Annotated in this window: 59 protein-coding genes, 1 pseudogene and 1 riboswitch; of the genes and pseudogenes, 50 read left to right on the forward strand and 10 right to left on the reverse strand. The window is 26.8% G+C overall.

Annotated elements, in window-relative coordinates:
• Window positions 1-38: 38 nt before the first annotated feature.
• From FRIFI_RS06060 to FRIFI_RS06075, 4 genes are read right to left on the reverse strand one after another with little or no spacing between them, the layout of a single operon-like run.
• The gene (locus tag FRIFI_RS06060; RefSeq protein ID WP_166505324.1) at window positions 39-869 is read right to left on the reverse strand and encodes an energy-coupling factor ABC transporter ATP-binding protein; all 831 of its coding nucleotides are present in this window, start codon (window positions 867-869) and stop codon (window positions 39-41) included.
• Between the two features lie 9 nt (window positions 870-878).
• The gene (gene cbiQ / locus FRIFI_RS06065) at window positions 879-1,559 is read right to left on the reverse strand and encodes a cobalt ECF transporter T component CbiQ (RefSeq protein ID WP_092926068.1); all 681 of its coding nucleotides are present in this window, start codon (window positions 1,557-1,559) and stop codon (window positions 879-881) included.
• Window positions 1,560-1,859 carry an energy-coupling factor ABC transporter substrate-binding protein gene (locus tag FRIFI_RS06070; protein ID WP_092926066.1) on the reverse strand — a complete coding sequence of 100 codons (300 nt, stop codon included), beginning with the start codon at window positions 1,857-1,859 and terminating at the stop codon, window positions 1,560-1,562.
• Window positions 1,843-2,571 carry an energy-coupling factor ABC transporter permease gene (locus FRIFI_RS06075; RefSeq protein WP_166505325.1) on the reverse strand — a complete coding sequence of 243 codons (729 nt, stop codon included), beginning with the start codon at window positions 2,569-2,571 and terminating at the stop codon, window positions 1,843-1,845. Before FRIFI_RS06075 ends, FRIFI_RS06070 begins: the two co-directional genes overlap by 17 nt.
• Window positions 2,572-2,893: 322 nt before the next feature.
• Window positions 2,894-3,073, reverse strand: a riboswitch (cobalamin riboswitch).
• 198 nt (window positions 3,074-3,271) lie between these two features.
• Between FRIFI_RS06075 and FRIFI_RS06080 the strand changes: the two genes are divergently transcribed.
• The 6 genes from FRIFI_RS06080 to FRIFI_RS06100 all read left to right on the forward strand — a co-directional run bounded on the left by FRIFI_RS06080 (window position 3,272) and on the right by FRIFI_RS06100 (window position 6,988).
• On the forward strand, window positions 3,272-3,646 hold the full coding sequence (locus tag FRIFI_RS06080) for a GntR family transcriptional regulator (protein WP_166505326.1): 375 nt from the start codon (window positions 3,272-3,274) through the stop codon (window positions 3,644-3,646).
• Between the two features lies 1 nt (window position 3,647).
• The gene (locus FRIFI_RS06085; RefSeq protein WP_166505327.1) at window positions 3,648-4,475 is read left to right on the forward strand and encodes an ABC transporter ATP-binding protein; all 828 of its coding nucleotides are present in this window, start codon (window positions 3,648-3,650) and stop codon (window positions 4,473-4,475) included.
• A gap of 1 nt (window position 4,476) precedes the next feature.
• Complete coding sequence (locus FRIFI_RS06090) at window positions 4,477-5,118, forward strand: ABC-2 transporter permease (protein WP_166505328.1); 642 nt, start codon at window positions 4,477-4,479, stop codon at window positions 5,116-5,118.
• A 10-nt stretch (window positions 5,119-5,128) separates the two neighbouring features.
• Window positions 5,129-5,668: a hypothetical protein gene (locus tag FRIFI_RS06095; RefSeq protein WP_166505329.1), complete on the forward strand. Its 540-nt coding sequence runs from the start codon at window positions 5,129-5,131 to the stop codon at window positions 5,666-5,668.
• A 50-nt stretch (window positions 5,669-5,718) separates the two neighbouring features.
• A complete protein-coding gene (locus FRIFI_RS15240) occupies window positions 5,719-5,850 on the forward strand; it encodes a hypothetical protein (RefSeq protein ID WP_271892844.1) in 132 nt (43 codons plus the stop codon).
• 226 nt (window positions 5,851-6,076) lie between these two features.
• Window positions 6,077-6,988 (forward strand): YARHG domain-containing protein, encoded by a 912-nt coding sequence (locus tag FRIFI_RS06100; protein ID WP_166505330.1) that lies wholly within the window; start codon window positions 6,077-6,079, stop codon window positions 6,986-6,988.
• A gap of 152 nt (window positions 6,989-7,140) precedes the next feature.
• Here the strand turns inward: FRIFI_RS06100 and FRIFI_RS06105 are convergent, their stop codons facing one another.
• The 3 genes from FRIFI_RS06105 to FRIFI_RS06115 form a co-directional block, all read right to left on the reverse strand.
• Window positions 7,141-8,049: a CPBP family intramembrane glutamic endopeptidase gene (locus FRIFI_RS06105; RefSeq protein ID WP_166505331.1), complete on the reverse strand. Its 909-nt coding sequence runs from the start codon at window positions 8,047-8,049 to the stop codon at window positions 7,141-7,143.
• A 180-nt stretch (window positions 8,050-8,229) separates the two neighbouring features.
• Window positions 8,230-9,324, reverse strand: coding sequence for a DUF5808 domain-containing protein (locus tag FRIFI_RS06110; protein WP_166505332.1), 1,095 nt, complete (start codon window positions 9,322-9,324; stop codon window positions 8,230-8,232).
• Window positions 9,317-9,706, reverse strand: a complete 390-nt coding sequence (locus FRIFI_RS06115) for a GntR family transcriptional regulator (protein ID WP_166505333.1) — start codon at window positions 9,704-9,706, stop codon at window positions 9,317-9,319. The genes FRIFI_RS06110 and FRIFI_RS06115 overlap by 8 nt, the downstream gene beginning before the upstream one ends.
• Before the next feature lie 162 nt (window positions 9,707-9,868).
• On the opposite strand from FRIFI_RS06115, the gene FRIFI_RS06120 reads away from it, so the two are divergent.
• The 6 genes from FRIFI_RS06120 (at window position 9,869) to FRIFI_RS06145 (ending at window position 17,721) form a co-directional block, all read left to right on the forward strand.
• A complete protein-coding gene (locus FRIFI_RS06120; protein ID WP_166505334.1) occupies window positions 9,869-10,405 on the forward strand; it encodes a sigma-70 family RNA polymerase sigma factor in 537 nt (178 codons plus the stop codon).
• 1 nt (window position 10,406) lies between these two features.
• Window positions 10,407-11,825: a hypothetical protein gene (locus FRIFI_RS06125; protein WP_166505335.1), complete on the forward strand. Its 1,419-nt coding sequence runs from the start codon at window positions 10,407-10,409 to the stop codon at window positions 11,823-11,825.
• A 1,161-nt stretch (window positions 11,826-12,986) separates the two neighbouring features.
• Entirely contained in the window at window positions 12,987-13,886 is a 900-nt protein-coding gene (locus FRIFI_RS06130) for an AraC family transcriptional regulator (RefSeq protein ID WP_166505336.1), read from the forward strand.
• 118 nt (window positions 13,887-14,004) lie between these two features.
• Entirely contained in the window at window positions 14,005-15,381 is a 1,377-nt protein-coding gene (locus FRIFI_RS06135) for an MFS transporter (RefSeq protein ID WP_166505337.1), read from the forward strand.
• Between the two features lie 15 nt (window positions 15,382-15,396).
• Window positions 15,397-16,242: a creatininase family protein gene (locus FRIFI_RS06140; RefSeq protein ID WP_166505338.1), complete on the forward strand. Its 846-nt coding sequence runs from the start codon at window positions 15,397-15,399 to the stop codon at window positions 16,240-16,242.
• A 279-nt stretch (window positions 16,243-16,521) separates the two neighbouring features.
• Window positions 16,522-17,721, forward strand: a complete 1,200-nt coding sequence (locus FRIFI_RS06145) for a S41 family peptidase (protein WP_166505339.1) — start codon at window positions 16,522-16,524, stop codon at window positions 17,719-17,721.
• A gap of 113 nt (window positions 17,722-17,834) precedes the next feature.
• Here FRIFI_RS06145 and FRIFI_RS06150 read toward each other — a convergent pair whose 3' ends face one another.
• Complete coding sequence (locus tag FRIFI_RS06150) at window positions 17,835-18,230, reverse strand: (deoxy)nucleoside triphosphate pyrophosphohydrolase (RefSeq protein WP_166505340.1); 396 nt, start codon at window positions 18,228-18,230, stop codon at window positions 17,835-17,837.
• Window positions 18,231-18,461: 231 nt separating this feature from the next.
• Between FRIFI_RS06150 and FRIFI_RS06155 the strand changes: the two genes are divergently transcribed.
• The 3 genes from FRIFI_RS06155 (at window position 18,462) to FRIFI_RS06165 (ending at window position 21,313) form a co-directional block, all read left to right on the forward strand.
• Entirely contained in the window at window positions 18,462-19,145 is a 684-nt protein-coding gene (locus FRIFI_RS06155) for an MBL fold metallo-hydrolase (RefSeq protein WP_166505341.1), read from the forward strand.
• Window positions 19,146-19,483: 338 nt separating this feature from the next.
• Window positions 19,484-19,849 (forward strand): CGGC domain-containing protein, encoded by a 366-nt coding sequence (locus FRIFI_RS06160; protein WP_166505342.1) that lies wholly within the window; start codon window positions 19,484-19,486, stop codon window positions 19,847-19,849.
• Between the two features lie 129 nt (window positions 19,850-19,978).
• A complete protein-coding gene (locus FRIFI_RS06165; protein ID WP_166505343.1) occupies window positions 19,979-21,313 on the forward strand; it encodes a ClC family H(+)/Cl(-) exchange transporter in 1,335 nt (444 codons plus the stop codon).
• Window positions 21,314-21,414: 101 nt separating this feature from the next.
• On the opposite strand, the gene FRIFI_RS06170 is transcribed toward FRIFI_RS06165, so the two are convergent.
• Together FRIFI_RS06170 and FRIFI_RS06175 are read right to left on the reverse strand one after the other, a co-directional pair.
• Window positions 21,415-22,992, reverse strand: a complete 1,578-nt coding sequence (locus FRIFI_RS06170) for an FUSC family protein (RefSeq protein WP_166505344.1) — start codon at window positions 22,990-22,992, stop codon at window positions 21,415-21,417.
• 11 nt (window positions 22,993-23,003) lie between these two features.
• Window positions 23,004-23,336: a hypothetical protein gene (locus tag FRIFI_RS06175; RefSeq protein WP_166505345.1), complete on the reverse strand. Its 333-nt coding sequence runs from the start codon at window positions 23,334-23,336 to the stop codon at window positions 23,004-23,006.
• Window positions 23,337-23,566: 230 nt separating this feature from the next.
• On the opposite strand from FRIFI_RS06175, the gene FRIFI_RS06180 reads away from it, so the two are divergent.
• The 35 genes and pseudogenes from FRIFI_RS06180 (at window position 23,567) to FRIFI_RS06345 (ending at window position 57,310) form a co-directional block, all read left to right on the forward strand.
• A complete protein-coding gene (locus FRIFI_RS06180; protein WP_166505346.1) occupies window positions 23,567-24,262 on the forward strand; it encodes a response regulator transcription factor in 696 nt (231 codons plus the stop codon).
• Complete coding sequence (locus tag FRIFI_RS06185) at window positions 24,252-25,313, forward strand: sensor histidine kinase (protein ID WP_166505347.1); 1,062 nt, start codon at window positions 24,252-24,254, stop codon at window positions 25,311-25,313. The genes FRIFI_RS06180 and FRIFI_RS06185 overlap by 11 nt, the downstream gene beginning before the upstream one ends.
• Before the next feature lie 160 nt (window positions 25,314-25,473).
• Window positions 25,474-26,163, forward strand: coding sequence for an ABC transporter ATP-binding protein (locus FRIFI_RS06190; protein ID WP_166505348.1), 690 nt, complete (start codon window positions 25,474-25,476; stop codon window positions 26,161-26,163).
• A complete protein-coding gene (locus FRIFI_RS06195) occupies window positions 26,150-28,714 on the forward strand; it encodes an ABC transporter permease (protein ID WP_166505349.1) in 2,565 nt (854 codons plus the stop codon). The genes FRIFI_RS06190 and FRIFI_RS06195 overlap by 14 nt, the downstream gene beginning before the upstream one ends.
• Before the next feature lie 238 nt (window positions 28,715-28,952).
• Window positions 28,953-29,099 (forward strand): hypothetical protein, encoded by a 147-nt coding sequence (locus tag FRIFI_RS06200; RefSeq protein ID WP_166505350.1) that lies wholly within the window; start codon window positions 28,953-28,955, stop codon window positions 29,097-29,099.
• A gap of 122 nt (window positions 29,100-29,221) precedes the next feature.
• Window positions 29,222-29,890, forward strand: coding sequence for a GTP-binding protein (locus tag FRIFI_RS15375; protein ID WP_330405596.1), 669 nt, complete (start codon window positions 29,222-29,224; stop codon window positions 29,888-29,890).
• 281 nt (window positions 29,891-30,171) lie between these two features.
• A complete protein-coding gene (locus FRIFI_RS15380; protein WP_330405597.1) occupies window positions 30,172-31,209 on the forward strand; it encodes a translation factor GTPase family protein in 1,038 nt (345 codons plus the stop codon).
• A gap of 160 nt (window positions 31,210-31,369) precedes the next feature.
• Entirely contained in the window at window positions 31,370-31,768 is a 399-nt protein-coding gene (locus FRIFI_RS15145) for a response regulator (protein WP_242977285.1), read from the forward strand.
• Window positions 31,769-31,782: 14 nt separating this feature from the next.
• A complete protein-coding gene (locus FRIFI_RS15150; RefSeq protein WP_242977286.1) occupies window positions 31,783-32,415 on the forward strand; it encodes an HD-GYP domain-containing protein in 633 nt (210 codons plus the stop codon).
• Window positions 32,416-32,599: 184 nt separating this feature from the next.
• Window positions 32,600-32,815, forward strand: coding sequence for a GNAT family N-acetyltransferase (locus tag FRIFI_RS06215; RefSeq protein WP_092926011.1), 216 nt, complete (start codon window positions 32,600-32,602; stop codon window positions 32,813-32,815).
• A 310-nt stretch (window positions 32,816-33,125) separates the two neighbouring features.
• A complete protein-coding gene (locus tag FRIFI_RS06220) occupies window positions 33,126-34,061 on the forward strand; it encodes a PocR ligand-binding domain-containing protein (protein WP_166505351.1) in 936 nt (311 codons plus the stop codon).
• A gap of 12 nt (window positions 34,062-34,073) precedes the next feature.
• Window positions 34,074-35,084, forward strand: a complete 1,011-nt coding sequence (locus FRIFI_RS06225; protein ID WP_166505352.1) for a phosphotransferase — start codon at window positions 34,074-34,076, stop codon at window positions 35,082-35,084.
• A 123-nt stretch (window positions 35,085-35,207) separates the two neighbouring features.
• A complete protein-coding gene (locus FRIFI_RS06230) occupies window positions 35,208-35,807 on the forward strand; it encodes a hypothetical protein (protein ID WP_166505353.1) in 600 nt (199 codons plus the stop codon).
• 460 nt (window positions 35,808-36,267) lie between these two features.
• Entirely contained in the window at window positions 36,268-36,546 is a 279-nt protein-coding gene (gene pduA, locus FRIFI_RS06235; protein WP_092926003.1) for a propanediol utilization microcompartment protein PduA, read from the forward strand.
• 36 nt (window positions 36,547-36,582) lie between these two features.
• The gene (gene pduB, locus FRIFI_RS06240; protein ID WP_166505354.1) at window positions 36,583-37,395 is read left to right on the forward strand and encodes a propanediol utilization microcompartment protein PduB; all 813 of its coding nucleotides are present in this window, start codon (window positions 36,583-36,585) and stop codon (window positions 37,393-37,395) included.
• A gap of 26 nt (window positions 37,396-37,421) precedes the next feature.
• Window positions 37,422-39,083: a propanediol/glycerol family dehydratase large subunit gene (locus tag FRIFI_RS06245; protein WP_092925999.1), complete on the forward strand. Its 1,662-nt coding sequence runs from the start codon at window positions 37,422-37,424 to the stop codon at window positions 39,081-39,083.
• A gap of 23 nt (window positions 39,084-39,106) precedes the next feature.
• Window positions 39,107-39,784 (forward strand): propanediol/glycerol family dehydratase medium subunit, encoded by a 678-nt coding sequence (locus FRIFI_RS06250; RefSeq protein WP_092925997.1) that lies wholly within the window; start codon window positions 39,107-39,109, stop codon window positions 39,782-39,784.
• Window positions 39,785-39,799: 15 nt separating this feature from the next.
• Window positions 39,800-40,324 carry a diol dehydratase small subunit gene (locus FRIFI_RS06255; RefSeq protein ID WP_166505355.1) on the forward strand — a complete coding sequence of 175 codons (525 nt, stop codon included), beginning with the start codon at window positions 39,800-39,802 and terminating at the stop codon, window positions 40,322-40,324.
• 21 nt (window positions 40,325-40,345) lie between these two features.
• The gene (locus FRIFI_RS06260; protein WP_166505356.1) at window positions 40,346-42,157 is read left to right on the forward strand and encodes a diol dehydratase reactivase subunit alpha; all 1,812 of its coding nucleotides are present in this window, start codon (window positions 40,346-40,348) and stop codon (window positions 42,155-42,157) included.
• 9 nt (window positions 42,158-42,166) lie between these two features.
• Window positions 42,167-42,526: a glycerol dehydratase reactivase beta/small subunit family protein gene (locus FRIFI_RS06265; protein ID WP_092925991.1), complete on the forward strand. Its 360-nt coding sequence runs from the start codon at window positions 42,167-42,169 to the stop codon at window positions 42,524-42,526.
• A 96-nt stretch (window positions 42,527-42,622) separates the two neighbouring features.
• Window positions 42,623-43,204 carry a BMC domain-containing protein gene (locus tag FRIFI_RS06270; protein ID WP_166505357.1) on the forward strand — a complete coding sequence of 194 codons (582 nt, stop codon included), beginning with the start codon at window positions 42,623-42,625 and terminating at the stop codon, window positions 43,202-43,204.
• A 3-nt stretch (window positions 43,205-43,207) separates the two neighbouring features.
• Window positions 43,208-43,483, forward strand: coding sequence for a propanediol utilization microcompartment protein PduA (pduA, locus tag FRIFI_RS06275; protein ID WP_092925987.1), 276 nt, complete (start codon window positions 43,208-43,210; stop codon window positions 43,481-43,483).
• 20 nt (window positions 43,484-43,503) lie between these two features.
• Window positions 43,504-44,151, forward strand: a complete 648-nt coding sequence (locus tag FRIFI_RS06280) for a phosphate propanoyltransferase (RefSeq protein WP_092925985.1) — start codon at window positions 43,504-43,506, stop codon at window positions 44,149-44,151.
• 4 nt (window positions 44,152-44,155) lie between these two features.
• On the forward strand, window positions 44,156-44,977 hold the full coding sequence (gene eutJ / locus FRIFI_RS06285) for an ethanolamine utilization protein EutJ (protein ID WP_166505358.1): 822 nt from the start codon (window positions 44,156-44,158) through the stop codon (window positions 44,975-44,977).
• 11 nt (window positions 44,978-44,988) lie between these two features.
• The gene (locus FRIFI_RS06290) at window positions 44,989-45,834 is read left to right on the forward strand and encodes a flavoprotein (protein WP_166505359.1); all 846 of its coding nucleotides are present in this window, start codon (window positions 44,989-44,991) and stop codon (window positions 45,832-45,834) included.
• Between the two features lie 15 nt (window positions 45,835-45,849).
• Window positions 45,850-46,116, forward strand: a complete 267-nt coding sequence (locus tag FRIFI_RS06295) for a EutN/CcmL family microcompartment protein (protein ID WP_092925979.1) — start codon at window positions 45,850-45,852, stop codon at window positions 46,114-46,116.
• A 10-nt stretch (window positions 46,117-46,126) separates the two neighbouring features.
• A complete protein-coding gene (locus FRIFI_RS06300; protein ID WP_166505360.1) occupies window positions 46,127-47,134 on the forward strand; it encodes a cob(I)yrinic acid a,c-diamide adenosyltransferase in 1,008 nt (335 codons plus the stop codon).
• A 24-nt stretch (window positions 47,135-47,158) separates the two neighbouring features.
• Window positions 47,159-48,553: an aldehyde dehydrogenase family protein gene (locus FRIFI_RS06305; RefSeq protein ID WP_166505361.1), complete on the forward strand. Its 1,395-nt coding sequence runs from the start codon at window positions 47,159-47,161 to the stop codon at window positions 48,551-48,553.
• Window positions 48,554-48,564: 11 nt separating this feature from the next.
• Window positions 48,565-49,890 (forward strand): 4Fe-4S dicluster domain-containing protein, encoded by a 1,326-nt coding sequence (locus tag FRIFI_RS06310; RefSeq protein ID WP_166505362.1) that lies wholly within the window; start codon window positions 48,565-48,567, stop codon window positions 49,888-49,890.
• Window positions 49,891-49,911: 21 nt separating this feature from the next.
• The gene (locus tag FRIFI_RS06315) at window positions 49,912-50,832 is read left to right on the forward strand and encodes a DUF7973 family transport facilitator (RefSeq protein ID WP_166505363.1); all 921 of its coding nucleotides are present in this window, start codon (window positions 49,912-49,914) and stop codon (window positions 50,830-50,832) included.
• Window positions 50,833-50,950: 118 nt separating this feature from the next.
• Window positions 50,951-51,499 carry a BMC domain-containing protein gene (locus FRIFI_RS06320; protein ID WP_166505364.1) on the forward strand — a complete coding sequence of 183 codons (549 nt, stop codon included), beginning with the start codon at window positions 50,951-50,953 and terminating at the stop codon, window positions 51,497-51,499.
• Window positions 51,500-51,715: 216 nt separating this feature from the next.
• Window positions 51,716-52,446: pseudogene (locus FRIFI_RS06325) on the forward strand (DUF4184 family protein).
• Window positions 52,447-52,918: 472 nt separating this feature from the next.
• Window positions 52,919-54,850, forward strand: a complete 1,932-nt coding sequence (locus FRIFI_RS06330; RefSeq protein ID WP_166505365.1) for an OPT family oligopeptide transporter — start codon at window positions 52,919-52,921, stop codon at window positions 54,848-54,850.
• Window positions 54,840-55,184: a PqqD family protein gene (locus FRIFI_RS06335; protein ID WP_092925963.1), complete on the forward strand. Its 345-nt coding sequence runs from the start codon at window positions 54,840-54,842 to the stop codon at window positions 55,182-55,184. The genes FRIFI_RS06330 and FRIFI_RS06335 overlap by 11 nt, the downstream gene beginning before the upstream one ends.
• A 779-nt stretch (window positions 55,185-55,963) precedes the next feature.
• Window positions 55,964-57,310 carry an APC family permease gene (locus FRIFI_RS06345; protein ID WP_166506248.1) on the forward strand — a complete coding sequence of 449 codons (1,347 nt, stop codon included), beginning with the start codon at window positions 55,964-55,966 and terminating at the stop codon, window positions 57,308-57,310.
• Window positions 57,311-57,671: the final 361 nt, after the last annotated feature.

Raw genomic sequence — 57,671 nt, forward strand, 5'->3', positions numbered from 1 at the left:
CAGCATTTAATTATTTATTAAGTTTAAAATAAAACATGTTATACAAGAGATGTAAGTTGATTAGTATTTACACATTGATTAAAGTAATTATACAAATCTTCTTCTTTTTTGAATAAAGGCAGATTCATATTTTTATGAACTTTTACAAGCCAAGGGATATTTAATCCTACTTCTTCAATAATATTAGCTTCTTTAAAAACTTCCATACAATTACCTTCAATAACAATACTACCTTTATTTAAAACATATATATAATCACAAATCTCATATATTAAATCCATATCATGACTTGAAATAACTACTTTAATTCCATTATCGCATAAATTTTTTAAAATATTTACTATAGCTTTTGTGCTTTTAGGGTCAAGTCCTGCTGTAGGTTCATCTAAAAGAACCACTTTATTTTCCATAGCTATAACAGAAGCTATAGCCACTCTTTTTTTCTGACCATAACTTAAAAAGTGGACTGGTTTATCTATTAAATCTAAAGCATTGACTAATTTTAATGCATTATGTACTTTTTCTTTTATTTTATCTTCGGGTACACCTATATTTCTTAGTGAAAAAGCAACATCATCGTATACTCTTGAATAAAATATTTGCTTATCTGGATCTTGAAATACTATACCTACTTCTTTTCTTAAATTGTACAAATCTTTCTTTTTATATGAAAGTTCTTTATTGTTATAAAATATACTTCCTTCAGAGGGCTTTAATATACCTACTAGATTCATAAATAAAGTAGACTTACCAGAACCATTAGCTCCAATTATCCCAATCATATTTCCTTTTGAAAAATCTAAATTTATATTGTTTATTGCCTTATTTTCTTTTTCATATTTGTATGTTAAATTATTTACCTTAAACATGATATTCTCCTATATATGAAATTTCCCATCATACAATTTCATATCTAAGGTTATACTCATATCTTCATATTTTCTCATCATTCTAAAGAATAAGATTTTTATAAGTAGTGCTGTTGAGTTATAAGAATTTTTTAGATTTATATAACCAAATCTTAATTCTTGAGATTTATAAATATCTTTTATTTCTTCTAAAAATATGAATATGAATCTATATGTCAAAACCATAAGTTCTACTAATGTATCTGGGATATGTAATTTTTTTAATATAATTATTAATTGGTTAAATGGTGTAGTAAGTATTAAAAAATAAATAGATATAACTGAACTTATAGCTCTTAGTAATATATAAATTGAGTTTTTAACTGAAAATAAAGTTGTTCCTATATATAAGTTAAAAACTTTGATGTTAAATATAAAGCCTTGATTTTCAAATGATATGTTAATCATATTAAGTATAGTTCCTATAATTAAAAAATATATAGGTATCCTTAAACATTTTATATATAGTTTAATATTAACTTTTGCTATAAAAATGATTAAAAAGCTTACTATTAACATTACCAAAAAATGAAGCATTATATTATTTATAATTACAGAAATAGTTAAGGCTAAAAAGCTAATAAGCAATTTAGCCATAGGGTTAGTATTTCTTAAAGCATTTGTATATGCACATTTATCAATTTCCAGCATTTATTTTTTTTCACCTTTTTTTCTTCCTAGATAGTAGCCTATAAATCCAGCTCCTATAGCTGCTTGTGTAGAGAATAGTAAGCTCTCTATTTCTCCACTAGGTGGCTCGTATAAGCTACTAAACCAAGGTTTATAATCCGGATTTATCTCTGTTATTAGGCCCTCTGCCTCTCCATCAGCACCACCATATTCAGCTGATGAATTTAATAATAAAGGAGTTATTATAAGTATTATGGTTAAAGCTAATAATATTAAATTTTTATTTCTAAGTTTGTTTTTAGTTTTAGAATTTGTACTCATTAATTTCAACTCCTTCTTCATTTTGTGTTATTAAATTATATACTAAAGTAGTTAATAATCCTTCTGCTATAGCTATTGGTATTTGAGTCGTGAAAAATACTCCTAAAAATTTAACTAAAGACATCATAACTCCTCCACTAGGGTCAGGGAATGCTAGTGCCAATTGAGTTGCTGTTACTGTATATGTAGCTAAATCACCTAAGGCTGCTGCTAAAAATACACTCATTCCAACGTTTACATTTCTTTTTCTACAAAGTTTAAATATAAAATATGACACTATTGGTCCAACTATTGCCATTGAAAATGCATTAGCGCCTAAAGTAGTTAATCCTCCATGTGCAAGTAATAATGCTTGAAATAATAAAGCTATTGTTCCTATTACTGCCATAACAGCTGGTCCAAATAATATTGCACCAAGACCTACTCCTGTAGGATGTGAACAACTACCTGTTAAAGACGGTATTTTTAGTGCTGATAACACAAATACAAAAGCTCCTGCTAAGGCTAATAAAACCTTCTTTTTAGGATCTTGCTTTACTATGGTATTAATAGATTTTAACCCATATATGAAAAATGGAATAAATACTATTGTCCAAAGTATAGACCATTTTGCGGGTAAATATCCTTCCATAATATGCATAGCACTAGCATTTAATGGATTTAAAATGATAAGTAGCACACCTGCTACTAATGATAGTGGTAAAAAATTCATCTTTATACCTCACTTTCAAAGTTTATTAAATTTTTATGTGATAAATTAATGTAAGTATATAATGGGTAAAGACGAAATTTGATTTGCTTTAACTAGATGTCTAAAATTTATATTATTCATAATCAAAAATTAGATTAGTTTGATTAGATATATTTAATTTTAAATTAAGTTATCAAAACTATATACATTCAAAATTAAATAGATTTTGTCACGAACTAAAAAATCCTAATCATTGGATTAGGATTTAAATAACTTTCTAATTAATACCTATTTATTAAAAATAAGGTATTATTCTTTATTATTTTCCTTCACCCCGAAGAATATAATTTAAGTATTATAGGCAGGTCTCCTGGCTTAGCTTCATTTTACTACTTTCCCTTCCCATAATAAATTACAGTGGTTTTGAAAGTTTCATCAGCTTTACAGTAGCGGGGGCTGCAGAGGAATCTAACCTCTTTCCCTATTAATTTTAATTAAAAAAACCTAAAATACAAATTTTTAATTTATCACATATTTATATAATACTACAACTTTTATTATATTCCTCTATTTTTTATAAAAAAATATTAAAAAATTTAATTAAATCTTAAAATATATAGATTTATAAATAATATTTATTTAAAATTTATTGACTAAGAACAAACTAACTGTATAATATGTATATATACAGTATATACATATTATACAGAAAGGAGATAAAATGAACATAATAATTTCAAATGCTTCTGATTTACCCATATATATGCAAATAGTAAATCATATAAAGAAGAACATATTAAGTGGTACTTTAGAAGAAGGAAAAGCTCTACCATCTATAAGAGCATTAGCTAAAGATTTAGGAATAAGTTTTATAACTACTAAAAGAGCTTATGAAGAATTAGAAAAACTAGGACTTATAAACACCGTACCGGGAAAAGGTTGTTACGTATCTTCTTTTAATAAAGAACTAGTATATGAAGCTAAAATGAGAGAGATAGAAGAAAAGTTAGAAGAATCTATAAATCTATCTAAAATGATGGGTTTATCAAAAAGTGAATTAATAGAAATATTAGAGAGTCTATACGAGGGGGAGTAATATGTTAAGACTAGAAAAGGTAAGTAAAGACTTTGATAAATTTAAGTTAGAAGATATATCTTTTGAATTAAAAGAGGGATATATTATGGGACTTATTGGTCATAATGGTAGTGGAAAAACTACTATTATAAAATTAATAATGAATTTACTTAATGTGGATAGTGGAAATATATATTATATGGGAGAAGATATAAATAAAATTTCTAAAAAATTTAAAGAAGAAGTAGGATTTGTATATGATGAATTATATTTTTACGAACATCTTAAGGTTAAAGAATTTAAAAATATAGTTAAAAGTTTTTACAAAAACTTTGAAAATAACAAATTTGATAATTATTTAGAAAAATTTAAAATAGATAAAGACACTAAAATAAAAAACTTATCAAAAGGGCAAAGTATAAAATTAATGCTAGCAAATGCACTAAGTCATAATGCTAAGTTACTAGTACTTGACGAGCCAAGTAGTGGACTTGACCCTATATTTAGAAAAGAAATGATAAGTATAATTCAAGAGGAATTGGAAAGCGGAGATAAATGTGCTATATTTTCGACACATATATTAACTGATTTAGAACAATGTGCAGATTATATAACACTTATAAAAAATGGGAAATTAGTATTAAGTGAAAGTAGTGAATATATAAAAGAAAACTACAAGGTAATAAAAGGAAGTAAAAAAGAATTAGATGATAGTAATATAAATTTTATAAAAAGAGAAGACAAAAATTACTATAGTCAGGGGCTATTTATAGAAAGTGGATACGAAACTACTAATAATATAAGTATAGCAACTATAGAAGATATTATATATTTTATGGGGAGAGATTAAAATGATTAATATTATAAAAAAAGATTTAAGGGCATGTTTTATGACAGATTTTAAAACTATTATAAAGTTAGTAGTAGGGCTTTTTATATTTTCATCTATATTAATGGGATTATCTAGTGTAGCAATTCCATTATTTTTAAGTTATATGTTTATATTTAGAAGCTTTTATTTAGATGAATCTAATAAATGTGATTATTTTTTTAATAGTATGCCAATAGATAAAGAAGATATAGTTTATAGTAAATATATAGTATCTACATTAATTATAGTATTATCTATATTATTTACTTATTTTTATTCAAAAATATTAAAGCATATATTTTATGCAGACTTAATGAATACTCAAACAATGTTAAGTACTTTAAATATATTACTTATACTAGTATCTGTATCATTTCCTATAATGTTTAAATATGGATACAAAAAATCTTATATACCTATAAATTTAGTAATGGGTATTATACTTGTATTTAGTTTATATATAACACTAAAGCCAAGAGCTGATATACATATAGAGGGACAAGAAAATTCAATTATAAGTGATCCTAAGCTACTTATTATAAGTGGTATTTGCTTAGTTATTTACATAATATCTATGTATATATCTACTAAAATATACAATAAAAAAGAAGTAGCACTTTAAGGGGGACAATATGAATAAAAAGTTTATAAAAGTAAGTACTATAGTATTAATACCTATAATACTTTTAATAGGATTTAGTGTATTTTATGTTAAGGATATAAATGATTACTCTGATGATGAGTTTGAAGAAAGGCTAAAAATAGAATTTAAAAATTATAAAGAAGATAAATATAGCCATATTTTAACTATAAAGATAACTAATAATTCAAAAGATATAGCTAGTTTATATGATATGGATCTTTCTTTTGACCATACAGAAAAATTTATGGAGGAATTTGGAGGAATAAGTCCAAGTGATGTAAGAATTGTAGGTCGTGAAGAAGATAGGTTTGAAGAAGGTTATAAGATGGGGATAGACCCAGGAAAAAGTAAAGATATAGTATTTAAAATACCAAAGGGACTTAGTTTAGATGAAAAAGTATTTGATATAAAACACCCTATAATAAACTACAATGCAAGTTTTTATAAGTTTAGAACTTCATCAAACTCACTTATGATAGGAAGTGGAAGTGAAGGTGGAAGTAAAACTTTATTCTTAGAGGAGTATTAAAAAAAAGAGTAGGTTATACTAATAAAAAGTATTTAAAAGGATGGTGTTTTATGAATAACTTTTCTATGATGCTTATTGGTATTATACCTATGATTATATGTTTGATTTTATGGATAATGCTTATATATGCATTATTTTTAGGAATAAAAGCTTTGAAAATATATATAAATAAAAATATTTAATAAAATTTGCTTTAGTTGTTTCATAATGACTTATTATATTGCTTAAAATAGCTATCTGTATAGATAGCTATTTTTTATTCTCTAGGAAAAAATATATATAACTTCAACTATTAATAAATCAATAGAAAAATCAAAGATAGTGCTGACAAGCAATAATGTATAATAAACATCATATAAATATAAAGGGATATAGTGTACTTAAAAAGTAAATCATATAGGAGGGAATATGAAAACTTGTAAAAATTGTAATAATCATTTAGATAAAGACCAAAGATTTTGCAATAAATGTGGATATGACACTTTAAAAGATGATCTTAAGAAAAACAATCTAAAAAACATAATAATGATAGTAGTATTTATACTTGTAGTAATAGCTTTAGTAGTATTTTCACTAAAAGATAATATAGTACAAAGTTATTATATAAAAAAGGGGGATGGTGAAAATCAAAGTAAAGCTATAAACTACTACATAAAAGCCCTAGATGCAAAATATTCTGATGAAGTAGTACAAAAGCTAGAAAGCAAAATAGAGGAAAGTGAAAATTCAGAAATGGAACTTAGTAAGTTAAAAGGTATAGTTAAAAAGGATGACTTAAATAGCATGTATCTAAATGTATACATTCAAAAAGCTAAGGAAAATTTTAATAAAGAAAATTACAAAACTACAAGAAAGTATTTAGATCTAGCTAAAGATTATAATTATGATATAGAAACTTTTGAGTACTATGAAGACTTAGTAGCTATAGAAAATGAAGCGAGTGAAAGAGAAAAAGAAGAAAAACTGGATAAGGCTAAAGAAGAAACTAAAGAAAAAGAAACTGTATATATAGTAGAAAATAATCATTTTGCCTATAATTATGATAGCGCTTATGGAAATGATGAGAGTTATTTTATAATACCAGATAGTCATATAAGATACTTAAGTAAGGAAGAATTATTAAATTATAATAAAAGTCAGCTTGGATATATAAGGAATGAGATATTTGCAAGGTATGGATATATATTTAAAAATGATGTATACAACAACTATTTTAACTCTATGCCTTGGTATTACCCAGATAGTACTTTTTCTGGAAATATAGAAGATTTAAATGATATAGAAAGGTATAATATAGAACTTATAAAAAGTTTAGAATAGAAAATATAGTTAATCATTACTTAATAGTAGAACTATTTATTACAAATATTTATATTTTCATATAAGAAATAAAATATTTAATATAAATATAAAGAGTAAGCTAGGTTATTTATTATATAAATTAACTTACTCTTTTATTATAAACTTATAAACTAAGCTTTTGTTTTAGTTTCTATATTTTCTTCATCTAATTTCTTAGTTTTTAATAAACATATAGCACCAACTACTATAAAGAAGAACCCTCCAATAATGCCAACAGGAGCGGGACCTATAAACATGTTAGGATTAGGTATAGATAAGAATATAACGCCCGCTGATGCAAAACCATTTAAACTACCATGAGCAAAAGTAGCTGGAATACAGCTTTTAGTTTTTATAGTTATATAATTAAATATAGCACCAGTCATTATGCAAAATACAACCATAGCAAATATTCCTATAAATGGAGCACCAATATATCCTACACCATAGTTATGTCCCATAGCTATCATAGGCGCGTGCCATATACCCCAAATAACACCAGCTATTAAACTAGATTTAAAGTAACTATTATTTTCTATTAATTTAGGTAACAAATATCCTCTCCAACCTAACTCTTCTCCAAGACAAGGGATAAAGTTTAATATAGGTGATAAAAAAATACCAACAAATAATTGGATAATCATAGCAGATTTAAGCTCTAAATCACTTGGAAGTGCTTGACCTAGTGATTGTAATTGAAGCTTAAGATTTTCCACTCCATTATTCATGCTTAAATCAAGATGAGATGGAAAGATTATAAAGTATAAAGCTGAACCTAGTATAATTAAAATTACAGGTGAAAAATATCCTATAAAGTAGTACTTTATATTTTTTTTGAAGTTTGGCTTTATCCAAATTTCTTTAAAACTAGATTTTGTAATTAAAGTTGTAATCAATACAGATAAGGCAGGCATCATCATGCAAAGTATCAGACCGATAGATGCAAAAGGTCCAGTTAGCCCCCCACTTTTAAATATTATAAATGTTATTGACCAAGTTAGAAAAAAAGTTATTAATAAAAATATGTTTACCTTTTTCATTTTAAAAACCCCTTTATAATTATTGTTTTGTAAATTTTATTAAGTGATGATAGCTTATAAGTTTTATTATATAGTTATATTAAATTATGCTAATTTTATAAATTATTTTAGTGAATTGTTAATTATGAAGAGCATTAGAGTTTAAGCTTTAAGGATATAATATATCCTTAAAGCTATTAGTTATACTGCAAGTAATGCAATTAATATCAGTATAAATGGAAGTATAAAAAATATTTTACCTTTTAAATGACCGATATTTATAGTCCATCCAACACCAAATCTTTTGTTCACAAATAATGATGGGTCATTAGGATTATTGTAAAAAGTCCCCCATATCCATAAATCATCTTCATCGTCAATAGAATATACGGCGTCCTTAGATTTAACTGGTGATTTATAGTATATATAAGTTAAGTATATAGATGATAGTATAATTAATATAGTACAAACTATCATTATAGCTTGATTTATATCACCAGAGTGAGCTATAGCTATTATTATATTTATAAATAAAATTTGAGTAAGAGCATTTAGTATAAAAAATGCTAAACCACTTTGATTTAAAAATCTAAGGTTTGCTTTTTTACTATTTTCAAAATCTTTGCTAGATAGCTTTATACGAGATTTTAAAGAATAGACAGCTGAGATATATATTATAATTGATATACCAACTTGCATACTTATCATTCCAAATACACTCATAAATGATTTTTCAGTAAAACCATCAGCCTTTCCATTAAATCCCCAGTGGATAGGAATTATATCAGCCATAGAGTTGTATTTAGTTAAAGCATAAATACCAACAATGAAAACTATAATCATAGGTATAGTATATAATATAGAGTATTTTTTTATGATTCTATTTTTTTCATTTAAAAAGTCAGTATCTAATATAATATTAGTTTTTTCTAATTCTATATCATCAACCGTTGACACTAACCTTCCTTTTAAGGCCTTTACTTTATTATAAACATCTATATATATGGCAAATTCATATATAGTAAATCCTAGTATTGGAACTATAGAAGATCCTACATAGTTTTTAAGAACATATATCATAAATAAGCAAAGCAAAACAGATACTATAAATCCAAGGGTCAATAAACTTTTAAACCTCTTATCTAATCTCTTAAATTCATCTTTAGTAAAATAATCACTATTTAAGCTAACTCCATAAAATTGTCTTTTACCACTTAACGCTTGTGTAAAATAAGTAAGTACATATACTAATGCTAAAATAGGTAAATTAATAATTAAAGCCAAAGTATTATTCATAGTCTTTCACCTCATATTTATCAAATAATTTGATACTATACTCTAAAAATTCCTCACGAGAGATACCTAAAAGATAACTTTGTGCTACTAATAAATCTAAATTTGATTTTATATTTTTATCATTAGTATCATTTTTCTGTAGAGGAAGAGAATTTACAATAGCTCCTTTTCTTCTATCTATATTTATGTAACCCTCATCTTTTAGTAAATTATATGCTTTATTTACTGTGTGTAGATTAACTCCAATTTCACTAGCCATATTTCTGACAGATGGAAGTGATTCATTTATTTTTAAATCACCACTAGCAATTGATTTTATTATTTGTTCCCTTATTTGGGTATATATAGGAACCTCGCTATTAAAATCTAAATCTAAAAGCATATTACACCTCCAAATCTATAAATTCTATTTGTTATATATATTATATAACAGATAGGTAGTGTGTTACAACTAAAATAAATTTATTTAATACAATTTATTAAAAAAGTTTAAGAGATTTTAAAAATATTAGACGTAGTATATAGTATATAGGGGAGGATATATATGGAAAAAAGAATGATTAAGAAAATAAAAAGAAAAGACCCAAAAGGTCTAGATTATATAATTAATACCTATAGTAGTAAGGTTTATTTTTTAGTAAATAAAATAATAGGCTTTTATGGGAAAGAAGAAGTAGAAGAGTGCGTAAGTGATGTATTTTATAAGGTGTGGGAAAGTATAAATGAATTTGATGAAAAGAGAGGAGATTTTAGCAAATTTATATATATGAAAACTAAATACTTAGCATTAGACTATAAAAGAAGATTGGAAAAAAGCAAGTTACATAATAATTTAGAAAAAGATATATCAAATGATATAAGTATAGAACATATAGCTCTTGATAGAGAAAGTAGTGAGGAAATAGTAAAAGTTATAAATAGCTTTAAAGAACCTGATAAAACTTACTTTTATCTTAAATATTTTATGTATTATAAGATTGATGACATAGCTACTAAATACAAAACCACGAGGGCATCAGTAGAAAATAGACTATATAGATGTAGGTTAAAAATAAAAGAAATGTTAGAGAGGAGGTATTAATATGAAAGATAAGTATACACAAAAATTAATTGAAGGTATTGATAATATAGATAAATTAGATTTTAAATTTGATGACTTCAATGAAGATATAAAATTAGATGAAAAAGATATAGAAAATATAAAGAATAAAGCCTATGAGAAAATAGATAAATCTAATTTAAAAAAATACAAAAATAAAAAAATAAGAACTTTAGTAGCATCTATATCATTAATATTAATAATAGGAACTCCTACAATAAGAGCATTAGTGGACCATCTATATAAGTATGATATTTCTAGTGGAAAAATAATAAAAAGTGAAGAAGCTGTATATATCCTAAGAGAACCTATAACTAAAAAAGTAGGTGATGGAAGTATAACAATAGATAGCTTTTATATAGATACAAAAGACGAAAATATAATAATAAATGAAACTGCAAAAAATATAAAAGGATTTGAATATATTAAAAGTGAGTTAATAGTAAATAACAAAGATATAATGAAGGATACTTATACAAAGTTAGATGAAAATACTTGGACAAAGCATACAGGAACATATCTTAATAATAAGTACAATAAAAATGATAAGGTTAAATACATTATAAAATTAAGAGATAAAAATGATAATATAACTAAAGTTGAATTTGATATAGACTTAATAGAAGCAAAATCAGTTGAAGAATACAATAAAAATGTCCCGAAAGATACTAAAAATGATATAACACTAAGTGCCTTAACTACTCAGGAAAATAATAATTTATATGTAGATTTTATGGCGATACCTAAAAATGAAAACATGAATTTTGAAGTAGATAACTATGGGAATGATATAAATAAAAATATAGGTAGTGGCATATATTTAATAGATTCTAATGGGAAAAAGATAGAAGGAGAATATGTTCTAGAAGGTATTAGTAACAATAGATTTAAATTTAATACTAAAGAATTAGAAAAGCCTTATAAGATAGAAGTAAGTAGTATTGATATAGGTATTAATAGAGAGGGACAAAAGCTTAAAAGTACAAAGGTAAAATTACCGAAGCTAAAAGTTAATGAGAAGTTAGAAATTTATAAAACTATAGATATCAAAGATAAAAATAATGAGTTAACATTTAAAAACAGCAAAGTAATAATCGAAAGTGTAGAAAGGAAAATACTAAACAAAGAAGATGTTTATAATATAAAGATTGCTTATCCAGATAACAAAGATAATAATGTGAAGCTAAATTATATAAGTATAGATCCTATACCGAGTATATTGGGTGGATTTAAATCTAATTTTGTTAGTTCATCACAAGATGCCATAAAAGATGGGATGTATGGAAATATTGATATATATATGAGTAATAAAGGTATAAATAAACCCAGAGGTACGGAATTTAATATGTCACCATCTGATTATACAGTAAATGGACCTTGGGTAATAAAGTTAATTGATTAGAAAAATAACTCTATGAATTATAATAAGACGGGGTATATACCCTGTCTTTTTAGATTAAATAAGTATAATTACAAAAATATTCAGAAAATATTTCTTGGGAAATTTATATTAATTATTTAAACATAAATCAATATCACTTGCACTTATTTTTTAATGGTGCAAATTTTTATAGTATTTACTGTATTTATGAGGAGACAATGATAGAATTATTTTATCAACTCCATTAGCAACTTTATAAATTGCATTTATGGATTTGTCAGACTCAGTATAAGAAATAGTATAGAAGAGAGTCTATAAAACATAGACATCAAACTATTATATAAAGAATTTATAACTTAAAAAAGTAAAATTAATGTTAACATAATATTTGAAATTGTAAACTATAGATATCTAAACAAGATACTAATTATAATGCGTAAAGAATTAAGGTGTAAAAGATTAATATAGCTAGGTAAATCTGTAGTAAGTAGAATAATAAAATAAATGCAGTAATTACCTGGTAGGATTAAATAATGGTATATAAAAAAGGAGGTTTTTGCAAAATTTTTATTTATCACTAAAATCCAAAAAAGTATTATCATAGTACTAACTTTAAAGTTAAAATAATTATCTTTGCAATCTGGAATATATTTATTAAAAAAAGATAATATAGACTAATAAATTGGATAATAAATATACTTAGAAATATATATAGTTATATATAATGGGGTTAAATAAGAAAACACTGACAAAAACATAAAAATAATAATACATGGTGTTAGATTTAATTTAAGTTTAAATAATCATAGATGCAAAAACTTCAAGTAGACTAGGATTAAAGTAAAGAAAAGAACTTTGAAATAAAGATAGATTTACGGATGAAAGTGTAGAAGAAATATAGAAAATAGCTAGTAACTATAATTTCCCCTCTTATATTTAGATTCTCTAACTTAGACTTAGATGTTACTTAACCATACCAAAATGTCAAAAATAATATAGCATTAGTGAGCGAATTGATGGTTGACTTATTAGCCATGTATCAATGGTAAAATTAAAAATAAATGTATTTGATTAAATATTGAAATAGATCTTTTTTAGTTATAATTATTATTTGAATTTAGTTAATTTTAAGAATATAATAATTATAAATAGACAGAAATTATGACTTTAGGGGGGAATATATTGAAGTCAAAGGTTAATATTTTTAGATATAACCAGAATATGGATAGTGAAGATTTTGAAATTTTCTATTATAAAAATATAGTCAAAAATGAAATTCCAATACATGTACATGATTTTTATGAAGTATGTGTTTTCTTATCTGGGAATATTAAGTATAAGGTTAATGATTTAGAGTATAAATTAAGATATGGTGATGTTATATTAATTCCTCCAGATGAGGAGCATGGACCTGTATTTTTAGATACTAAGAGTACATATGAACGTATAGTATTATGGATAAGTAAGTCTTATATGGAAAAAATATCGACGATGAAAAGTGATTTATCTTTATGCTTTAATAAAAACTCCATTTATTATTGCAACTATTTACATCCAAATGCACCAGATTGTAAATACATAATTTCTATGTTAGATCAGTTTATAGATGAGCATTATCGTGATGATTATGCAAGTGATATATATTCAACTTCTATATTAGGACTAATGTTAGCTAAGTTTAATAGAATGAGTATGAATCAAGTTGATTGTATATCTAATGGAGTAGGGAATGGATTTTTAATGTCCTATATTGTTGATTATATAAATAAACATTATAACGAAAAAATAACATTAGATTACCTAGAAAAGTACTTTTTTGTAAGTAAATATTATATTTCTCATGAATTCAAGAAACTTTTAGGAATTTCAATAGGTCAGTATATAACACATAAACGGTTGGAAAATGCAAAGAAATTAATGCATCAAGGATTATTACCAAGCAAGATATATGAAGAATGCGGTTATAATGATTATGCTACATTTTACAGAGCATTTAAAATGGTAAATAATATGACACCAAGTGAATATATGAAAAAAATAAGTAAGAATAGCAAGATTACCAATATTACCAACAAAATATAATATTCAAAACGATTTCCTAGTGTACTAGTATATATTATATAAAGCAATAACAATATATTGCTAAATACATTAAAATCATTAAAAAAATCTTAAAAATGATATCTTAGGGAGGGGAATAATGGATATTAAAATTGAGAGTAGTCAAAGAAAGTTTGGTTTTAAAGATATGATAGGATATACACTAGGTGATACGGGTGGAAGCTTTATTAACTTATATGTAGATTCATTCTTTTTAACATTTTGTACTTATGTTTTAGGTATATCACCATTTTATATGGGAACACTGTTTTTAGTTTCACGTTTATGGGATGCCATAAATGACCCTATTATGGGATCATTTCCAGATAGATGGAGAATAGGTAAATCAGGAGATAAGTTTAAACCATGGATAAAGCTATTCATAGTTCCATTAGCTATATCAGGGGTATTATGCTTTACAGATGTATCTTCATTTAGTAATACGGCAAAACATATATGGGTATCTGTAGCTTATATATTATATGGTATGTGTTACACAGGAACATCTATGCCATATGGATCAATGGCAGCTGTAATAACTCAAGATCCAGTTGAAAGAACTAAATTATCTAGTGCTCGTTCTCTTGGAGGAATGATTGTTGGATTTGGCGCTTTAGCGGCATTACCTCAAATTTTATTTGATAAAAGTGGAAATGTTGTACCATCAGCATTTTTTAAAGTTGCTATTGTATTTGGGATATTATCTATACTTTGTTATATAGGATTACTAACACTTACAACAGAAAGACATAGTCAAGAAAATAATACAGATAGTAAATTCAACTATCTTAATGTTTTAAAAAGTGTAGTAAAAAATAGACCTTTAATTGGTGTAATGGTTGCTACAGTAGGTTCATTATTATATATTACTGCTAATAGTTCAATGGGGACATATTTATATAAAGAGTATTATAATGCTCCTCAAATATTAACAATGGCTACTATTGCAACTTTACCAATTACAATACTTTGTGTAGTATTCATACCTACACTTACTAAAAAACTTGGAAAAAGAAACTTAATACTTTATACTGTTTTATTTAATACTATTGGTTCTGTAGGTTTATTTTTAGTACCAATACCAAACCCATATGTATTTTTAATTTTAAATACTATATTCTGCATAGGACAAAGTGTATTTACAGTTATAATTTGGGCTTTAGTAACAGATTGTTTAGATTATCATGAGTGGATAACAGGCGAACGTAATGATGGATCAATGTACTCTATATATACATTTTCTCGTAAGATAGGGTCAACTTTAGCTTCAACAGTGGCAAGTTATGCTTTAGGGTTAATAGGATATGTTGCAGGAGCTGCATCTCAACCAGTAGGTGTTGCTGAAAATATAAGATATTTAAGCACAGGTATAATAGTTGTAACATGTATACTTGAACTTATAGGAATAGGTTTAATATTTAATTTAAATAATAAAAAAACTCAACAAATGTATAGTGAATTAAAAGAAAGAAGATAAAGGGGAGAATAATAAATGCGTACTCGTTTTTTACCTAGATTAACAAATTATGAAGTTGAAAGATATTTAGATAAAAATGATATTATAATAGTTCCAGTTGGAACAGTAGAAATGCATGGTGGAATGCCTTTAGACTGCGAGACTGTAATATCTGAAGCCTTTGCATTAAAAATGGCAGAAAAAGTTAATGGGTTAGTACTTAATAATTTACCATATTTTTATGCAGGAGCTACAGCTTCAGGTAGAGGTACAGTTCAAGTAAGTGTAAGAGCAGGAATAGATTACTTATATCAAATAGCTAAAAGCTTATTAACAAAAGGTTTTAAAAGACAAATATATATAAGTTTTCATGGACCAGCGCATATGACTTGTAGCCCGATGGTTAGAGATTTTTTTGATGATACTAAGGTTCCTATATTATACTTGGATTTATGTATGTCAATGTTTAAGAAATCATCTGGCGTATTTAAAGATATCAATGATTTTCATTACATATCGTTTGGTGCATATGAACTAATGGGGAGATTAGAAGATATACCGCTTAGCATAGGCGAAGGAATGGATTTTTCAGAACAAGTAGAGCAAACAGTTGCTTTTGCAAATCCTTTATTTGATATGGCTTATCAATCAGGATCTATAGGATATTATTTTGGGGATCCTAAAGACCATATGCCAACTCCTAGAGTTGAATCTGCAGAACAAAGATTAGAATATGCTAAACGTGGGATAGAGCTTATAGAGCAAATTGTTGATGATATAGATATGGAAAATGTAGTTGAAATGATTAATGATTTAGATAAATTCTATAATGAAGAAGTAGCTCCTAAATATGGAGAATGGTTACCAAAAACTAGAGTATAGAGAGAAAAAATATAATAATATTTGCAAAGATAGGGGATATAAGTAAATTTTATAAAAATTTGCTTATATCCTTTTTACAATTAGCGAAAGATATATTGATTATATAGAGTTCATGAATGTAATACTTAAAAGATGTGCAATGAATTTAGTTTTTTGAACAAATTGTTGGGAGAAATATATATACAAAATTAAATACATACATAATTTAGTAATCTAGATTTTCTTGTAAAGTAATGTTACAATGTTTAAGATTATTGGAACAATAAGGATGTGAATTGGATGAAAAAGAAAATATTGTTTTTAGCAATTATTTTTATATTTATAATAGCAGTAGGTAATTGCAATTATCCTAAAAAGGGTCAACTATCTAAGGAAGAAAAGGTAGAGGATTTTGAGTATGTTTATGATGCTATAAAAAATGGATATCCTTACCTAGATGTAAATAAGAGACGTAACAATATAGATTGGCTAGGAAATAAGGACAAATATCTAAAAAGAATTAAAAATACTAAAAATGACGAAGAATTTATAGAAGAAATGTCATCTATATTATCTGATTTAAATAATAGGCATACTGAATTAATAGACAATAAAAAAAGATATGAACTTTTTAAAAAATCATATTCTAAGAATAATTGGTATGATTTTCTTGACGATAAAAAAGTGGTAGATAGATATAATTCTATAAATCATAAAATAAAAATACCAAAGGATATTCTCTTAAAAAAAGAGTTAATTTTACAAGATGTAATTAAAGATAAGGTTGGATACATATACTTACCATCAATGGCATCAAAGAATGGATCTACAGATAAAGATCTAAAGATGATTGGAGATTATATTAACACATTAGGAGAATACAAAGCTTTAATTATTGATATAAGAGGAAATTTAGGAGGAAGCGATAGGTATTGGCAAGGAATAGTATCTAAGCTTATAAAAAATGATATTAAAATGAATGGTTATAGAACTTATAGAAATAATAGTAAAATAGTTAAAAGATATACTGATGTAAGAAATATAAAGTTAGAACCTATAGAAAATCTACCAATGAATGTAAAGAAGAATGCGCCAGAGGAGACTTTAAAAAAGTTTAGTGATTTTGAAAATACGTCTTATACTATAAAATCTAATAATGATTTAAAATTTAAAGGTAATATATACTTGCTTGTAGATGAAAAAATATATTCATCATCAGAGTCATTTTCTATGTTCTGTAAGGAAACTAAATTTGCAACATTAATAGGACAAACTACTGGAGGAGATGGTGGAGGATTAGACCCTGTGTTGTTTAAGTTAAAAAATAGCGGCTTAATAGTTAGGATGGCAAGTGGTATGTATTTAAATAAAGATGGAATATGTGATGAAGAATTTAAAACTACTCCAGATTTTGAAATAAAAGACTGTAAAAGAACTACAAATTTTAAAAATGATAACTGCATAAAAAAGGTATTACAACTTGAAAATATTAATGCTTAAATAACAAGCAAAAGTTAAATAAAGCTACCTTCTTAATATTATTAAAAATGATAAATAGAATGTAATTAAATTGCTTTTACACAAGTATATTTTCATCCTATTTATCATTTTTATTACCTTTCTTTTATCAATCTATTAACAGCAGATATATCAGCAGGAGCCCACTTTAAAGAATCTAAGTTTTCTCTTTTTAACCATATAATCTTAGAATGCTCGCAAGCCATTGGATTACCTTCAACTAATTTACACTTCAAACATATAAGATTCACAATGAAATTTTCATATTCATGATCAATATCATTAAATATATCTATAGCTTTAACATTACATTTTAACTCTTCTTTTATTTCGCGCTCTATAGCTTCATATAATGATTCGCCTTTTTCAACTTTACCGCCTGGAAACTCCCACATATTTGGAAGCACCATTTTTGGTGATCTAAGCGCGCATAAGATTTCATTATTATCATTTTCTATTATAGCAGCAACTACTTTTACCTTTTTCTTCATTTGTTTCACCTCTAGTTTTTTTATATTTACTTATTATACTCCATGTTTAATACATTATAAATATATAAGTATAGATAATTGTAATAGGAAAATAATTGAATAATATATATAATATAATTAAATTTAAAAATAGTAAAAAGTATACAATATTTAAAAGTATATAATTTATATGACTTAATAAGGGTAAAAATAATATAGAATATAATAAATAGAATAAAAGGAGTGTTAACATTGAAGATAACATATATTCATCATAGTAGCTTTTGTGTAGAACTTGAAAAAAATATCTTACTATTTGATTATTTTGAAGGGGATCTACCAAAATTTGATAAAAACAAGAAACTTTACGTTTTTGTAAGTCATAATCATAGTGACCATTTTAGTCCGGTAGTATTTGATTTAAGAGCCAATTATAAAAACATAAAATACATATTATCAGATGATATAAAGGTTAAAAAAGAAGAAGATATTTATTTTGTAAAGGAAAATGAAACAGTATACCTTGATGAAATGAAAATAGAAACCTTAAAATCAACAGATTTAGGAGTGGCATTTATAATAACTGTAGAAGGTAAGACTATTTATCATGCAGGTGATTTGAATTGGTGGCATTGGGAAGGTGAAATTGATAGTGAAAATAAAAAGATGGAAAAGATGTATAAACATGAAATAGAAAAGATAAAAGATAGATACTTTGATATTGCATTTGTACCACTTGATTCTAGACAAGGAAAATACTTTTATTTAGGATTTGATGAATTTATGAGAAACACTAATACTAAATTAGCTTTTCCTATGCATTGTTGCGGGGACTATTCTCTTGTAGATAAGTTATCTAAAATGGAGGAATCTAAAGATTATAAGGATAGAATTATTCATGTTAATGAAATAAATAGAGAATTTGATATCAAGTAATAAGTAAGTAGAACATATTGATAGTTACAAAAGAAATTTATACTGTATATAATGATAAACATATAGAATAAAATAGGGTATCGTGAAATACGATACCCTATTTTATTATACTTATAATATTTTTAGTATTCGAATGGAATTTTGTATAACTAAGTTTCATTAAGTAGTATCCTTTAAATGTATAAATTTATAAGAATAATTGCTTATATTTATATAGTTGTAAAATATATTTATAATTTAAATTTAAAAATAAATTTTACTATTAATTTGAAAAAAAGGCAAAATAATGTATAATTATATATAAATACAGTAAAAATAAAAAGCATAGGAGGAAGAAATTGAAAAAAGTTGCTATATATACTTGTGGGGATGTTTCACAAAGGTGTACCGCTAATGGATGCTTTAGAGCATTTAATGAATGTAAAGATTCATTTGAGAGATATGAAGGTAATTGTAAATTAGTTGCTTTTAATACTTGTAATGGTTGTGATGAAAAGCCATTAGAAAGTTTAGATATAAAAATAGAAAAATTAAAAAAAGCAGAAGTTGATATAATACATATATCTACATGCATAAGAGGGAGATGCTCTCATTACGAAGAGTATGCTAAAGAATTTGCTAAACATTTTGAAGTAATTGGATATACACACGGGTCAAAAGAAGGCAAAAAGAACAATAATATAAATATACTAAAAAGTGAATAATCACAAGAAAGCCAGGTTAAAGACTTGGCTTTCCTATACAATCAATAAAAATTATCTATTTTTAGAAAATTTAAATAGAAAAAGTTATGTAGCTATTTAATTGGGTAATATTATATACGAGGTGATAAAATGGATAATTTAGAAAGTAGTTGTATACCTGATAATGGAAATTGCTCAGATTCTTTTAAAATAAGAATTGTTTTTGAAAGTATTTTAATAGGAGTAGGTGTAGGATTTATAGTTTCCTTGTATAGGTTATGCTCCAAATATGCAGAAAAAATTAGTTTAAATATATATAATTTTATGGCTAATCACTTGGAATATGTAATTTTGGGAATACTAGTGTTTGCTATTATAGGATATATTGTTGGATATTCAGTTGAGAAAAATCCTATGATATCAGGTAGTGGTATTCCACAAATTGAAGGCTGTTTAAAAGGAAGATTAAAAATAATTCATTCTTTTAAAATTTTAGTAAGTAAATTTGTAAATGGTGTACTAGCAATGGGAGCTGGACTATCTCTTGGTATAGAAGGTCCATCTATTCAATTAGGTGGGAGTTTTGCACATGCTATATCTAGACGATTTAAACTAAGTAAAAAAGAATTTGTATATTTATATTCAACAGGAGCGGGAGCTGGTCTTGCAGCAGCATTTAATGCACCATTTGCTGGAGTTATGTTTATCTTAGAAGAAGTACATAAAAGTTTTTCGCCAGTACTATTTATAACAGCTGTTGCAGCTTGTGTAAGTTCTGATTTAGTTACATGGATATTTTTTGGAGAAACACATACTTTAATAGTTGATAAAGTTTTAAATATGCCAGCTAATTACTACATATCTTTAATAGTACTTGGAATAGTTATTGGGTTAAGTGGAGTTATATATAATAAAGGATTACTTAAAACTATAGACATATATTCAAATATAAATACAAAACTAAGATATAAAATGATTATACCTTTTATGTTAGCTATTGTATTTGGCATGTTTTTACCTCAAGTTTTAGGTGGTGGGGATAAGCTTATAAATAGTATATTAGCTAGTGGACTTACTATTAAATTAGCTATAATATTATTAATAGGAAAATATATATTCTCACTTATAAGTTTTGCACCAGGAACTCCTGGAGGTATACTATTTCCTATTTTAACATTAGGTGGATTAGTAGGAATTATATTTGGAAAAGTTTTAGTTTTAATGGGAGCTATAGATACTTCATATTTAAATAACTTTATATTATTAGCAATGGCAGGGATGTTTACATCTGTTGTCAGAGCTCCTATTACTGGATTTATATTAGTATTTGAAATGAGTGGAGCACTTACTCAGCTAGGGCCTATTATAGTAGTCTGTGGGGTTGCGTATTTAGTAGCTAATTTATTAAATTGCCCTCCTATTTATGATTCTTTACTTGAAAATAAAGTTAAAACTTATGATAAAATTAAAGAAAGCAGTAAATAATATTGAGATAGAAAAAAGCCAAGCATTAAGCTTGGCTTTTTATTTTAGTTTATTTAGCTTTTAATAGTAATTCACTTTGTTTAATGAATAACCTTATTTTATTATAGAGTTTTGTATATAACTTTTGATATATCTTTAGATTCTATAATAGTTTCTTTTAACTCAAGTACATTTATTAATATTAACTTACTCAATCTATCATCTATATTATTTAAGAAATCTATAATATCTTTTGTAGAAATATCCTTATTTAAAAGCATATCTATATCGTAAAATAAAACTAAGTTATGTGATGAATTTTTATTAGTGTATTTCTTAAAGTTATTTACTAAGAAACGTAGTTTATTAATAAATATATGTTGCTTATGTACAAATTCATTTAAATCATCTGATAACAAAATATTATTATTAAAATATATCTTTTTATTAAGACGTATATTTTGAGTAATTACATCCTTTAAATCGTTATTAATAGTTCCATTCACTAATCCTGTATTGTATAACTTGGCAAGTATTTGCTCATTTAAACTTAAAGAATTTTTGACTTCGTTTTTTGTAACATCACTCATTTTATATGGTAAAATTACTTTGTTTGCATATAGAGCAATTATAGTACCTAAAAGAACGAAAAATATTCTACTAATAGATAGCTCGTTTATATTATTACCAATAGATGCTGCTCCTAGAGCCGAAATAGTTGTGCATATCATTTGATACTTATACTCTGTTTGGTAATTACTAATATATCCAACTATAAGTATAATAAAAGCTCTCATAGAATTATCTGTTACTATAGAGAATAAAATTTCAAATATAATTAATCCAATTATAGTTCCTAAGATTCTTTCCCTACCTTTAGTTTGTCCAGATTCAAGATAAGGCTGGACAATAGATGATAAACTGAAAACTAACCATTTACCATGTGGTATATTAAAGAAAGCAACTACAAATACACCAATACTAGTAATTAATGCACCTCTAAATGCAAAAGTAAACTTAAGAGAGTCCTTATTTAAATTATTTTTTAAATCATTTAATCTATCAACTGCATTTGATACGAAATACTTTTTACAAACTTCTTTTGAATTTTTTTCTTTTGAAAGTATTAAGTCTTCTTTTAATAAACTTACGCAACCTTGTAATTCATAAATTTTGTAGTACTTTGAGTTAGATTTTTCGCTAGCAATTAAGAATTCATCTATTTTAAGTATAACATCATCAACTGTTATATTTCTATCTATAAACTCATCTATATTACAAAGTAATGCTTTTATTTTATTTAAGATATAAGTAAATTCTTCATTAATTGTATTGTTTTTAACTTCCTCTAGTATTAAGTTTACACTTTCTAAAAACTGACATATAAATAATGATTGGATTAATGAAACTGGAAGTTCAATATTTTTATCCAATCTTTTATATACATCTGATATATGCTCTTTTAGTGTATCATAAGTTTTAGAATTTAAATTATTTACACTTTCTATACTATCATTATTTATCATTAATACTATTTCTTCATTAATAGACTCTATTACCGTTTTAATAGTAACTTTAGATTGCTTTTGTAACTTATTTTTATTTGCAATCATTTGTACTGTCATTATAAAAAGTCCACAAAATATAAGAGATACTAATCTAGTAGGCAATTCATTGATGCTAACAGGTGTATAAAGCATAAAGAAATAACCTAATGTAAAAGCAACATATGTAGGTTTTTTGTATTATATGTAAATTGGTATAATATAAAAAATACAATGGCAAAAGTTATAACTAATCCTAAAAAAGCATTAGTTGATGCTAAAAATGAACCAACCCCAAGTAATACTTCAATAAATATAAAATATATAGTACTTTTTATTGGTGTTATTGTATAATCAGTACCAAGTAAAGAAAGAGCTGCTGTAATGCCTGCAACTCCAACTAAGGTATTAATTTCGCCAAATATAGATTTAAAACCTATTATAGCAGCTACTATAACTAAAAACATTATAGTTGTTGAAATTACTTTTTTCTTATCCATGTCAAAGCTCCTTTGTAGTTTGAAAGTTTAATTTTTTATTAAATATACCCTTATTCTTTATACTTAAATCTAGAGTGTTACAATTTTATCATTAACATATAATGATGTTTTTATTTAACATGATATAGTTCAAACAAAGGCATATATGAATTTGAAAAATTATTTAAAATAATGATATAATTATTTGGTAATATAATAAAATGTATAACTTATAAAGGGGAATAATCAAAATGAGAAATATACTAATAGTAGAAGATGACATTATGTTAAATCATGGAATTTGTTTTAATTTACAAGCAGATGGATTTAATGTAATACCTGCCTACAATCTAAAAGAAGGGGAAAATATTTTTAATAGTAATAATATAGACTTAATAATACTAGATATAAACTTACCAGATGGAAATGGATTTGAATTTTGCAAAAAAATTAGAGAAAATTCTAATGTAGGGATACTATTTTTAACTGCATGTGATATGGAATCAGATATTATAAATGGATTTAAAATAGGAGCTGATGATTATATAACAAAACCATTTAGTATAGACATATTAATGCAAAGGGTAGAGGCTTTGATTAGACGTTGTAGTAATAAAGAAAAATATGAAGATACTTTAGTTGAAGGAGAATTTGAATTTAATTTTGAAAAAATGTTAGTAACTAAAAATAAAGTAAATATTGTGCTATCACCAATAGAATACAAAATACTAAAAAAACTAGTAAAGAGCAAAAGTCAAATAGTTACAAGACAAGCCTTGATAGATTCAATCTGGGATAATGACAAAGAATACATAGAAGAACATGCCCTAACAGTAAATATTAATAGACTAAGAAGTAAAATAGAAGATAAATCATCTAATCATAAATACATAAAAACTGTATATAAAATGGGGTATATGTGGGTTGGTGAAAAGAATGAAAAATAGTAAAAATATTTTTAGTAACTACTATATAAACTTTTCTATTATATATATAATAATATCAATAATAGCACTTCTTTTAATCCGACAACAAACAGAAAGTATTATATATATGTATCCAAACTCTTTTGAGGAAGTTAAAACAATTAACAATATAAGTTTTTGTTTTTTATTTTTATCATTAACAATAGGAATATTATTTATATATATTATAAGGATAAATATTGTTAAATTTAGTAATGACATTATAGATAATATAGACGCTTTTATATCTGGCAAAGAAATAGTTTTGGAAGTTAATAAGGATACTTTACTGTCCAAAATACAAAATAAATTTAAATGTATGATAGAAATTATGGAAAATAAAAATAACAGATACTTAGAGGAAAAAGACAGTATAAAATCTTTAATAGCTGATATTTCTCATCAAATAAAAACTCCCATAGCCAATATTTCTATGTATAATGAAACTTTAATAAATAGAGAACTAGATAGAGATAAACAGATAATATTTTTAGAAAATATGCAACATCAAGTTAATAAATTAGAGTGGCTAGTTAAGTCACTTATAAAAATGTCTAGGTTAGAAAATGGAATAATAACATTGAATATTAAAAAATATAGAATAAGTGATACAATTACAAATGCACTTAGTGGAATATATTTAAAAGCAGAAGAAAAAAACATATCTATAGATGTAGATATTGATGAAAAGTTAGAACTTTATCATGACAAAAAATGGACTAGCGAGGCAATATTTAATATTGTTGAAAACGCAGTAAAATACACAAAAGATAATGGGCATATAAATATAAAATTAGATAAAATGGATATATTTACTAAAATAAGCATAATAGATAATGGTATTGGAATAGATGAAGGTGAGATTAATCATATATTTAAGAGATTTTATAGAAGTTGCGATGTAATAAACACAGAAGGTGTTGGAGTTGGTATTTATCTAGCAAGAGAGATTATAAATAAGCAAAGTGGATATATAAAAGTAGAATCTAAAAAGGATGTAGGAACAACTTTTTATGTATATATGAAAAATTAAAAAAAGCACTGTTAATTTAACAGTGTTTTTATTTTATATATCTCAATATTGTTATGATTTATATAAACAATATCACAATACTGTGAGGATTTTTAAAATATCTATATGATAATATTTAAGTAGATAAGATAATAAAAAATCAAAAGGGGATTTTAATTAAATGAAAATATTAGAAAGTAAAAATTTAAAAAAATACTATGGAACAGAAGAAAATATAGTAAAAGCACTGGATGGGGTTGATATAAGAGTAGATAAAGGAGAGTTTGTTGCTATAGTAGGTACATCAGGGAGTGGTAAGAGTACATTACTGCATATGTTAGGAGGACTTGACAGGCCTAGTGAAGGAGAAGTGGTAATTGATAACAATAAGATATTTAAAATGAGCGATGAAGAACTTACTATATTTAGAAGACGTAATGTTGGATTTGTATTTCAAAACTACAATCTAGTTCCGATACTTAACGTTTTTGAAAATATAGTACTGCCAATAGAACTTGATGGATGTAAGATAGATAGTGAATATATAGATGAAATAATAAACACATTAGGACTTAGTAAAAAAATAGACGCCCTGCCTAACAACTTATCAGGAGGTCAACAACAAAGAGTAGCAATTGCAAGGGCTTTAGCCACAAAACCATCTATAATATTACTAGATGAGCCAACAGGTAACCTAGATAGTAAAACAGAACAAGATGTACTTGGGCTTTTAAAAGTAACTAGTAATAAATTTAGCCAAACTATAATAATGATAACTCACAATGAACAAATAGCACAAATGGCAGATAGAATTATAAGAATTGAAGATGGAAAAGTTGTAAGTAGAGGTGAGAGCCATGCTACGAAATAACAATCAAGAAATTATAAAAAAGCTAAGTAAAAGAAGCTTTAAGGTTAATAAAATTAGAAACATTATATCTATTATAGCCATAACATTAACTACAGTTTTATTTACATCGCTATTTACAGTAGGAGTATCTATGATGGATGCTTTTAATAGTTATATGATGATGGAATATGGAACAAGTTCTCACGTACAGATGCAGGAGGTAGATAAAAGTCAGATAGATATAATAAAAAATAGTGAAAGTATAGACAAAGATAGTATAGGTATAATTAAAAATATTGATAGTGCTAAAAATCCAGAGTTTTTAACTCAAACTATAAATCTAGCAGTTTATGATAGACAAAGTGTAAAAAATGCTATTAATACAGAAATGGTAGAGGGGAGTTTACCAAAATCTAAAACTGATATAGTTATGCCAATAGAAGTATTAGATATGTTAAAACTACCTCATAAAATAGGTACTAATGTGAGTATAGAAATTCCAGTAGTTAAAGATGGTGCTTATACTGGAGAAAATAAAACCTACAAGTTTAAATTAAGTGGATATTTTACATATAAAACAGCAACAGCTATTCCACTTCATGATATGTATGTAAGTGATGATTTTTACAATGAATATAAAAAAGATAATGAAATAGGTCCTTTATGTATAACTTTTAATTTTAAAAACGATAAAAATTTAGAAAAACAGCTTGAAGATTTAATTAATAAAATTAAGCCATATTCAGGGAAATATAGTGTAAATCCAGCATTTTTAGATAATCAAGTAACAAATACTAGTGAGTTTATAAGAAATGTTCTTCCAGTAGTTTTATTAGTAATTGTAATACTTACAAGTGGTTACCTTTTAATATATAATATATTCTATATATCAGTAGTAAAAGACATAAAACACTATGGACTTCTAAAAACAATAGGAACATCACCAAAACAACTAATAAAATTAATAATAAATCAAGCTAATAGATTATCACTAATAGGAATACCAATAGGACTATTTTTAGGATTTATAATAGGTAAAATGTTACTGCCTGTAGCTATGAAATTTACTACTATATCAGATTTAAAATCAATAGATTCAAGCAATATAGCTATATTTATAGGTGCTATTATATTTTCATATGTAACAGTAAGAATATCTTGCATGAAACCTGCAAAGCTTGCAAGTAGTGTATCTGAAGTAGATGCTACAAGATATAGCGATAGAGATAGCAATATAAAGAAGAAAGCAAAAAAAGGAAAAAGTGGTTCTAAGATTCATAAAATGGCGCTTTCAAATATGTTTAGAAACAAGAAAAAAGCATTGTTAGTTTTAATGTCTATGTCTTTAAGTTGTATGATATTTTTAAGTGTATCAACTATAATAAGTAGTTCAGATCCTAAAAGATCAGCAGAGGGTATGATGGTAGGTGATATAGAAATACAACATGGAGAAGCACAAAATGCAAAAATTCATGAAAATATCATACCAATAGATGAAGAATTTATAAAAGATGTTAAAAACTTAGATGGAGTAAAAAGTGTAGATAGAATATATAAAGACTATCTAGGTCGTGTAGCGTATGAAGGAATGTTAAAAGAAGAATTTTTAAGTCAAAGAATAGATAAAGAATATGTAGATAAGTATTGGCAAGGAGAAGACCCTAGAGAACTTGCAAAATTTCATAAAAGTGTAACATTAGATATAAGTGGAGTATCTTCTGGGAAAATAATTAAAGAAATGATAGAAAATAATATGTTAGATTATTATGGTGAGGGAAATATAATAGAAGGAAAGTTAGATATAGAAAAGTTTAACAAAGGTGGATACATAATAATTAGAGGACATGAAGGTAGCAAAGTAAAAGTAGGAGATAAAATAAAGCTTAAATACATTATAGGCAATACACCAGAGGAAGGATACACTACTAACGAGCTTGAAGTAATGGCAATACTTGATGGAGCAGATAATTTTAACATGGATGTATATGTAAATGAAGATGACTACAAAAAAATAGTACCAAAAGCATATGTACAAAATGTAGTAGTCAATGTAGATGAAAGCGTAGATGAAGTTGAAAAGAATATAGAAAAATTAAATGATAGTTACGCTAATCCATATACTCATATTTCTTCAAAGAGAACATATATAGAAGAAGCTAAGGAAACTCAAGCTATGATAACTATTATAGGAATGAGTGGGGTATTTATAATAGGATTAATAGGAGTTTTAAACTTTATAAATACTATGGTAACTAACATAATATCAAGAAATCAAGAATTTGCAATGCTAGAAGCAGTAGGAATGACTAAAAAACAACTTAAAAAGATGTTAGTACTAGAAGGTATGTACTATGGAGTTATAATAACCTTTATAAATCTTACTTTTGGTAGTTTAGCTACTTTTCTAGGATTTAATATTATGAAGCTTAGATACTCTGTATATACTTATCCAATAGAAGCTTTATTAATATGTACAGTGTTAGTACTTTTAGTAAGTGTAATAGTTCCTTTAATAGTTTATAAAATAATTTCTAAAGAAAGTATAGTAGATAGAATTAGAGTAAGTGAATAAATTATAAAAATGTTTTTTAGGGAATTAAAAAACAAAACATTTATATACCACAACTTAATAGTTGTGGTATTTTTATATAGTATTTGAAATTCTAGATAAGTATAATTACTTAAAATTAACATTAAAATTTAAAGGACAGAAGTTACATATTTTTATAAAATAAATTCTAAAATATTTTCTTTGAATAGAATTCTAAACTTATATAGACTAAAATTATATTAACTTTAGGAGGTATATTATGAAAATAGATATTTACGATATTAGTGAGAATCTAACAAATCTAATAAAAATAGTAGGAGAAAGTAAGTTTTTAGAAATTGAAAAAAATGCTTATAGCTTAGTTATTGAGTATGGAGTAAGTGTAAATTATATTAAGGATTTTTAATAGAATATGACTAATACTAAAAAACTCCTATATATGATAAAATATAAATTATAAAATTTTAAAAAATAGAAGGCTAATATACTAAATATAATAATGATATTTATATAAATAGGAGAGAAATTATGAACAAGACAATAGGGGTGTTAGCTCATGTTGATGCAGGTAAAACCACATTTTGCGAACAGATATTGTATCACACAAAAGTAATTAGAAATAGAGGTAGAGTAGATAATAAAGATACATTTTTAGACAACCATAACATAGAAAAGCAAAGGGGCATAACAATATTTTCAGAACAAGGAATGTTTAACTACAACAACTCTAGTTACTATTTAATAGATACACCAGGGCATATAGACTTTTCACCAGATATGGAAAGATCAATATCTATAATGGATTATGCAGTTATAATAGTAAGTGGAGTAGATAAAATACAATCACATACAAAAACAGTATTTAGACTACTAAATAAATACAAAGTCCCAACAATATTTTTTGTAAATAAAATGGATAGAGAAAGTGCAGAATTAAATCTAGTAATAAAAGATATACAAAATAGCTTAACTAAAGATGTTATAGATATAACTAATATTGATATTAATGGTATCTTAAATGAAGAACTTATAGAATTTATTGCTGAAAGAGATGATAATTTATTTGAAAAGTATCTAAATGATGAGTACGATGACAATATTTGGATTAAAAATTTTAAAGAGATGATAAAGGAATCAAAAATATATCCACTATTAAGTGGTTCAGCCCTTAATGATATAGGAATAGATAATTTCTAGAAAAGCTAGATTTTTTAACATATACAAATTACAAATTAGAAGAAAGATTTATAGGCAAAGTATATAAGATAAAACATGATGACAACAAAAATAAGTTAATTTATATAAAAGCACTGCAAGGAAAAATTAAAGTAAAAGATGAAGTTTCATACATTGTCAGTGAAGAAATAATAACGAAAAAGATAAATAACATAAGAAAATATAACTCTAATAAGTTTGAAGTTGTAAATGAAGCTACTTGTGGAGAACTATTTGTTGTAAGTGGCCTAAATCATACTGTAGTGGGAGACTTCGTAATAGAATATGGTCTTGAAAAAGAAGAAATAGAGAAAATATATAGTAGAAAAACTAAATATGAAATGACTCCAACATTAAAATCAAAGGTTAAATTTGATAACTCATTAAACATAAAAGAAGTGTTAAATGTTTTTGAAATATTAAATAAAGAAGAACCTGCATTAAATGTTTTATGGGATGAAAATCTTAAAGAAATACACATACATGTAATGGGAAAAATTCAATTAGAAATCCTAAAAGAAGTAATAAAAGAAAGATTTAACTTAGATGTAGACTTTGGAAAATGTGAAATACTATACAAAGAAAGTATATTAAAAAGTACTATAGGATACGGTCACTTTGAGCCACTTGGCCATTATGCAGAAGTTCATTTGCTAGTAGAACCAAATACTAGAAATTCAGGAATCACTTTTAATAGCAAAGCACATGTAGATGATTTAGCCATAGGCCATCAAAATTTAGTTAAAACTCATATATTTGAAAAAGAGCATAGGGGAATATTAGGTGGATATCCATTAGTTGATTTAAATATAACTTTGCTTACTGGTAGAGCACATAAAAAGCATACTAGTGGTGGAGATTTTAGACAAGCTACTTTAAGAGCCTTAAGACAAGGATTAGAAAAAGTTGAAAATGTATTACTTGAGCCATATTATAAATTTAAAATTAAGACAAACTTAGATTATATGGGAAGAGTAATATCAGATATTCAAAAGATGAATGGAGAATTTGAAACGCCGATTATCAATGAAAATTTAGTAACCATAGAAGGTAGAGGACCTGTTGCTACTTTTATGGATTATAGCTTAGAGTTATCTGCTTTTAGTAAGGGAAGTTCAAGTGTTAGCTTCATATTTGATGGATATGATAGGTGTCATAATTCTGACTATGTCTTAGAACACAGGTCTTATGATAAAAATGGTGATAGTGAATATACATCAAACTCTATATTTTGTTCAAAGGGACAAGGTTATGTTGTAAAAGGAAGTGAGGCTAAGCTTCACATGCATTGTATAAAATAATGAATAATAGTAAATAACATTTAAAGTTAACTATTATTAAGAAATGTATTAATTTTATTTTCAACGTTTTATAATTAAAAAAATTTAATATGAAATATTAAAAAAGCTAATGAATGATAGTATAATATAAAGAGATATAAAAGATTAAAAGGGAGAACTTATGAAAAATAAGCATATATTGATCGTAGATAATAGCGTAACAAATTTAAAAAGAGCAGAACAAATTTTAAAACCACATTGCAAAGTTAGCTTACTTACATCTGGTGCACAGACTTTAAAATTTCTAACCAAAAACAACCCAGACTTAATATTATTAGATATAAATATGACAGATATGGATGTGTATGAAACCTTAGAAAAGATAAAATCTAATAAAGATTTAGTTGATATACCAGTAATATTTCTAACCTCACAAGTAGATATAGAAAGTGAATTAAAAGGCATTGAAAAAGGAGCTATAGACTTTATTAGAAAGCCATTTGTTCCTCAAATTATGATAAGTCGTATAAAGATGCATTTAGAATTATATGACTATAGGATAGATTTAGAAAAAAAGTAATAGAAAAAACCGAGATGATAGAACATCTCCAAGATGTTATGATGATATCCATCGCAGAGCTTGTTGAGTGTAGGGACGAAAATACTGGGGGTCATGTTAAAAGAACTGCAAAGTATGTAGAAATACTAACTAAAGCTTTGGTAGAAAGAAATATATATAGTGATATATTAAACAAAGATTATGTAAAGGATATGATACGTTCAGCTCCACTTCATGATGTAGGTAAAATAGGTATAAATGATAAAACTTTACTTAAAAATGGTTATTTAGATGAAAAAGAGTTTGAGTTTATGAAAACTCACAGTAAACTTGGAGGAGAGACTATTCAAAGGATGATAAATCAAACTGATGGAGAAAGTTTTTTATATATAGCGAAGGATATGGCGCAATCTCATCATGAAAAGTGGAATGGAACAGGTTATCCAGATGGATTAAAGGAAGAAGAAATACCACTTAGCGCTAGAGTAATGGCAATAGCAGATGTTTATGATGCGCTAACAACAAAGAGACCTTATAAAGAAGCTTTTACACATGACAAAGCAGTTGAAATTATATTAGATGGTAAGGGGATAGCTTTTGATCCTGTTATAACTGAAGTATTTGAAGAAATAAATTCTGAGTTTGAATTAGCAAGACAGATTTTATAGTAAAATTTGATCACGATGAAGTGGTTGAATTTTTCAAGAAATGTGTAGAAGATAGATATGACTTTTTAATTATTTCACCTGATGGAAGAATTATTGGTGAAAGTATAATAGAAGTGCCAATTATTGAATTGGAATATTTCATTATGACGAATGTGGAAAAGGCATAGGGTCTTAGGTTATAAAAATGACAAGAGATTTTGCATTTGAAAAATTAAATCTTCATCGCTTAGAACTAGATGTTTATTCATTTAATTCTCGTGCTGAAAAAGCATATTTGGCTGCTGGATTTAAAAGAGAAGGCGTATTGAGAGATGCAGTTTGGAATGGCAAAGAATATGCTAATGATATTCTGATGGCAATACTAGAAGACGAATGGAAACAAATAAAAGGTATTATATAAATTACAATTTATCTAATTAGAAATATATATTTATATGAATAATTTTATATATACTACGAATTAAGTTGAGTAATAGTGTAAAAACTATTGCTCTATTTTATTGTGCAATAAGATATTTGTTTTGGATATTGTTATAAAGGTATTATAAGAACAATTATAATAATTTGGAAATATATTTAACTTTTTTACTAAAAAATAAACTAAAAAATAAAATGTATTTTTTGACAGGGTTTAACAAATATAAGTAGAAATATATATAATTAAATAATATAAATTATAAATTAGGAATAATAATTTAAGGGGGAGTTTAATGGAGAAGTTTTTTGAACTAGAAGAGTATGCTCAAATTGAAGTTCTCCAAAATATCCAAGATAGCTTTGCAAATTCACTTGGTATGGGAGCAGTTATAGTAGACTATAAAGGTGAACCTATAACAAAAGAAAGTAATTTCACTAAATTTTGTACATATATAAGAAATAATGATGAATTAAAAGGAAAGTGTTATAAATGTGATGCATATGGAGGGGTACAATCAGCTATTACAAAAAAGCCACATATATACAAGTGTCATGCAGGATTAGTAGACTTTGCTATACCTATAATGGCAAATAATACATATATAGGAGCAATATTAGGAGGTCAAGTAAGATTAAAAGAAGATTTAAAAGAAGAAAACAATGTTTTAAAGGATAAATATAATGAAGAATTATCTAAATATTATAAAGATATAAAGATAAAGACTTATGAAGAAGTCAAATATGCAGCAGATCTTATGTACCAAATATCAAATTATATTTTAAATAAAGATATAGTCAAAATAAATTCCGATTTTAATAGCAATAAAGCTAAAATAGATAGAGCTACTAATATTGAATTAATAAAGGAATATAATTTAGAGAGTGAACAATACTCTGAAGAAATACACAAAGCACTAAATTATATTCATTCAAACATAAAAAAAAATATTACACTAGAGGAGGTAGCAAATCATATAAATCTAAGTCCAAATTATCTGAGTAAGACTTTTAAAAAAGATATTGGTATAAACTTTATAACTTATATAACAAATAAAAAAATAGCATTAGCAAAAGAAATGTTAAAAGATACAGATACACCTATTCTAAATATATCTATAGATTTATCTTTTAATAAACCTAACTATTTTAGTAAAGTTTTTAAAAAAATAGTAGGTTTAACACCTAGTGAGTATAGGAACACATTACAGAATGATCAAATAGATACCTAAAGGAGGAATTTTTTGAGTGTATTAAAAAAAGAATCAATAAAAGATCTTCTAAGTAAGGATTATTTAATGCAAATACTACCTGGTTTACGAGATATAAAGTTAGAAAATATAAAAACAAACGGTTTATCAGGAGCTAAAATATATAAAATTACATTATTTTCTAGACAAGATAAAAAAAGCCTATATCTAAAAATAAATAATTTAAAGGAAGATTGGCTAGCAAAAGTAAATAAAGATGAAGGCAGAGAATTAGATATATTTAAAGATGATATATATTCAAAATTAGAAGAGTTTATAAATGACATTTATTTAGGTTATTACATAGGGGATAATAGCTATGCAATACTTATGAATGATATGTCTGTATACAAAAAAACAAATAACTCAGAGAAAGAGTGTCTTTACTATTTAAATAACTTAGCGAAATTCCACTCTAAATTTAAAGAACATGACGTAACAAATTATAAGGAGTTATTAAATGTAGATGAATATTGTAATTTTTTAACAAAGACTAAAGTAAGTGAAGTTGAGGAGTTTAAAGAAAATTATCAAAAAGGAGAAATAATATTAAAAGATATTTTAGGAGAAAATTTATTTAATAAATATGATGAAATAAAGGAAATAGATAGTATATTTTCTTATTATCCTAAAACCTTTTTGCATGGAGATTATAGACCAGATAATACACTTTACATAAATCAAAATGATATAAGAATTATAGACTGGGCTAATAGTGGATGTGGACCTTGTACATTAGATGTATTTTGGTATCTTATGACATCTGTAAATGTTAAATTTGATAAAACTATACTACTAAATTATTATAAAATGAATTTAGAAAATTATATTGGATATAAATTAACTAGAAGAACATGGGACACTTTATTGAAAGTTGGAATTTTAGCTTCCTGCAAAATGTATTTAGTATCATTATTAGCTAATTCAAATTTAGAAGATAAATATGAGTATTTAAATATATATTATTGGATAGAGAATCTTAAAAGTGTATTAATAGACTTATAGATATAGTAGAGTACAATTGGTAGGAAAAGTAACCTTTATGAAAGTTGAAATAAATGTGGATACATGAAATATAAAACAATTTAATTAAGAAATAATAAACTAAATAAAAAGTGGGGAATAGATGTGGTAAAAGGTTTACATGTTAAAATAATAGGACTTACAACTATATTTAGTTTACTTATTACAGGATGCACTAGCACAATAGAAAATAAAGAAATCTTAAAAAATACATACTTTGAAGTTGTAAAAAGTGAACAAAATAGTAATGAAATAAAAGCTGTGGATTTAGAAGAAAGGCTTAAGGATAAAACAGTAGATATTTCAGATGGAATTGTATATTTAACTGGTGAAAATGGAGAACAAAAAGATTATTCAACTAAAATTTATACATTCAAAGAAGGTAATAAATCTCTTAGTGTTTCTTATTTAGATAATGATAAAAAAGAAAATTTAGAAGATATAAAATTTGCTTCATATATTATAACTAAGGAAGATAAAGAAGAAACTTATGTAGAAGTTTATTATCAAGACATATTAGAAGCAAATGGAATATTAAGTTTTCAGATGTATCCAGAAAGCGTACAAGAACAAAAGGAATTAGTAAACTTACTAAATGAAAATAAAAGTAGTTTGTATGAAGCATATTATAAAGTAGCAGAAAGTATAGAGGAAGATAGTTCTCTAGAGTTAGGAAAAATAATAGATGATAAGTTAAAAAAATAGATGGATTTGTTAGTAATGATAATGAAAATTTAGTATCTTATTCTTTAAATAAGGATGGTTTAAATTTAAATTTAGTATTTGACGAAAAGATAAATAAGGCTGAAAGTGTAATAATTGAAGATATTGAATCTAATAATATATCTTTAAGTTATTATAAAAATATGGAATAGGGTATACAACTTTATAAGAGGAATAAAGATTTGAAAGAACAAGAAGAAATGGTAGATAAATTATTAGAATATAAAAAATAGTAAGGATAATTCCTTACTATTTTTTTGTATTAATATTAAATTAAAAATGTAAAGAAAAATATAGTACAAAAAATTATCCTATTAAGATAAAATTTATCATAAAAATATTTAAAAAGTCTTAAAATTTGTACTATTTAAATAAAATATTTCCATAAAAGTATACTAGAATTTAAATAAGAACAAGAATAATTTTTGGAGGTACTCCCATTATGCAAAAAGAAGCTTTAGGAATGGTTGAAACAAAAGGACTAGTAGGGGCAATAGAAGCTGCTGATGCTATGGTAAAATCAGCAAATGTACAACTAGTAGGATATGAAAAAATAGGTTCAGGGTTAGTAACAGTAATGGTAAGAGGAGATGTAGGAGCTGTTAAAGCATCTGTAGATGCAGGAGCAGTAGCAGCAGAGAAAGTTGGAGAAGTTGTATCAGTTCATGTAATACCAAGACCACATACAGATGTTGAAAAGATATTACCAAGCAATAACTAATATTAAATAAGAATTTAGGTTAAGGGGGAAATTTTCATGAAAGAAGATTTAATGTCAAAAATAATGGATGAAGTAATGAAGAAAATGGGAGAAACTCCAAAGTTAGAAGTTAAAGAAGAAACAGCAGAAGAAGCTAAATATGAAGAGCCTAATAGCTGTAGCTTAACAGAGTTTGTAGGAACAGCAATAGGAAACACTATAGGTCTTGTTATAGCTAATGTAGATTATAACTTACACGAGTTAATGAATATAGATAAAAAATATAGATCAATAGGGATAGTTGGTGGAAGAACAGGGGCTGGACCTCATATATTTGCAGCAGATGAGGCTGTAAAGGCAACTAATAGTGAAATATTGTTAATAGAGCTTCCTAGAGATACAGAAGGTGGAGCAGGACATGGTTCTTTAATAATATTTGGTGCAGAAGATGTATCAGATGCTAGAAGAGCTGTTGAAGTTACATTAAATGAATTAGAAAGAACTTTTGGTGATGTTTATGGAAGTAGCGCAGGACATTTAGAATTCCAATACACAGCAAGGGCTAGCTATGCTCTTAATAAAGCGTTTGGAGCACCTATTGGAAAATCTTTTGGGATAACAGTTGGAGCACCAGCTGCTATTGGAGTATTACTTGCAGATACTGCTGTAAAAGCCGCTAATGTTGATGTTGTAGGATATTCAACTCCAGGAAATGGTGGAACTAGTTACTCAAACGAAGTAATTCTTACATTCTCAGGAGATTCAGGAGCTGTTAGACAGTCTATAATAGCAGCAAGGGAAGTAGGAAAGCAATTATTATCAACTTTAAGTAATGAAGAATTAAAGTCATCAACAATACCATACATATAAGATTTTAAATAAGGGGAGTGAATACATTGAAATCTAAACGTTTTGAAGTTTTAAAAAATAGACCAGTAAACCAAGATGGTTTTGTAAAGGAGTGGCCAGAAGTTGGTCTTATAGCAATGGATGGACCAAATGACCCAACACCTAGTATAAAAATAGAAAATAAAATAGTAATAGAATTAGATGGAAAGAAAAGAGAAGACTTTGATATGCTAGACTTTTTTATAGCAGATCATGCTATAAATTTAGAAAGAGCAGAAGAAGTTTTAAACATGGATTCATTAGAATTAGCTAGAATGCTTGTTGATATAAATGTTGGAAGAGAAGAAATAGTAAAACTTACAACTGCTATGACTCCAGCTAAGATAGTTGAAGTTGTAAGCCAGATGAATGTACTTGAAATGATGATGTCAATGACAAAGATGAGAGCTAGAAAGATGCCTTCAAATCAATGTCATGTTACTAATGTAAAAGATCATCCAGTTCAAATTGCAGCAGATGCAGCAGAAGCAGCTTTAAGAGGATTTGATGAACAAGAAACTACAGTAGGTATAGCAAGATATGCTCCATTTAATGCCCTAGCTTTATTAGTTGGAGCTCAAGTAGGTCGCCCTGGAATACTTACTCAATGTGCTGTTGAAGAAGCAACAGAATTAAAATTAGGAATGAGAGGATTAACAGGATACGCTGAAACTGTATCTGTCTATGGAACAGAGTCTGTATTTATGGATGGAGATGATACTCCTTGGTCTAAAGGTTTCCTAGCATCTTCATATGCATCAAGAGGACTTAAAATGAGATTTACATCAGGAACAGGTTCTGAAGTTCAAATGGGATACGCAGAAGGAAAGTCAATGCTATATCTTGAAGCTAGATGTCTATTCTTAACTAAGGGTTGTGGAGTTCAAGGAATACAAAATGGTTCAGTAAGTTGTGTTGGAGTACCAGCAGGAGTACCTAGTGGAGTTAGAGCTATACTTGCAGAAAACTTAATAGCTGCAATGTTAGATCTTGAGTGTGCATCTAGTAATGACCAAACATTTACACATTCTGATTTAAGAAGAGTTGCAAGAAGTTTAATGCAAATGGTGCCAGGAACAGATTTTATATGTTCAGGATATAGTGCAACTCCAAATTATGATAATATGTTTGCAGGTTCTAACTGGGATGCAGAAGATTATGATGATTGGAATATAATTCAAAGAGATTTAAAAATAGATGGCGGTCTAAAGCCTGTTAGTGAAGATGAAGTTGTTAAAGTTAGAAATAAGGCAGCTAGAGTTATACAAGTATTATTTAAAGAATTAAATCTTCCAGAAGTTACAGAAGAAGAAGTAACTGCTGCAACCTATGCACATGGAAGTAAGGATATGCCAAATAGAAATGTAGTTGAAGATTTAAAAGCTACTGAAGAAATGATGAACAAAGAAGTTACAGGGGTAGATGTAGTTAAAGCACTTTATAAAGGTGGATTTGAAGATGTAGCAGATAGTGTGTTTAATATGTTAAAGCAAAGAATAGCAGGGGATTATTTGCATACAGCAGCTATACTTGACAAAGATTTTAAAGTAAAAAGTGCCGTAAACTATCCAAATGATTATAGAGGGCCAAAAACTGGATATCAAATAAGTGATGAAAGATGGGAACAAATCAAAAATATTGAAAATGCAGTAAGTCCAGAAGACTTCTAAAAATAGAAAAAGAGGTGAAAATTGTGTCTATAGATGAGAAATTATTAAAAAGTGTAATAGAAGAAGTATTAAAAGAAATGGTAGAAAATGATAATGTAGAGTGCAATAGCAAAAAAGAAGAAAAGAAAGAAAATGTAGTATTTGATGATAATAAAAAATTAGAACTAGTAGAAGTTGGAGATTTGAAAAAAGGTACTAGAAGCGATGAAGTAGTTATAGGTTTAGCGCCAGCATTTTTTAACCATCAAACTAAAACTATAGTTGGTATAGAACACGATAAAGTATTAAAAGAAGTTATAGCAGGTATTGAAGAAGAAGGATTAACTTATAGACTAGCAAAAATTTATAGAACGTCTGATGTTTCTTTTATAGCACATGATGCAGCAAAACTAAGTGGTTCAGGAATAGGAATAGGTATACAGTCAAAAGGTACAACAATAATACATCAAAAGGATTTATTTCCTTTAAGTAACTTAGAATTATTCCCCCAAGCTCCACTTATAGATTTAGAAACATTTAGACAAATAGGTAAAAATGCAGCTAAATATGCTAAAAATGAATCACCAGCTCCAGTGCCAGTGAAAAATGACCAAATGGCAAGACCAAAATATCAAGCAATTGCAGCACTTTTACATATAAAAGAAACAGAACATGTTGATAGAAACAAAAAACCTCAAGAATTGAAGATAACATTTAAATAAACAAGGAGGGTAATGATGAATCAAGATTTATTAATAAAACAAATCGTAGCGGAAGTACTAAAAAATATGAACTCTACTAATATAAATGAAGTTTCAAATGCTGTTAAAAATGTTTTAAAAAGTGATAAAGTCACAAGCGCTAATTATCCATTAGGAGAGAAAATACCGGAAAAAATAAAATCACAATCTGGAATAAAATTATCAGATGTAACTTTAGACAAAGTAATAAGAGGTGAAATTGGATCTAAAGATATAAGAATATCTAAAGAAACTTTAGAATTACAAGCACAAGTAGCTGAATCTGTTGGAAGAAATGCATTTGCTCAAAACTTAAGAAAGGCAGCAGAACTTATAGTAGTTCCAGATGATAGAATTCTTGAAATATACGATGCACTAAGACCATATAGATCAACTAAACAAGAATTATATGATATAGCAGATGAACTAAGAAATAAATATGGATGCACTATAAATGCAGAGTTTGTTATAGAAGCTGCAAATGTTTATGAACAAAGAGGAAGGTTAAAGGTAGTGGAGTAAAAGTAGTTTGGAGGGTATTAAATGAAGATAGTAGCTGGTATAGATATAGGTAATGCTACTACTGAAGTGGCCTTAGCAAAAATATATGAAAACAATATTGAATTTTTATCAAGTTCTATAGTTAAAACAACAGGAATTAAAGGAACTATGAAAAATATAAATGGAGTATTTAAATCTTTAAAAAATTCTTTAGATAAGTCTAATTTAAAAATTGAAAATTTAGATGAAATCAGAGTAAATGAAGCTGCTCCAGTAATAGGAGACGTAGCTATGGAAACTATAACAGAAACCATAATAACAGAGTCTACAATGATAGGCCATAACCCTTTAACACCAGGTGGAGTAGGAGTTGGTGTTGGTGAAACTGTAAAAATTGATAAATTAGAAAGTGTAGATAAGAACAAAGATGTAATAGTTGTTATACCTAAAGAATTTGACTTTGAAGTTTCATCTAAATTAATAAATTTATATTCAGATAAATTAAATATAAATGGAGCTATAGTAAAAAAAGATGATGGAGTACTAATTAATAATAGATTAAACAAGAAAATTCCTATAGTAGATGAGGTTAGTTTAGTTGAAAAAGTTCCTCTAAATATGAAGTGTGCCATAGAAGTTGCACCAATTGGAGGAGTTGTTGAAGTATTATCTAATCCATATGGAATAGCAACATTGTTTAATCTAACCTCAGAAGAAACTAAACATGTTGTTCCAATAGCTAGGGCATTAATTGGAAACAGATCAGCAGTTGTTATAAAAACTCCTAAGGGAGATGTTAAAGAAAGAAAAATACCTGCTGGAAATATTGAAATAGTTGGACTAAATAAAAAAGCTTTTGTTGGAATTGATGAAGGTGCTAAAAAAATTATGAATGCTATAAATAGCGTAAATATTGTTTGTGATGTTAAAGGAGAACCTGGGACTAATGTGGGAGGAATGCTTGAAAAAGTAAGGCATGTTATGTCTAATTTAACAAATCAACACCCAAAAAACATTAAAATACAAGACTTACTATCTGTAGATACTTTTGTTCCTCAGATTGTAAAAGGTGGTATTGCTAATGAGTTCTCACTAGAAAATGCAGTAGGAATAGCAGCTATGGTAAAAGCTGATAAACTTCAAATGCAAAAAATAGCAGATGAATTAACAAAAAGCCTAGGGGTGAATGTCAATGTAGGTGGAGTAGAAGCTGATATGGCAATTCGTGGAGCATTAACTACTCCAGGAAGTAACAAACCACTTGCAATATTAGATATGGGTGCAGGATCTACGGATGCTTCTATAATTACAAAAGAACATGAAATAAAGTCAATACATTTAGCAGGTGCTGGAAATATGGTTACTATGCTTATAAAATCAGAATTAGGAATAGATGATTTTGAACTAGCAGAAGACATAAAAAAGTATCCATTAGCTAAGGTAGAGAGTCTTTTCAATATAAGACATGAAAGTGGAGCTGTAGAGTTTTTTAACAAAGCATTAGATTCTAAATTATTTGCAAAGGTTGTAATACTAAAACCAGAAGGTATGGTTCCTATTGAAATAGATGAATCACTAGAAAAAATAAAATTAATTAGAAAAAGTGCTAAAGAAAGAGTATTTGTTACAAATGCTATAAGAGCACTAAAAAAGGTAAGCCCAACAAATAATGTAAGAGATATAGCGTTTGTAGTTTTGGTTGGAGGAAGTGCACTTGATTTTGAGATTCCTCAATTAGTTACAAATGCATTATCTCAGTATAATGTAGTTGCAGGAAGAGCAAATATAAGGGGTGTAGAAGGACCTAGAAATGCAGTTGCAACAGGACTTGTTTTACATTTAAAAGAAGAATAGGTGAATTTTATGGCTAAGAATATAAGTGTTACGAAAAAGCCAAGTATAAAAATATACTATAACAAAAATCAAATAGATGAGTTAAAATTTAGAGAAATTATACTTGGCATAGAAGAAGAGAATGTACCTTATGAAATTTTAGGAATTTGTGAAGAAGATGTTATAAAATTAGGCTATAATGCCTGCAATGACTCTATATTAGGAGTGGGGATTGGAGTAAATAAAGATTTTATAATACTTCACTATAATAAACTAGAAAAAGATAGTCCTCTTTTTACTATAAAAATATCATCTAAAGAATCTATAATGAGAACACTAGGTCAAAATGCAGCTAGATTAGTCATAAAAAAACCTTTCAAAGAACTTTAAAATATTTATAAGATACATATAGTTTATCTAACAATTGTATAAAGTTTTATATTTATTATAGATATTACTTAAACATTAGATTAGGGGGAGGGTAAAATGTCCCAATTAGCTATTGGAATTATAGAGACAATTGGCCTTGCAGCTTGTATAGAAGCAGCAGATGTATGTGTAAAATCTGCAAATGTTAATTTAATAGGATATGAGCTCTCGAAAGGTGGAGGTATGGCGACATTAAAAATAGAGGGAAATGTAGGTGCTGTTAAGGCAGCTATAGAAGCTTCTGTTGTTGCTGCCAATAAAATAAGCAAGGTATTTTCCTATAAAATAATACCTAGACCAAGTAAAGAAATAGATATATTAATTAATAACAAAGAAACTATAGGATATAAAGAAATACAAATAGATAATCAGTCTAAGGAAAATGTAGATTTATACAATGAATATGATAAAGAATTAGTTAAAGATATAGTAGAAAATGTAAAAATAGTTAATCTAGAGGATGATTTAAATTATATAAAAAGTGAAGAATTAGGAAATACCATAGAAGAAAACAATTTAAATAATAAAGAAAATTATACTTGTAATTTATGTAAAGACCCAGAATGTAAAAGACAAAAAGGAGAATTAAAAAATAGTTGTATTCACTACAATGAACTAAATGATTTTAAGGAGGAATAGAAAATGGGAGAGGCATTAGGATTAATAGAAACTAAAGGATTAGTAGGTGCTATAGAGGCAGCAGATGCGATGACTAAATCTGCAAATGTTGAGCTAGTAGGATATGAAAAGATAGGATCAGGATTAGTTACAGTTATGGTTAGAGGAGATGTTGGAGCTGTTAAGGCATCTGTAGATGCAGGGGCAGTAGCAGCTGAGAAAGTAGGAGAACTCGTATCTAAGCATGTAATACCAAGACCTCATACTGATGTTGAAAAGATATTACCAAAATCAGAATAATATATAAATAGGTGATTAAAATGGATTTTAACAATAAGGAATTAGTAGAAAAAATAACTAAAATAGTAATACAAAAATTACAAGAAGAAAAAGAAGTTTTAATCCCTATCGGTATCTCAAATAGACACATACATTTGTGTGAAGAAGATTTTAAAATACTATTTGGCAAAGATAAATCACTAAGTAAATTTAGAGATTTAAAGCAACCAGGTCAGTATGCTGCAAATGAATGTGTAACTATAAAAGGCTCTAAAGGAGAATTAACAAAAGTTCGAATTTTAGGGCCTTTAAGAAATGAAACTCAGATTGAAATTTCTGTATCGGATGGCTTTAAATTAGGTATAAATCCACCTATAAAAGAATCAGGAAATCTAAAAGATACTCCTGGTATTGAAATTATAGGGCCTAAAGGAAAAGTTGTCAAAGAAAAAGGTGTAATTTGTGCATTAAGACATATACATATGTCACCAAATGATGCTAAAAAATTAAATTTATGTGATAAAGATATAGTAGATGTTGAGATAACGGGGATTAGAAAAGCTATACTAGGAAACGTATTAATTAGAGTAAATGAAAATTTTGAACTAGAAATGCATTTAGATATGGATGAAGCTAATTCGTGCTTAATAAAAAATAACGACTTAGTTAAAATTGTAGAAAATAGGTGAGAATGTGAATCTAAATGACTGCAATAATAAGGTAAAAGAGTTTTCAAGACTTATAAAAGAAAAAAAGTGCAATAAATATAACGGTAGGCTAAAAGTAGGAGTAGATTTAGGAACTGCAAATATAGTTTTATCTGTTGTAGATGAAAATAATAATCCTATAGCTGGAGCTATGAAAGCTTCATCTGTAGTTAAAGATGGGATAGTTGTAGATTATATAGGTGCAACTAATATACTTAGAAAATTAAAAGAAGAAGTAGAACAAATTATAGGATGTGAATTAACTTATGCTTCAACTGCAATCCCTCCAGGAATTACTGAGGGAAATACTAAAGTTATATGTAATGTAGTAGAATCTTGTGATATGGAAGTTTTAAATATAATAGATGAGCCAAGTGCAGCAGCTACAGTACTTAAAATAACTAATGGGGCAGTAGTTGATGTTGGTGGAGGGACTACTGGGATAAGTATAATAAAAAATGGGGAAGTCGTGTTTACAGCTGATGAAGCAACAGGTGGAACTCATATGACACTAGTTCTTGCAGGGTTTAATAAAATACCTTTTGAAGAAGCAGAAGTTATAAAAAAAGAGAAAAAGTATGAAAAAGATACGTTTATAATAGTAAAACCTGTCATTGAAAAAATGGCATCTATAGTTAAAAAGTATATAAAAGATTACAATATAGACACTATCTATGTAGTCGGTGGTGCTTGTTGCTTTAGTGAATTTGAAAAAGTATTTAAAAAAGAAATAAAAATAGAAACAGTAAAACCATTAGAACCACTACTTGTAACACCTCTTGGAATAGCAATGAATTGCCATATATAGAAGGTGATAAATTGGATTTAAAAAAACTTGAAAACATAATTAGTGAAAATGTAGAAAGTGTAGTTATAGATTATATAGTAGAAAAAGTATTTGAAAAGCTAGAAAGCTACAATAAAAAATTGTTAGTAGTATTTACTGGTGCTAGTATTGGATTTAAAGATGCATTTAAATGCATTAAAATGCTTCAAGATAGAGGATTTAAATTAACAATAGTATTATCAAATGGAGCTTTAAATGTATTTAATGAAAATTTAATAAAAGAATTTTTTAAAGTGGAAAAAGTTATAAAAGAAGATGACAATGAAAATATAATAAGTCTAGTAAAAGAAAATACTATTATAATGATACCTACATTAACAGTTAATACCTGTAGCAAAATTGCAAATGGAATAAATGATAATATAGCTACTAATATAATAAGTTATTCCTTAATTAATGGTAAAAAAGTAATAGCAAGTATTAATGGATGCTGCCCAGACAACGAAGAAAGAATATCTATATTTAAAGATAATATGAGCAATTCATATAAAGATTTACTTAGAAATAATATAAAAAAATTAAAAGATTACAATATTATATTAACTACATCAGTAAATTTAGAAAAAAAAGTTATAAAAATATATAAAGATAATTTTAGTTTAAACACTAATAAAAAAAATAATGATGAAATTGATTATATATGTAGTAAACAAAATATAGAGATTAAAGAAATACTCTTAAATAAGAAAATAATAAGTAAAATAGATGTATATAACTTAAAACACTATAAAGTAATAAAAATAAATCAAGATTCTATAATCACGCCTTCGGCTAAAGATGAGGCATTAAAATACAATATAAATATATTAAAAATATAAAGCTAGGTGAAAAATATGTATCTAGGAAGTGTAGTAGGAACAGTAGTATCAACTACTAAAAATGAAGGATTAATAGGAACAAAGCTTCTACTTGTAAAACAATTAAATGAAAAATTAGAAGTGGTTGGAAACACACATGTTGTAGTAGATTCAGTAGGCGCTGGAGTTGGAGAGACTGTAATTGTTGCAACAGGGAGCTCTGCAAGAAAGATATTTTCATCTGATTCCCCTATAGACTGTGCAATAGTTGGAATAGTAGATAGTATAGAAGTTAATAATTAGGTGATATAATATGGCTAATTTATATACGAAAACAGGTGATAAAGGAAGTACTAGTCTGTTTGGTGGTAAAAGAGTATCAAAAAATGACTATAAAGTAGAATGTTATGGAACAATAGATGAGGCTATATCAATGCTTGGAGTTGCGTACTCTCAAAGTAAAAATGAAGATATAAAAAGTTATCTAAATAAAATACAAAGAAAATTATTTATAGTAGGTGCTGAACTTGCTAGTGATGAAAAAGGATTATCTATGTTGTCATATACAGTAAATGAAGAAGACATAAAAGAATTAGAACATATAGTAGATGAGTGCAGCAAGCTAAATGGAAGACAAAAAAGTTTTATAATACCTGGGAAAAATGAGTCTTCAGCATCTATTCATGTTGCAAGAACTATAATAAGAAGAGCAGAAAGAAATATAGTTACGTTAAAAGAAAATGGTAATATTAGAGATGAATTACTAAAATACGTAAATAGATTATCGGATACATTATATGCTTTAGCAAGATTAGAAGAAACTTATTGTAAGATAGATGATATAAAAAGCAAGGTTATAGATAAGTTAGAAAAACTTGATAATATAGAAAAAGAAAATGAAGAGAGTATAAAGTTTAAATTAGAAAATATAATAAAAATGGCAAGTTATGCTCAGAGAAAAGCAAAAGAATTAAATGTTAATATAGTTTTTTCTGCAGTAGATAGTGGAGGTAATCTTATATTACTTCATAGAATGGAAGATTCATTACTTGGTAGTATAAATATAAGTATGAATAAAGCATATACTGCAAATGCCTTAAAAATATCAACTGATAAACTAGGTAAGCTTTGTAAAAGTGGAGAAGCACTTTACGGTATTCAAAATACTAATGACAATAAAATAGTTGTCTTTGGTGGAGGATATCCAATATATAACAATGAAAAAATAGTTGGAGCTATAGGTGTAAGTGGCGGTAGTGTAGAAGAAGATATGGAGATAGCTTTATACTCAATACAAATGATGAAAATGAAAAGCAATTAAGCAAAATGTAATGGGGGGATAATAATGAGTGCGTTAAATGTTGAGGAAATAGTAAAAAAGGTTATGAGTGAATTAAATAATGTAAATTCTTTAAAAGAGTGTGAACATGGAATATTTGAAAGTATGAACGATGCTATAGAAGCATCATTCATAGCTCAGAGAAAGTACTTAAAGCATAGCCTAAGTGATAGAGATAAATACATAAAAGCTATAAAAAATGAATTTTATAAAGAAGAAAATCTAAAAAAAATATGCAAAATGACAGTTGAAGAAACTGGTATGGGAAATTACAGCCATAAACTTTTGAAAAATAGATTAGTACTAGAGAAAACACCAGGTGTAGAAGATTTAAAAACAGACGCTTATACAGGTGATAATGGTCTTACTTTAGTAGAACTTTCTCCATATGGAGTAATAGGGTCTATAACACCTACAACAAACCCAACAGAAACCATTCTTTGTAATACTATAGGAATGTTAGCAGCAGGAAATTCAATTGTTTTTAGTCCTCACCCAAGAGCTAAGGAAGTATCTTTATTTACCATAAAACTTATAAATAAAGCATTAAAAGAAGCTAAAGCCCCAGATAATTTAGTGGTAACGTTAAAAAATCCTACAATAGAAAATGCAAATATAATGATGAACCATGAAAAAGTTAAATTGCTAGTAGCAACTGGAGGGCCGGGCGTTGTGAAATCAGTATTATCTACTGGAAAAAAAGCGATAGGAGCAGGGGCTGGAAATCCTCCAGCAGTAGTTGATGAAACTGCAGATATAGAAAAAGCAGCAAAAGATATAGTTGATGGATGTAGCTTTGATAACAATCTTCCATGCATAGCAGAAAAAGAAGTTATAGCAGTAGATGAAATTACTGACTATTTAATATTCAATATGAAAAAAAATGGGGCATATGAAATAAAAGATAAGGAAACTTTAAATAACTTACAAAACTTAGTTTTATCTAAGGATTTAAAATTAAATACTGAATGTGTTGGAAAAAGTGCAAGATATTTATTAGATAAGATAGGAATACAAGTTGAGGATGATATAAAAGTAATAATAATGGAAACAGATAAAAATCACCCATTTGTTATAGAAGAATTAATGATGCCAATACTTCCAATAGTTAGAGTTAAAGATGTTGACGAAGCTATAGAACTATCTATAGAAGTTGAACATGGAAATCGACATACAGCTATAATGCATTCTAAAAATATTGATAAATTAAGTAAGATGGCCAAATTAATTCAAACCACTATATTTGTTAAAAATGGACCATCATATTCTGGTATAGGTGTAGGTGGAGAAGGATATACAACATTTACAATAGCTGGTCCAACAGGAGAAGGTTTAACAAGTGCTAAAACTTTTGCTAGAAAAAGAAGATGTGTACTTGTAGATGGCTTTGATATCAGATAAGAGGTGAGATTATGGAAAAAGATTTAATAAGCATTATTAAAGAAGCTGGTATAGTAGGTGCTGGTGGAGCTGGATTTCCAACTCATGTAAAATTAAATACAAAGGCAGATTATTTAATTATAAATGGAGCTGAATGCGAACCTCTTTTAAGAGTAGATCAACAACTGATGGCTAAAGAATCTAGAAAACTTTTAGACGCTATAGATTTAGTTAAAAAATATATTGGCGCTAAAGTTGCAATAATTGGATTAAAATCTAAGTATAAAAAAGCCATAGAAAATATAGAAACTATAATTAATGAGTATGAAAATATAAAAATGCATAAAATGCCTAATTTTTATCCAGCAGGAGATGAACAGGTATTAGTGTATGAAACTATTAAAAAAATAATACCAGAAGGTTCAATTCCACTTAGTGTAGGAGCTGTAGTATTAAACGTAGAGACTTTATTAAATATATATGAAGCTTATTACAATGATTTAAAAGTTACTAATAAATATGTAACTGTAACTGGAGATGTTAAAGAAAAAATAACAGTTAATGTTCCTATAGGTATATCCATAAAAGAAGTTATAGATTTAGCAGGAGGGAGTAATTTAGATGAATTTGTTGTTATAAATGGTGGACCTATGATGGGTAAAATAGTTTCATTAGATGATGTAATTACAAAAACAACTAAAGGTCTTATAGTATTACCTAAAGAACATAGTCTAGTTAAATCTATAAATAAAAATATATCTCAAACATTAAAAGAAGCTAAAACTTCTTGTATGCATTGTAGTTTATGTAGTGAAATATGCCCTAGAAATTTATTGGGTCATAATATAAATCCACATAAACTAATAAGAATAGCAAGTTATTCAAGTATTTGCGATACCAAATCTAGTTTAACAACAGCATTTTTATGCTGTGAATGTAGGTTATGTGAATATGCTTGTATTATGAATTTACAACCTTGGAAATTACATTCAAATCTAAAAAAACAAATGTCAGCAAAAAATATAAAAAACGATAATAACAATACACCAATAGATGTACATCCATTTAGAGAATATAAAAGATATCCAGTAAGTAAATTAATATCTAAGTTAGATCTTTCGAAGTATGATAAAAACGCAGAAATAATAAATATTTATAAGAATTTTACAAAGGTAAAAATACTTTTAAATCAGCATATAGGAATAAGTGCAACACCTATTGTAAAAAAAGGAGATAAAGTTCTTAAAGGACAGCTAATTGCATTTACAAAAGAAGATAAATTAGGAACATCAATTCATTCAAGTATAGAAGGATTAGTAAAAGAAGTAAATGATAAGTATGTATTAATAGAAAGCTAAATTTTTATTAGGAGGAGTAACATGGATATATTTGCAATGGTAGCAGCTTTTGGAGGAGGAGCATTTGGAGCTTTAATAGGAGCATTACCAGCATTTATACTTACAGGTGTGATAGCGATAGCAGGTGCAGCTATAGGGATGGCAGGTGGATCAGATTTAGTTGTTGGAAATGTAGCTTTTGGTTCTTTTTTGGGACCTCATATAGCATTTGCAGGTGGGGTTGCAGCAGCAGCATATGCAGCAAACAAAAGAAGCACAAGTACATCTAAAGTAACATCAACTGGAGAAAAAATCTTAGGTAGTGATGAAGTAGAAAGTGGAACATCAATAGGTTTATCCTTAAACCTAACAGGAGACTATAAAGTTTTGTTAGTTGGTGGGATATTTGGGATATTAGGTTTTTTAATAAATTATTTATATGTATCAGTTATAGTACTTCCAACAGATACTCCAGGTATGACAGTTTTTACACTGGGTGTAATAGCAAGGCTAACTCTTGGAAATAGTGGACTATTTGGTAAATATGATAAAAATAAAAAAAGAAAATACTTATCTACCGGAAAAATGCTTGGATATAATATAGTATTAGGTGCATCATTAGGAATAGTAGTTTCTTATGTGGCAGCATCACTTTCCAATACCTTTGAAGTAGCTCCAGAGGTAATATCATTATTCCCAACACTATGTTTTGGAATAAGTGCATTTTCTTTAATATTTACACAAACAGGCTCGGCTACACCAGCAACACATCATATAACATTAATATCAGCACTTGCAGCTGTTGTTTCAGGAAATCCCATATTTGGAGTATTGTTTGGAATTATAAGTTGTTTAATTGGAGATTTCGGAGCTAATACACTTAATAGTAATTGTGACTCTCATATAGATCCACCGGCATTCTCAATATTTATATGTACATTTATAATAAACTTCATATTTTAATTAAAACTAAACAATAATTTTTAAAATTTCGTATAAAATTTTACATATTTGAATTATAGATAAATATAATTTAGATAAAACATATTAGCAAACATGATAAGAATTAGGGGGACACAATATGAAAAAATCAATTGGACTTGTGGAATTAAAAAGTATTCCCATAGGGATAGAAGTTGCAGATATAATGCTAAAAACAGCAAATGTAGAATTAATATTAGCTAATCCAATTTGTCCGGGAAAATATGTGATAATAGTGAGTGGGAACGTAGGTTCAGTAGAAAATGCTATAAAAGCAGGTAAAGATAAAGCAGGAATATTTTTAATTGAAAGTCATGTGATAAATAATATACATGAAGATGTAATACCAGCCTTAACAGGTACTATAGAACCAGTAAATATTAAATCTATTGGATGTATAGAAACAATATCAGCACTAACAGCTATAAAAGCTGGAGATATAGCTCTTAAATCATCTAATATTGAATTAATAGAAATAAGACTTGCAAGAGGCCTTGGTGGAAAGGGATTTATAGTAATGTGTGGAGATATAGCATCTATAAATTCTGCTATAAAATCTTGTACAAATGAATTACAAGAAAGTGGGGAGATAACAAGTACATCTTCTATAGCATCTCCACATAGAGATTTAATAAATAAATTAATGTAGAGTAAAAATAATTAACAAAAAGTCTAACTTGATTTTATAGGTTAGATTTTTTTGTATTATTAAGTGAATTATAGAAACATATTAAAATAATATATCTTTTATTACCTAGAATTTTTATAGATATAATAAAATATATAAAAAAACAACTATATGTATTTCTAATATTAATTTATGATATAATATTTTTTTAATTAATATTAGAAAGGAATTTATAATATGCCATTTACATTTTCTCATCCTGCTATAGTAATTCCATTTAAAAATAAGTACTTTAATTTTAGTGGATTAATACTAGGATCTATGGCACCTGATTTTATATACTTTGTACTATTTAGTCCAAGTAGCAATATAGGTCATGAATTTTTAGGATTTTTCTTTTTTAATCTTCCAATGTGCTTTTTAATAAATTATGTATTTTACAAATATGTACAAAAAGCACTTATATTAAGTATGCCTAATTTTATATCAAATAAATATGTGTACCTTACTAAATTAAAAAACACATTATATAATAAAAAAGAAATATTAAAGTTTGTAATATCATGTTTAATAGGTATGATAACTCATGTACTTTGGGATAGTTTCACTCATATTAGTGGATTTTTTGTTAACAATATAGCTTTTTAAGAGATAGTATTAATGTATTTAATATGTCTATTCCAATTTATAAAATAATACAACATGGTAGCACAATGATAGGCTTTTTAGTTATATTTATATATCTTTATACTGTTAAAGGTAAAAACACTTTTTATCCTAAAATAAACAAATTTAAGCTATACTTAAGTCTTGTATTAGTATTCATAATTGCTATGATTGTTTCTATATTTATTTTTGTTAAAACAGGTGCTTTTATAGGTATTGGTAGATTGGTTGTAACATTTATCAATTCCTTATTTATATCTTATTCAATAACTGGTTTTCTATTAGATAAAAATAAAATTTAATAAATTTTTATATATAGAAAAGTATAGTGCATAGATATTTATGCACTATACCAAAAAATCTACAAAAATCCTCTCTTTATGAAAATTAGAACTAATCGTTATAACTTACCTACCAAGCTCTTTATATATTCTCATAATATCAAAGACTATGATGGGAAAAAACACAGTTCATATCTATATGCTTTTAATCTAATCATTGCGTATATGTAAATTGTTAAAATAAAGTTGATATATGGTAAATAATATGGTTTATATTTAAATTAATAATATAGACTAATATATATTGAAAAATAGTGCAAAATAACCATATAATAATATCTAACTTAAGAGAGCTGTTATACAAAATACTTAATAGGTAAAATATAGTAAAAATTATAAATGTTCATAATTAAATTAAAATTGCGTAAAAAAGTTAGAATTCGAAATAGTATGATATAATAAAGAAAATTAAATAAAGGGAAGGTGAATCTCAATGGATAATAAAAAATTATCTAAAGGTGCTTATGGAGGAGTATCAGGAAAAGACTATGTTCCTTACATAACAGACAAATCGAAGACTGGTGCAAATATGGCAGTGTTAATAATAGGTATTATTTTAGCCGTAATATTTGCAGCATCAACAGCATATTCAGGAATGAAAGCTGGTCTTACAGTTGCCGCAGGTATTCCAGGTTCTATTATAGGTTCAGCGTTTATAGCAGCATTCGCAAAAGGAAAAGGTATTCTTGGTAAAAATATTGTACAAGGTATGGCAAGTGGTGGTGAATCAGTTGCAAGTGGTATGATTTTCGTATTACCTGCTATTTTATTAATAGGTAGTCAAGTTACATTTTTAGAAGGATTTATAGTTGGAGTAGGTGGAGTTTTATTTGGTATTGGAATTGCATCACTTGTGTACAATTATTTAATAATTGAAGAACATGGTAAGCTTATGTACCCAGAATCAATGGCTATATCTGAAACATTAGTTGCTTCAGATGCTGGTGGAGATTCAATGAAGTATATGGGTATGGGATTTGGTATAAGTGGACTTATAACTGTATTAACAGGTTCATTTTTAAACGTAGCCAATAATGTTATAAGCTTTATTGGAAATAAGTTTTATAAATGTAAATTTGAAGTAGAAGTTAATCCTCTTCTTTTAGGGATAGGATTTATAGTAGGACTTGAAGTTGCACTTACAATGTTTGCAGGTTCTTTATTATCTCATTTTGGTATTATGCCTCTAATAGGATACTTTACTGATATGGCAAGAGAAGGTGCTAAGGTATGGAATGATCCTACAATGGCGATAAACCAAATGGGTGTAAATGATATAGCTGGTAACTATGTAAAATACATAGGGGCTGGTATGATGCTTTGTGGAGGTATAATAGGTGCAGTTAAATTAATACCAACTATAATAGCATCTGTAAAAGAAACTATGAAAGCAAAATCATCAACATCTGTTGACGGTGAAGATGGTAGCGCATTACAAAGTATTATACTATTAGGCGGAATTGTAGCAGCAGTTGTAGGAGCATTCTTTATATCAAATGGTATAGTAATGACAATTATTGGTGTAGTAGTATCTTTATTATTAGCAGGATTATTTGTTATAGTTGCTGGACGTTTAACAGGGACTATAGGTACATCAAATCTTCCTGTATCTGGTATGACAATAGCATCTTTAGTTATAGCGACATTAGTATTTGTTATAATGGGATGGACTGATTTAGCAGATAATAAATCACTATTATTATTTGGTACATTTATAGTTGTTTCTATATCTATAGCTGGAGGATATAGCCAATCTCAAAAGGTAACTTATATAATAGGTGGTAGCAAAAATGAAATGCAAAAATATTTTGCAATAGCTGGTATAGTAGGTGTAATAGTAGTTGTAGGAACTACATTACTACTTGCAAATCAATTAGTAGTAACAGGAGATAATCCTCCATTTGCATTACCTCAAGCTAACTTAATATCAACATTAACATCAGGAATTATGTCTGGTCAATTACCTTGGGTTATGGTAATAGTTGGTGTAGTTATGGCTATAGTTTTATACTTCTTAAATCTACCTATAATGACAGTTGCTATAGGATTTTACTTACCAATTGCAACAACTTCTATAATATTAGTAGGAGCTTTAATACGTGTATTTGTTGAAAAAACTTCAAGAAGTGATAAAGAAAAAGAGGTCAAAGTTGCTAATGGTATAAGTTTATCATCAGGGCTTGTTGCTGGTGGTTCTATAATAGGATTAGTCGGTATAATATTACAAGTAACAGGTGTTATAAAAGGTGCTGGTCCTAGTGGGTTTGCAGCTTCAAATATGATGGCTATTATACTTCTTTTAGTATTAGTTGTACTTACTACATGTCCAATTGTAAGCTCTAAGGTAAAAAACAATGAAAACTAATGAAGATATTTTAAATATTGTATTTAAAATAAATGATAAAATAGATTATGAAGTAAATGAAGGTGTTGTAACGATACTTGAAAAACAAGATCATAAAATTCAACAGTTTTTTAGAAAATTAAAGTTTAAAATTCCAATGTATAAAAAGACTGAACTAGATGAATATGGCAGTTTTGTATTTTCTAATATTGACGGGAAAAAAACTGTAAAAGAAATTGGTAAAGAGCTAGAATTAAAGTATGGAGAAAAATCACATCCTCTATATGAAAGATTACTTATTTTTTTAAATCATATAGATGCAAACTGTAATTACATTGAAAAAATTAATAATTAAAAATTTCAATAAAAATAGGATATCTTTTAGATATCCTATTTTTATTGAAATTTTTACTACTAAGGCTAAGGTATGCTAAAATTTATAAAAATAATAGTAAATATACATGGAGGAAAAGCTGTTTAAATCAATGAGAAAACAAAAAGAAAATTAGATGTAGATCGAATAAAAAATACTAGACAAAGGGGAGTATATGACACTAGCAATTATAAGTGAGAATGGGTATCCATATAGTCTTCATTTAAGATATATTTATCATAATAATTTTATATATTTACATAGTGCTAAGAGTGGTCATAAGATAGAAAATATAAAAATCAATGAAAAGTATATTTTAGTGTAGTGGGATATACAAATATTTTGCCAAGTAAATTTTCTACAAATTATGAAAGAGTAATAGGATTTGGTATAGCATGTAAAGTAGACGGTAAGGAAGGAGAAGGGCACTTATAAAATTAATAGAAAAGTATAGCAAAGACTTTTTTAAAGAAGAAATAGAATATATTTTAAATGAAAAAATGTCACTAATGTAATAAGAATTACAATAGAACATATAACAGGAAAATAAAATTATTAGAAAATCTACCTATAAAATTAGGTGGATTTTTTTTGAGGAAATAATGAATCAAATTGAGGAAAAATGATAGTTTGAATTTTAAAAAGTTAGAAATTGAAACTTTTTAAAATTAAAAATTTTTGTATTGAAAAAAATTATACTTATATTATAATTATAAATGCGACAACTTATGACAAAACTTGGTGAAGAAAGGAATATGAATATGCAAGATAAGCAACTTCAAAAAAATCTTGGGGCAGCTGCAGCTTTATCAACAGTAGTTGGTATGGTTATAGGTGGGGGAGTATTTTTTAAGCCTCAAGCAGTGTATGAATTAACTGGTGGAGAGCCAGGACTTGGAATGATAGCTTGGGTAATAGCAGGTATCATGACAATAACAGCAGGTCTTACTGCAGCAGAGGTTTCAGCTGCTATACCAAAAACAGGCGGTATGATGGTATATATAGAAGAAATATATGGTGAAAAATTAGGATTTTTAACAGGATGGATGCAATCAGTATTATTTTTCCCAGCAACAATAGCTGCAATATCAGTTATGTTTGGGCAACAATCAGCGATACTCCTTGGAAATGAAAATTTAGTAATACCTATGACAGTTGGGGTAATATTATTAGTTGGTGGACTTAATACATTAGGTTCTAAAACTAGTGGAGCAATACAAACAATATCTACAGTGTGTAAATTAATACCTTTAGTACTTATAATGGTATTTGGATTTATAAGTGGATCAGGGAATAATTCAATAACTACTCCATTAGTAGGAGAGGGAATAAGTGCAACTAGTGTAATAGGACAATTATTAGTTGCTATATTATTTGCTTATGATGGATGGATAAATGTCGGTACTTTAGCGGGGGAAATGAAAGATCCGGGAAAAGATTTACCAAAGGCAATAATAGGTGGATTATCTTTAGTTATGGCGGTTTATGTAGTAATAAACTTAGCGTATCTTTGGGTACTTCCAGCAAGTGAATTAGCTAAATATGCATCACCAGCATCTGCTGTTGCAACAGAAATATTTGGACCTATTGGTGGTAAAATAATAACTATGGGTATATTAATATCTGTATTTGGATGTATAAATGGATATCTACTTACAGGACCTAGAATAATATACACATTAGGACAACAAAAAACATTACCTGAATTTTTAGGTAAATTAAATAAATATGATGTACCAGCAAATGCAACTATGGTGATGGCTTCTTTATCAGCGCTTTATGCATTATCTGGACAATTTAACTTACTAAGTGACTTATCAATGTTTGCTATCTGGTCATTTTATGTGTTAACGTTTGTAGGAGTTATAAAAATGAGAAAAACTATGCCAAACTTACATAGACCATATAAAGTTCCGTTTTATCCGGTAATACCTTTAATAGCAATAGCTGGTGGATTATTTGTAGTAATAAACCAATTATTATTTGCAGGACCTAAAAATACAATGATGTCATTAGGAGGAGTTGTAGTAACTCTTATAGGTTTGCCTATATATAATTATATGATGAAGAAGAATCAAAAGGAAAAAGATATAAAAAGGGTAGCATAATAAATTACGAATAAAAACACACAAAAATAATAGAAAACTTAAAATACACAAAGTAAAAAAATAGAACTTTAGAAGTTCTATTTTTTTTGTCTAAATTATTGAAATTAACTTCAAGAAAATGTTTGCACAAAAAACAAAAAAACTAAGTTTTTTTCAAAAAGATTTTTTATTGAAAAAAATAATTACAAGATTAAATAGATTATCTTTGTAAAGAAAAAAATTCATATTTAAATTTAAGTATACAAAGTTAATTTGGCTAAATAGCTGAAATATAAAAAATAACAGAAAATTTATATAATAAATAAAAATATAAAAATTAAAGTAATCTTAAAAAAATTTTCTAAAAATACATAATTTAGAA

Origin of the sequence: Romboutsia hominis (assembly GCF_900002575.1) — a bacterium.
Classification (GTDB): Bacteria; Bacillota; Clostridia; order Peptostreptococcales; family Peptostreptococcaceae; genus Romboutsia_C; species Romboutsia_C hominis.

Bases quoted from the DNA above. Each gene is read 5' to 3' on its own strand.
- FRIFI_RS06060 (WP_166505324.1), bottom strand. From the start codon at position 869: ATGTTTAAGGTAAATAATTTAACATACAAATATGAAAAAGAAAATAAG.
- cbiQ (WP_092926068.1), bottom strand. From the start codon at position 1,559: ATGCTGGAAATTGATAAATGTGCATATACAAATGCTTTAAGAAATACT.
- FRIFI_RS06070 (WP_092926066.1), bottom strand. From the start codon at position 1,859: ATGAGTACAAATTCTAAAACTAAAAACAAACTTAGAAATAAAAATTTA.
- FRIFI_RS06075 (WP_166505325.1), bottom strand. From the start codon at position 2,571: ATGAATTTTTTACCACTATCATTAGTAGCAGGTGTGCTACTTATCATT.
- FRIFI_RS06080 (WP_166505326.1), top strand. From the start codon at position 3,272: ATGAACATAATAATTTCAAATGCTTCTGATTTACCCATATATATGCAA.
- FRIFI_RS06085 (WP_166505327.1), top strand. From the start codon at position 3,648: ATGTTAAGACTAGAAAAGGTAAGTAAAGACTTTGATAAATTTAAGTTA.
- FRIFI_RS06090 (WP_166505328.1), top strand. From the start codon at position 4,477: ATGATTAATATTATAAAAAAAGATTTAAGGGCATGTTTTATGACAGAT.
- FRIFI_RS06095 (WP_166505329.1), top strand. From the start codon at position 5,129: ATGAATAAAAAGTTTATAAAAGTAAGTACTATAGTATTAATACCTATA.
- FRIFI_RS15240 (WP_271892844.1), top strand. From the start codon at position 5,719: ATGAATAACTTTTCTATGATGCTTATTGGTATTATACCTATGATTATA.
- FRIFI_RS06100 (WP_166505330.1), top strand. From the start codon at position 6,077: ATGAAAACTTGTAAAAATTGTAATAATCATTTAGATAAAGACCAAAGA.
- FRIFI_RS06105 (WP_166505331.1), bottom strand. From the start codon at position 8,049: ATGAAAAAGGTAAACATATTTTTATTAATAACTTTTTTTCTAACTTGG.
- FRIFI_RS06110 (WP_166505332.1), bottom strand. From the start codon at position 9,324: ATGAATAATACTTTGGCTTTAATTATTAATTTACCTATTTTAGCATTA.
- FRIFI_RS06115 (WP_166505333.1), bottom strand. From the start codon at position 9,706: ATGCTTTTAGATTTAGATTTTAATAGCGAGGTTCCTATATATACCCAA.
- FRIFI_RS06120 (WP_166505334.1), top strand. From the start codon at position 9,869: ATGGAAAAAAGAATGATTAAGAAAATAAAAAGAAAAGACCCAAAAGGT.
- FRIFI_RS06125 (WP_166505335.1), top strand. From the start codon at position 10,407: ATGAAAGATAAGTATACACAAAAATTAATTGAAGGTATTGATAATATA.
- FRIFI_RS06135 (WP_166505337.1), top strand. From the start codon at position 14,005: ATGGATATTAAAATTGAGAGTAGTCAAAGAAAGTTTGGTTTTAAAGAT.
- FRIFI_RS06140 (WP_166505338.1), top strand. From the start codon at position 15,397: ATGCGTACTCGTTTTTTACCTAGATTAACAAATTATGAAGTTGAAAGA.
- FRIFI_RS06145 (WP_166505339.1), top strand. From the start codon at position 16,522: ATGAAAAAGAAAATATTGTTTTTAGCAATTATTTTTATATTTATAATA.
- FRIFI_RS06150 (WP_166505340.1), bottom strand. From the start codon at position 18,230: ATGAAGAAAAAGGTAAAAGTAGTTGCTGCTATAATAGAAAATGATAAT.
- FRIFI_RS06165 (WP_166505343.1), top strand. From the start codon at position 19,979: ATGGATAATTTAGAAAGTAGTTGTATACCTGATAATGGAAATTGCTCA.
- FRIFI_RS06170 (WP_166505344.1), bottom strand. From the start codon at position 22,992: ATGCTTTATACACCTGTTAGCATCAATGAATTGCCTACTAGATTAGTA.
- FRIFI_RS06175 (WP_166505345.1), bottom strand. From the start codon at position 23,336: ATGGATAAGAAAAAAGTAATTTCAACAACTATAATGTTTTTAGTTATA.
- FRIFI_RS06180 (WP_166505346.1), top strand. From the start codon at position 23,567: ATGAGAAATATACTAATAGTAGAAGATGACATTATGTTAAATCATGGA.
- FRIFI_RS06185 (WP_166505347.1), top strand. From the start codon at position 24,252: ATGAAAAATAGTAAAAATATTTTTAGTAACTACTATATAAACTTTTCT.
- FRIFI_RS06190 (WP_166505348.1), top strand. From the start codon at position 25,474: ATGAAAATATTAGAAAGTAAAAATTTAAAAAAATACTATGGAACAGAA.
- FRIFI_RS06195 (WP_166505349.1), top strand. From the start codon at position 26,150: ATGCTACGAAATAACAATCAAGAAATTATAAAAAAGCTAAGTAAAAGA.
- FRIFI_RS06200 (WP_166505350.1), top strand. From the start codon at position 28,953: ATGAAAATAGATATTTACGATATTAGTGAGAATCTAACAAATCTAATA.
- FRIFI_RS15375 (WP_330405596.1), top strand. From the start codon at position 29,222: ATGAACAAGACAATAGGGGTGTTAGCTCATGTTGATGCAGGTAAAACC.
- FRIFI_RS15145 (WP_242977285.1), top strand. From the start codon at position 31,370: ATGAAAAATAAGCATATATTGATCGTAGATAATAGCGTAACAAATTTA.
- FRIFI_RS15150 (WP_242977286.1), top strand. From the start codon at position 31,783: ATGATAGAACATCTCCAAGATGTTATGATGATATCCATCGCAGAGCTT.
- FRIFI_RS06215 (WP_092926011.1), top strand. From the start codon at position 32,600: ATGACAAGAGATTTTGCATTTGAAAAATTAAATCTTCATCGCTTAGAA.
- FRIFI_RS06220 (WP_166505351.1), top strand. From the start codon at position 33,126: ATGGAGAAGTTTTTTGAACTAGAAGAGTATGCTCAAATTGAAGTTCTC.
- pduA (WP_092926003.1), top strand. From the start codon at position 36,268: ATGCAAAAAGAAGCTTTAGGAATGGTTGAAACAAAAGGACTAGTAGGG.
- pduB (WP_166505354.1), top strand. From the start codon at position 36,583: ATGAAAGAAGATTTAATGTCAAAAATAATGGATGAAGTAATGAAGAAA.
- FRIFI_RS06255 (WP_166505355.1), top strand. From the start codon at position 39,800: ATGAATCAAGATTTATTAATAAAACAAATCGTAGCGGAAGTACTAAAA.
- FRIFI_RS06260 (WP_166505356.1), top strand. From the start codon at position 40,346: ATGAAGATAGTAGCTGGTATAGATATAGGTAATGCTACTACTGAAGTG.
- FRIFI_RS06265 (WP_092925991.1), top strand. From the start codon at position 42,167: ATGGCTAAGAATATAAGTGTTACGAAAAAGCCAAGTATAAAAATATAC.
- FRIFI_RS06270 (WP_166505357.1), top strand. From the start codon at position 42,623: ATGTCCCAATTAGCTATTGGAATTATAGAGACAATTGGCCTTGCAGCT.
- pduA (WP_092925987.1), top strand. From the start codon at position 43,208: ATGGGAGAGGCATTAGGATTAATAGAAACTAAAGGATTAGTAGGTGCT.
- FRIFI_RS06280 (WP_092925985.1), top strand. From the start codon at position 43,504: ATGGATTTTAACAATAAGGAATTAGTAGAAAAAATAACTAAAATAGTA.
- FRIFI_RS06295 (WP_092925979.1), top strand. From the start codon at position 45,850: ATGTATCTAGGAAGTGTAGTAGGAACAGTAGTATCAACTACTAAAAAT.
- FRIFI_RS06300 (WP_166505360.1), top strand. From the start codon at position 46,127: ATGGCTAATTTATATACGAAAACAGGTGATAAAGGAAGTACTAGTCTG.
- FRIFI_RS06305 (WP_166505361.1), top strand. From the start codon at position 47,159: ATGAGTGCGTTAAATGTTGAGGAAATAGTAAAAAAGGTTATGAGTGAA.
- FRIFI_RS06310 (WP_166505362.1), top strand. From the start codon at position 48,565: ATGGAAAAAGATTTAATAAGCATTATTAAAGAAGCTGGTATAGTAGGT.
- FRIFI_RS06315 (WP_166505363.1), top strand. From the start codon at position 49,912: ATGGATATATTTGCAATGGTAGCAGCTTTTGGAGGAGGAGCATTTGGA.
- FRIFI_RS06320 (WP_166505364.1), top strand. From the start codon at position 50,951: ATGAAAAAATCAATTGGACTTGTGGAATTAAAAAGTATTCCCATAGGG.
- FRIFI_RS06330 (WP_166505365.1), top strand. From the start codon at position 52,919: ATGGATAATAAAAAATTATCTAAAGGTGCTTATGGAGGAGTATCAGGA.
- FRIFI_RS06335 (WP_092925963.1), top strand. From the start codon at position 54,840: ATGAAAACTAATGAAGATATTTTAAATATTGTATTTAAAATAAATGAT.
- FRIFI_RS06345 (WP_166506248.1), top strand. From the start codon at position 55,964: ATGCAAGATAAGCAACTTCAAAAAAATCTTGGGGCAGCTGCAGCTTTA.